The organism is Streptomyces sp. NPDC052016 (genome assembly GCF_044548445.1).
Taxonomy (GTDB): Bacteria; Actinomycetota; Actinomycetes; order Streptomycetales; family Streptomycetaceae; genus Streptomyces.
Genome location: NZ_JBIUBX010000005.1, coordinates 55315 through 112985 on the forward strand (window position 1 = coordinate 55315; position 57671 = coordinate 112985).

Sequence of the window (57671 nt, forward strand, 5' to 3'; positions counted from 1 at the left end):
CGGGCGCCCTTCCCGCTGCCGCTGAGCGACTACCCGACCGAACCGCCGGCGAGGCCGCCGGCCGGGTTCCCCGGCCCCTGGGCCACGCGGACGGACGGGCACGTGTCGACCGTCGGCAACAACGTGCTGGCCGTCGACGGGGCCACGCGCCGCAGCGTCGAGATCGACGTCGATCCCGAGGGCAACGGCGTGTTCGACACGGAGCCCGACACCCCGGACCAGTTCGTCACCAACATCTTCTTCTTCTGCAACTACATGCACGACTTCTTCGTGATGCTCGACTTCACGGAGGAGCACGGCAACTTCCAGACCGTCAACGTGACGGGACTCGGCAGGGGCGCCGATCCGGTCCACGCCTTCGCCCATCCCGGGTCGGTCGTCGGAACGGCCAACATGGCCACTCCCGCCGACGGCTCGGCGGCGGTGATGAACATGGGTCTGGTCGCGCAGACCGGCCGGCACACCGCCAACGACGCGGACGTCGTCTTCCACGAGTTCGTGCACGGGGTGACCAACCGGCTGGTCGGCGGCCTGCACGACGCGGCCGGGCTGCGGGAGATGCAGTCGAGGGCGATGGGCGAGGGCTGGTCGGACTTCTTCGCGCTCACCACCCGCAACTACTTCCAGGACCGGGAGCGCACCGTCGTCGGCAACTGGGTCGTCGACAACGACCGGGGCATCCGTCAACGGCCCTACGACGAGGAGTATCCGGGGGGTTTCGGGGACATCGGCCGGCGTCCGGACGGGCTCGACTACACGAAGATCCACAACGTGGGGGAGATCTGGTGCGCCACGCTGATGGAGATGACCCGCCGGATCGGCGCGGCGCTCGGCAGCAAGCAGCGCGGGTACCGGATCGCCTGGCAGGCCGTCGTCGACGGACTGAAACTCACCCCGAAGAACCCGACCCTCCTCGTCGCCCGCGACGCGATCCTGCGGGCCCTGAGGGACCTGGCGGGCGACAAGGTCACCGAGGCCGAGTACCCCACGGTCCGGAAGGCGGCCTGGGAGTCCTTCGCCCGCTTCGGCATGGGCTTCGACGCCTTCTGCCCCAACGCGTCCTTCACCGGGTGCCGGGCGGGCAGGCAACTGCCGCCGGAGGGCCACGAGGACTAGACGACCACCCCCGGAAGGCCCACGAAGACCAGTCGACCCCCTCCTGAGGGCCGCTGAGGCTGGACGACCCCGCAAACGACCGGCTGGGGCAGCACGGCAAGGGCCGGGCCGCGTCTTACCCCGGCCGGTCACAGCCGCGCCGCGTCACCCCGGCAGCCGCGGGCAGCCGCGCCGCGTCCCACCGGCAGCAGCCGGGCCGCCCCGTGCCTCCGCGACGGCAGCCGCGCCGCCTCACCCCAGCAGCAGCCGCGCCGCCTCCCGTGCCTCCGCGGCCGGTTCGGCGGAGCCGGTGATGCCGGCCGTGACCATCGCGCCCTCGGCCAGGAGGAACAGCGGGCCGGTCAGGGCGGCGGGCAGCCCCGCGTCGGCCACCAGGCCGGCGAGGTACTCCCGGAACGCCCCCTTGTGCGCCCGGACCTGACGCGCCACCCGCTCCGACGTGGCGCCCAGTTCGCCGTACGCGTTGATCCAGGCGCAGCCGCGGAAGCCGGGCTCGCCGAACCACTCCCGCAGCCAGTCGAAGACGGCGAGGATCCGCGCGCGGGGGTCCTCGTGGCGTGCCACGGACTCGGCGAGCCGCGTGCGCCAGCGCGTGTCGCGCCGCTCCAGGTAGGCCTCCACCAGCTGCTCCTTCGCCGGGTAGAGCTGGTACAGCCGTTTCAGCGACACCCCCGAGGCGCCCCGGATGTCGTCCATGCCGACGGACTGCACGCCCCGCCCGTAGAACAGCCGCTCCGCGGCGTCGAGCGCCTGCTCCCGGGCTGTCGCGACGTCCATGGACATCGGCCCTCCTTCTTCCTCCTTGACGGGAGAACGGTGGTTCTCTATGGTGGCAGCCTACCTGGAGAACGATCGTTCTCCGATTTCCGGCCCGTGAGGAGCCCTCCATGTCCGAGTCCCGCCCGCCCCTGCCGCCCTTCACCCGGGAGACCGCCGTACTGAAGGTCCAGGCCGCCGAGGACGCCTGGAACACCCGCGACCCGCACCGCGTCGCGCTCGCCTACTCGGAGGACTCGGTCTGGCGCAACCGCGACACCTTCCTCACCGGCCGTGCCGCGATCGTCGAGTTCCTCACCGCCAAGTGGGCGCGCGAACGGCAGTACGCGCTGCGCAAGGACCTGTGGGCCTTCGACGGCAACCGCATCGCCGTCCGTTTCCAGTACGAGTCCCAGGACGCCGACGGCCGCTGGTCGCGCAGCTACGGCAACGAACTCTGGGAGTTCGACGAGCGCGGCCTGATGACCCGGCGGGAGGCGAGCATCAACGACGTACCCATCGAGGAGAAGGACCGCCGCATCCACGGCCCGCGCCCCGAGAGCGAGCGCGGCCGGTCCTTCCCTCTTGAGTAGGGTTCGCGGGTGACCGAACAGGACGAGAAGCCGCCCTTCCTCTACGTCGTCGTCTGCGCCGCCGGCATCGCCGCGGACGTCGGCAAGCTCATCACCGCGGCGCAGGAGCGGGAGTGGCACGTCGGCGTCATCGCCACTCCCCACGCCATGAACGGCTTCTTCGACACCGCCGCCGTGGAGGCGCAGACCGGCCGTCCGATCCGCTCCGCCTGGCGGCGCCCCGGCGACCCCCGGCCCTTCCCGGAGCCCGACGCGGTCGTCGTCGCCCCCGCCACCTTCAACACGATCAACAAGTGGGCGGCCGGCATCGCCGACACCCTCGCGCTCGGCACCCTGTGCGAGGCGTCCGGCCTCGGTGTCCCCGTCGCCGTGCTGCCCTGTGTGGGCGACGCCCTGGCCGCCCACCCCGCCTACCAGGAGAGCCTGATCCGGCTGCGTGGGGCGGGAGTGCGGTTCGGGTACCCGTACGGTGACGAGGACGAGGAGTTCGGGTGGGAGCGGGCGTTCGACCTGCTGGGGTGAGGCACTGCGCGGGTGAGGCACTGCTGGGGTGAGGCACGCGTAGGCTCGCCCCGGTATCCCACACCGACGTCAGGAGCGGCGACGATGCAGTACGTGAAGCTCGGTTCGACGGGTCTGGACGTGTCGCGGATCTGTCTGGGCTGCATGACCTACGGGCTCCCCGACCGGGGCGTGCACGAGTGGACCCTCGACGAGGAGGCGTCCCGTCCGCTCATCCGGCAGGCGCTGGACGCCGGCGTCAACTTCTTCGACACCGCCAACGTCTACTCCGACGGCACCAGCGAGGAGATCGTCGGCCGGGCGCTGCGCGACTTCGCCCGACGCGACGAGATCGTGCTCGCCACCAAGGTGCACGGCCGCATGCGCCCCGGCCCCAACGGCGGCGGCCTGTCCCGCAAGGCGATCCTCAGCGAGATCGACCACAGCCTCACCCGCCTCGGCACCGACTACGTCGACCTCTACCAGATCCACCGCTTCGACCCCCACACCCCGGTCGAGGAGACGATGGAGGCGCTGCACGACTTGGTGAAGGCGGGCAAGGTGCGCTACATCGGGGCGAGTTCGATGTACGCCTGGCAGTTCTCCAAGATGCAGTACACGGCCGAACGGCACGGCTGGACCAGGTTCGTCTCCATGCAGAACCACTACAACCTCCTCTACCGCGAGGAGGAGCGCGAGATGCTGCCGCTCTGCGCCGACCAGGGCGTCGGCGTCCTGCCCTGGAGCCCGCTGGCCCGCGGCCGCCTCACCCGCGACTGGGGCACCGTCACGGGGCGCAGCGCCCAGGACGACTTCGGCAGCCGCCTCTACCAGGAAGGCGACCGCGCCGTCGTCGAGGCCGTCACCCGCATCGCGAACGACCGGGGCGTACCCCGTGCCCGGGTGGCCCTCGCCTGGCTCCTGCACCAGGACACGGTGACGGCCCCGATCGTCGGCGCGTCGAAGCCGCACCACATCGAGGACGCGGCCGCAGCGGTGGACCTGGCCCTCACCGACAAGGAGTTGGAGGAACTCCAGCAGCCCTACGCTCCCCATCCCGTCGTCGGTCACTGAGGACGTGCTCCAGGGGTGCGGGGCCCGCCCCGGTGCGGCTCCGGCGCCGCACGCGGACGCGACCGGCCCCGCCCCGCTCCCACCTGCCGTACGGCGCGTCCCACCGGGTGCTAGTGCGGTCCGTGCGGCACGAACTCCGTGCCGCACGGGCCTCCCCCCTCGCTCTCCGGCAGGGCTACCCGCTCCCCGCTCATCGACATCGTGCGGTAGTACGAACCGATCCGCGCCGTGGAGCGGCCCACGTAGTGGCCGATGAACGACCGCCGGAAACGGGGGGAGCGGTTCGGCTGCGAGCCGTGCACCAGACTGCCGTTGAAGAACAGCACGTCCCCCGGCGCCATGTCGACGGGCGCCGCCGCGAGGCCCGCCGGCGGCGGCACGTACTCCCGCGCGAACGAGAGCTCCGCGTCCGCCTCCTCCGGGCAGAACAGGTCCATCAGATGGGTGCCGGGGACGACTTCCAGGCCGCCGTTCTCCCGGTCGATCACGTCACAGGCCAGCCACGCCGCCACGCAGGTGCCCGGCTCGACGCGCAGGTAGAAGTTGTCCTGGTGCAGCGCCTGCCCCCGGGCGCCCGGCGGCTTGAAGTAGAACATGCTCTGCGCGGCCAGCACCTCCTCGCCGAGCAGCGTCTCCAGCACCTCCCGCAGCCGCGCGTCCAGCAGGACCCGCCGGGCGGGCGGATGGAACTCGTGCGGCTGCATCACCCTCGGGTACGCGTGCAGCGGGTCCGTGCCCGGGCGCGGCTCGAAGTGTCCGGGCACCGGCCCGGACGCGTGCAACGCCGCGAACTCCGCGCACAGGCGCTGCACTTCGCCGCGTCCGAACAGGCCGCGGACGACGGTGAATCCGTCCCGCCGGTACTGCCCCAGCCCCGTCTCGGTCAGGATGGGGCTCCCGGCGGCGCCTGTGCCCGTGACTGTCATGCGTGCCCTCCCTGGTTCGCGGTCCACGGCCCGCCACGCTAGGCGGACGCGAGATCCGGGAGGATGCCCGTGCGTGCTGACGACCTGCCTGTCACTGCCGGGTCCGGGGACACCTCCCCGCCGCCCGGACTGGTGGTGGTCGGCCACTTCGACCAGGGGCCGGACTACGGGGCCAACCGCCCGCGGGGCTCGGACAGCTGGCTGTTCACCTGGACGACCGCCGGGCGGGGCCGCCTGCGCCAGGGCTCCACCGAGGTGCGCTCCGGCCCCGGCGACCTGGTGGTGCTGGCGCCCGGCGTCCCGCACCGCTACGCGACCGAACCCGCCGCCCGCCACTGGCGGTTCTGGTGGGTCCACTGCCAGGCCCGCCCCACGTGGACGCCGTGGCTGCGCCCGTACGACGCCGGCGACGGCGTGTACGTCGTCACCCCCGTCCCGGACGGAGCGCACGACCGGATCGAGGCGGTCTTCCGCCGGATGCGCGCCGACGCCCGCGGGTCCGGCGTCACGCCTGCGGGCCCCGCGGGCTCTGCGGGCCCCGCGGTGCACGAGGGCACCGCCCACGACATCGCCGTCGCCCACGGCACCACCGCCCGTGAACTCGCCCTGTGCGCTCTGGAGGAGGCGGTGCTGCTCACCACCGGCTCCGCCCGCACGCCCGCGGCCCCGCCCGGCGTGGACGACCGAGTCCGGCGGGCCCGGGACCGGATCGCCGCCGACCCCGGCGCCCCGCACACCGTCCGCTCGCTCGCCGAGGAGGTCGCGCTGTCGCCCTCGCGCTTCGCCCACCTGTTCACCGAGCAGGTCGGGCACTCCCCGATGCGAGCCCTGCGCGAGGCGCGGCTGCGGCACGCCGCCCGGCTGCTGGAGGGCACCGGGCTGTCCGTCGAACGCGTCGCCGCCGCCTCGGGGTTCGCCAGCCCCTTCCACTTCACGCGGGTGTTCCGCGCCCGGTTCGGGACGCCGCCCGGCGCGTACCGGGACGGAATCCGCGCCGCAATTACCTCTCGAAAGGGACACCAATACCGGGACCGCCCCGAAGGAGATCCCGACTCCCTCCGCTATTGACGAAACGTCAAGTTATCCGACCGGAACGTAAAACCACGAAACCGCGAGATCCCTTGTTCCGCCTGGTCCGCCTGTGCGAAGGTGGGCCTTGTCGGCGCACGGACAACGTTTTCCGTGCTGTGCGCGCGAGGCGCCTCCCGTCCCCACCCCCACGCTTCACAAGAGCTGCCCGACGCGGGTCAGAGGTGCCGAACCCCGAATGAGTGGATCCCGTCGCCGCGACGACCGGGTTCCCATACCGAATGGTATGGACTTTATGCCGCAGTTCCCCGGGAGGAATGCAGCCGTGAAAGACGCAGGCCTGTCGAATTCCCCTTCGGCGCGCCGCTTCGAGGTGACCGACGAACAGCTCAGCACGGAGCTGAAGAACTGGACGGGAGCCTCGCCCGCGCTGCATCCCGTCGGTGAACTGCTCGACCGGCACTGGGAAGCGGCCTTCGCCTACGCGCGGTTGTGCGCCGACGGGGAGCGTGCGGCGGGCATGCTCACCACGGCGGCGTTCACCCGGCTCTTCGGGGCGACCCTGCGGCAGGACGGCCCGACCGCGGCCTGGCGCCCCCATCTGCTGGTCACCGTGCGCCGGATCGCCGCGGAGTGGGACTCCGACGGCCGCCGTGACCTCCTCCACCCCGAGCTGCGCTCCGCCGAGGGCGACACCTCCCGCCTGGCCGCCCGCCTGCTCCCGCCGCCGCACCGGCGCATGCTGTCGCGGGCGTTCCAGAGGCTGCCCCAGAACGCCCGCTGCCTGCTGTGGCACAGCGAGGTCGAGGCCGAGCCCCTCGCGGTGCCGGCCGGCCTGCTGGGAATGGAGGAGGAGGGCGCCCGGGTCGAACTGCGCCGGGCCCGCGAGCGGCTGCGCGAGGAGTGCCTCACGCTCCACCGCGAACTCGCCGTCGACGAGGAGTGTCACCGCTACCACCGGCTCCTCGACGCGACCTGCCGCCGCGGCGGCGCCGACGTCGACCCCGATCTGCGCGCCCACCTGGAGCAGTGCCGGCACTGCGCCCACACCGCCGACCAGCTGAAGCAGTTCGACGCGCACCTCGGTGCCGCCCTCGCCGAGGGCGTGCTCGGCTGGAGCGCCGCTGCGTACATGGCGGTCCGAGCGGCCGGCGACGAACCCGCCGGTGAGCCCGAGCCGCCGCGTGCGGCGTTCGCGGGCGAGGCCTTCACCGACGAGACGCACGCGGCCGACGCCTCCGTGCCGAACGCGCCCCGCCCCGGACCGGACACGCCCCCGGCCACCGCACCGCGTCCCGGCACCGCCTCGCAGCCCCGCAGCGGACCGCGTCCCGGCACCGCCTCGCAGCCCCGCAGCGGACCGAACAGCCGCACCGCATCGCACGCCGGTGCCGCAGCACCGGCCGGCACCGGCCCGCACCCCACCGCCGACTCCCGCCCCGTGTCGCGGCGCTCGGCCCAGAAGGCGGCCCGCCGGGCCCGCCGCCGCAACGTCGCCGCGGCCGTCCTCACCGTCAGCGGTCTGATCGTCCTCCCGCTCGTGCTGTGGGCCGCCCTCGACGCCGACGACGGAGCCGCCCCGGCCACCGGCGAGGAGGCCGGGCGCACCCCGGGCCCGGCCACCGACGCGGCCGGCTCCGGCCCCTCCTGGGCCGGCGCGGGCGAGGAGACCCAGGGAACCCTGCGCGGCCGCCTGCACAACGTCGCCTCCGGACTGTGCATCGGCGTCGTCGGCGGCAAGACCGTCAAGGACGCCGAGACCCGGCTCGCCCCCTGCTCCTCCACCACCGGGCAGCAGTGGTCGTACGAGACCGACGGACTGCTGCGCAACGTCGAGAACCCCGATCTGTGCCTGGACTCGCAGCTCGGCTACTCGGTGCGCCTCGCCCCCTGCACGGCCGGCGCCGAGAACATCCGCTACGACTTCACGCTCCAGGGCACGCTCGTCCCGCGCGGCAACCAGGACCTCGCCCTCGCTCCCGCCGCCACCGACGGCTCGGGCGCGGTCGTACTGAAGAACCGCGACGACAGCCCGTCCCAGCGGTGGGTGATCGACACCTCGCAGCCCGACCCCCAGCTGCAGATCGTCAACTGGGGCGCCGACGCAACCCCCACCCCCAGCCCCACGCCCACGCCCGCCGAGCCCCCCACGCCCACCACCGGCCCGGAACCGTCCGCCACCTCGACGTCCCCGCGGCCCGCGGCGACGAGCCCCGTACCCGGCGCAGGCGAGACCTCCTGCTCGGATCCCTACGGGTACTCCTGCTCCGGGGACGGTCAGTTCGGCTGGTACGGCGGGTGGGGGGACGGCGACGGCGGCTACGGGACCGGCGGACGCGGCGCCGACTCCGGCGGCGGTCGGCGCTGACCCTCGTTCGGTCCCCGCTCAGGCGCCGGCCACCCGAGGCGACAGCGCGGCGACGGCCGGCGCCGGCGCGGCCCGGCAGGACCGGGTACGCCCCTTCACTCCTCCCCGAACAGCGACAGCTCCGCCCAGATGGTCTTCCCCTCGGCCGTGTGGCGGCTGCCCCACCGCTGGGTGAGCTGGGCGACCAGCAGCAGTCCCCGGCCGCCCTCGTCCCAGGTCTTCGCCCGGCGCAGGTGCGGGGCCGTGTGGCTGGTGTCGGAGACCTCACAGATCAGTGTGGTGGCGTCGTGGATCAGCCGGAGCCGGATCGGCCGGGCGCCGTACCGGATGGCGTTGGTGACCAGCTCGCTCACCACGAGTTCGGCCGTGAAGGACGTCTCGGTCAGACGCCAGAGCTCCAGCTGCTCGACGACCTGCTTGCGGATCGGCGCCACGAGCGCGGGGTCGGCGGGGATGTCCCAGGTCGCGACCTGCGAGGCGGGCAGCCCCCGGGTGCGGGCCAGCAGCAGGGCCACGTCGTCGGAGGCGCCGCCCTGGGGGAGCAGGGCGTGAAGGATGCGGTCGCAGGTCTCGTCGAGGGAGTCCGAGTCGGCCGCCAGCGCCTCGCACAGCATCCGGTGGCCGGCGTGCGCGTCACGCCTGCGGGACTCGGTCAGACCGTTGGTGTAGAAGGCGAGCACCGAGCCCTCGGCGACCTCCAGATCGGCCGACTCGAACGGCAGTCCGCCGGTGCCCAGCGGGGGACCGGCGGGCAGGTCGACCGGGCGCGGTGTGCCCTGCGGCGGCAGCAGCAGCGGCGGGGGATGCCCGGCGCGGGCCAGGGAGCAGCGCCGCGACACGGGGTCGTACACGGCGTACAGGCAGGTCGCCCCCATCTCGCCCGGGCTGCCCTCGCCGCCGGCCTCCTCCGAGAGCCGGACGACCAGGTCGTCGAGGTGGGTGAGGAGTTCGTCGGGGGCGAGGTCGATGTCGGCCAGGGTGCGCACCGCGGTGCGCAGCCGGCCCATGGTGGCCGAGGCCTGGATGCCGCGTCCGACGACGTCGCCCACCACCATCGCCACCCGCATCCCGGACAGCGGGATCACGTCGAACCAGTCGCCGCCCACCCCGGCCCGCGCGGCCGGCAGGTACCGGGAGGCGGCGTCGACGGCGGCGGTCCGCGGCAGCGTGCGGGGGAGCAGGCTGCGCTGGAGCGCCAGGGCGGTCTCGCGTTCGCGGGAGTAGCGGCGGGCGTTGTCGATGCACACCGCCGCGCGGGCGGTGACCTCCTCGGCCAGCAGCACGTCGTCGGGGGAGAAGGGCTCCGGGCGCCGGAAGCGGCTGAAGACGACGACCCCGAGGGTGGTGCCGCGGGCCTGGAGCGGCACCGACAGCGAGGAGTGGATGCCGAACTCCTTCACCCGGCGCACCCGCCGCTCGTCCCAGTGGCTCCAGGTGTCCAGGTCCCCGGACGGCACCTCGGTGACGACGCTGCGGCCCGCGATCAGGGAGGTGGCCTGCGGGGAGGCGCCGGGGTAGGTGTCCAGCCGGCCCGGCTCGACCACAGCCTCCGGGGCGCCCGGGTTGACCGAGTGGTGGGCGGCCCGCCGCAGGCGGACCGGTGCGGTCAGCGGGCCGTCGGTCTCACCGCCGTACTCCTGCGGGTCGAGCAGGTCGACGCTGACGAAGTCGGCCAGGGCCGGCACGCACACCTCGGCCAGTTCCTGGGCGGTGCGCGTGACGTCGAGGGTGCTGCCGATGCGTACGCTCGCCTCGTTGACCAGTTGCAGCCGCTCCCGGGCGAGGAAGTGCTCGGTGAAGTCGTGGGCGGTCACGCACACGCCGTTCACCTGCCCGGAGGCGTCGGTGAGCGGCGCGATCAGGGCCAGCCAGGCGTGCGCCCGCTCCTCGCCCGCCGCCTTCAGGTAGGTGTGCATCACCTGCTGCTCGCCGGTGGCGAGGACCCTGCGCATGTACGCCTCGAGCTCCGCGTTCTGCGGCCGGGCGCCCATGTCGGCGGCGCGCAGGCCCCGGATCCGTGCGGAGGGGAGGGCGATCAGGGCGGCCATGGCGTCGTTGACCCCGCGCAGCCGCAACCGGTCGTCGAAGATCATCGTCGCGCACGGTGACTGGGTGAGGGCCACCCGTACCAGCTCGTCGTCCTCCGGCGGCGGGTACCCGCCGCCCAGCGGCGCCACGGCGAGCCAGGTGACCGGATCGCCGTTCCCGGGCGGTCTGCGGTGGACGAGCACCCAGACGGACACCCGGTGGCCGTCCCGGTGCCGCAGCGCGAGGGTCCCGCTCCAGCGGTCCTCGCCGGCGCCGGGCAGGCGGACGCCGCCGTCGGCGAGCAGAGCGGCGGCGGGCCGGCCGAGGACCTCGGCGGGGTCGTAGCCCAGGAGGTGACGCGCACCCTCGCTCCACCCGGTCAGCGTGCCGTCCTCGTGGATGACCGCCCGCGCCGTCGAGGCGTCGTCGAACGGGTAGTCCGGGCTCATCGTCCCCACTCCATCGCGTCCATCGCGGACACTCACAGTGAACAGACAGGTCACGCGCGTTCCACCTTAGTGCCTGTGACTCCGGCGCGGAGCGGAACCTCTTCCGGCCCTCCCGCCGGGCGCGCGAGGGGAAGGAACCGGACGATGTGACGTACCGGGGTGCGCGAGACCGAAGGGCGCCACGCACCCTTGACGGGCTGGAGTGGCACGACGTCAGATTCTGTTTGTTGACGATCAGTTGTGAGTACTTCTGGTTTCCTCATGAGGGAGAGCCGCCATGACGGTGACGCGCAGATCGGTCCTGCTCGCCTCCGCGGCCGCGCCCGCGGCCGGAGCGCTCCTCGGCGCCCCGGCCGCCCGGGCCGCCGAAGCCACCGCGGGTGCCGGGGGCCGCCGTACGGTGGCTCTGCGCGACGGCTGGCGTTTCGCACTGGTCGATCCGGGCGGGATCACCGACCCGACCGGCCAGTACGCCGACGCCGCCGCCCCCGGCTTCGACGACTCGGCCTGGCGGGAGGTCGCGGTCCCGCACGACTGGAGCATCGAGCAGACCCCCACCACCGAGCACGGCACCACCAGCGGCACGGGCTTCTTCCCCGGCGGTCTCGGCTGGTACCGCCTCGCCTTCACCCTGCCGCCCGAGACCGCCGGCAAGCGGATCTCGGTCGAGTTCGACGGCGTCTACATGGACTCGTACGTCCACTGCAACGGCACCGAGGTCGGCCGCCATCCCTACGGCTACACCGGCTTCGCCTTCGACCTCACCGACCTGGTGCACACCGACGGCACCACCGAGAACGTGCTCGCCGTCAAGGTGCAGAACCGGCTCCCGAGCAGCCGCTGGTACTCCGGCAGCGGCATCTACCGCGAGGTGCGCCTGATCGTCACCGAACCGGTGCACGTCGCCCGCTGGGGCACCTACGTCACCACCCCGGAGATCTCCGGGACGCGGGCCGTCGTCCGGGTGCGGACGGAAGTCGTGAACGCCTCCGGCACGGGCACGGACGTCGAGGTCGTCTCGCGGGTCGTCGCGCCCGGCGGCCGCACGGTGGCCCGTACGTCCTCCACGGTCGCCGTCGCCGACAGGGCCACGGAGACCCACGAACTCACCGTGCCCGACCCGCTGATGTGGGACTTCGCCGCACCGCACCGCTACACCCTGGAGACCGAGCTGCGCGTCGGCGGCCGGCGCACCGACACCTACCGCACCCCCTTCGGCATCCGCACCGTCCGCCTCGACCCGGACGAGGGCTTCCACCTCAACGGTTCCTACGCCAAGCTCAAGGGCGTCGACCTCCACCACGACCTGGGCGCGCTCGGCGCCGCCGTCAGCGCCGACGCGATCCGCCGGCAGATGACGATCATGAAGTCGATGGGTGCCAACGCCTTCCGCACCTCCCACAACCCGCCCTCGCCGGAGATGATCCGGATCTGCGAGGAACTGGGCATCGTGATGCTGGTGGAGGCCTTCGACTGCTGGAGGAGCCCCAAGACCCGGTACGACTACGGGCGGTTCTTCGACGAGTGGGCCGACAGGGACGTGGCGGAGATGGTGCTGGCAGCCCGCAACTCACCCGCCGTGATCATGTGGTCGATCGGCAACGAGGTCTCCGAGTTCACCTCCACCGCGGGCCTCGCCATGGCCGACCGGCTCATCGCCGGCGTCAAGGCCCACGACGACACCCGGCCGGTCGTCATCGGCTCCCACCGCCACCGCAGCGTGCCCGCGCCGGGCTCACCGGGCGACCTGATCCTCGCCAAGCTCGACGGGCTCGGCCTCAACTACAACACCGCCAAGTCGGTGGACGCCCTGCACGCCCGCTACCCGCGCCTGTTCCTCTTCGAGTCGGAGTCCTCCTCGGAGACCTCCACCCGCGGCGCCTACCAGGAACCGGAGCGCCTCAACACCGGCGAGAACCACACCCCCGGCAGGCGCGCGACCTCCTCGTACGACAACAACCTCGCCTCCTGGACCATGAGCGGCGAGTACGGCCACAAGAAGGACCGGGACCGCAAGTGGTTCGCCGGGCAGTTCCTGTGGTCGGGCATCGACTACATCGGCGAGCCCACGCCGTACGACGTCTTCCCCGTGAAGGCGTCCTTCTTCGGCGCGGTCGACACGGCCGGATTCCCCAAGGACATGTACTACCTGTTCCAGAGCCAGTGGGTCGGCGAGCCCATGGTCCACCTGCTGCCGATGAGCTGGAACCACGAGCGGGGCGACACGGTCGAGGTGTGGGCGTACTCCAACGTCGACACCGTCGAACTGTTCCTCAACGGTCGTTCGCTGGGTGTGCGGCGGTTCGACACCAAGAAGACCCTCGACGGCCGCGTCTACCTGGAGACCACGGAGGCGACCGGCGACGACAAGACCTTCACCGACGGCCCCTACCCCGGCAGTTACACCAGCCCCAACGGCAGCGCGGGCAAGCTGCACCTCACCTGGCGGGTGCCGTACGAACCGGGCGTGCTCGAGGCCGTGGCCCGCAGGGACGGCAGGGTGGTCGCCACCGACGTCCTGCGCACCGCGGGCGCACCGCACGCCGTGCGCCTCACCCCGGACCGCGGGTCCCTGCCGGCGGACGGCCGTTCGCTCGTCTTCGTCACCGCCGAGGTCGTCGACGCGCGCGGGGTGGTCGTGCCCGACGCCGAGCACCTCATCTCCTTCGAGGTGAGCGGCGGCTCGCTCGCCGGGCTCGACAACGGACGGCAGGAGAGCGCCGAGCGCTACCAGGCCAGTACCCGAACGGCCTTCCACGGCAAGGCGCTCGCCATCGTGCGCGCCGGCACCCGGGCGGGCGCCCTGAAGGTGACCGCGCGCGTGGAGGGCCTCCGCATGGGCGCCGCCACCGTGCGCGCCACGCACGTCCGCTCGGCGGCGACCACCCCGGCGGCGGCCTTCGCGCCCGACCTCCCCGCGCCCCCGGACTTCCCCGCGGCGGACGCCAGTTACTCCGGCCGCCCCGACAGCCTGCCCGCCGCGATGCTGGACGGTGACCCGGCCACCGGCTGGTCCAACGCCTTCGTCAAGGCGGCCACGGCCCTGCTGCCCGCCTTCGACCGGGCGCGGGCGAAGGACTGGGTGTCGGTGGACTGGGGGCGGACGCGGACCTTCGACCGGGTGGAGGTGTCGTTCACCGTCGGTGGTGCCCACAGCCTGCCCGCGGCGGTCGAGGTCGCGGTCTGGGACGGAAGGCGGTACACGCCGGTCACCGGTGCGGCCGTCGACTGGGCGGACGCCTCGGACGAGCCGACCGTGGTCACCTTCGACGCCGTCCGCGGTTCGCGGCTGCGGCTCACCCTGACGAGCGCTCACCCGGGCGAGGTCCGGGGAGCCGTACGCATCAGCAGGCTGGAGGCGTAACCCGCCGAGGGTTGGTCCTTCCCCTCGGGCGGTCCGGGCCGGGCGGCGGCGCAAGCTGTCCTGTCCGGACCGTTGACGACGTGTCATGACTCCAACAAGCATGTCCTCGACCGTCTTTTGGGAGCGCTCCCATTGTGTGCGCTTCCCCGAGGAGCCCAGGAGACCGGACGTGACACGACGCAGAACCACCCTGCTGACCCTGGCCGCCCTGCTGGGCGCGGCGCTCACCGCGCTGCCCGCTCGGCCGGCCTCGGCCGAGGAGGTCGAGCAGGTCAGGAACGGCACCTTCGACACGAGCACCGACGCGTGGTGGACCAGCAATGTGGGCGCCGGCCTCGCCGAGGGCCGGCTGTGCGCGGACGTGCCGGGCGGCACCGTCAACCGCTGGGACTCCGCCGTCGGCCAGGACGGCATCACCCTGGTGAAGGGGGAGACGTACCGGTTCTCCTTCAAGGCCTCCGGCGTGCCCGAGGGGCACGTGGTGCGGGCGATCGTGGGCCAGTCGGTCTCGCCGTACGAGACCTGGTACGAGGCGAGTCCCGTACTGGCCGAGTCGGCCGGATCGTACTCCTACACCTTCACCTCGCCGGTCGACTCCGCCCAGGGCCAGGTCGCCTTCCAGGTCGGGGGCAGCGCCGACCCCTGGCGGTTCTGCCTCGACGACGTGTCCCTGCTGGGCGGGGTCCCGCCCGAGGTGTACGAACCCGACACCGGGCCGCGGGTCCGCGTCAACCAGGTCGCCTACCTCCCCGCCGGGCCGAAGAACGCCACCCTCGTCACCGACGCCACCGCCAGGCTGCCCTGGGAGCTGAGGAGCGCCACCGGGGCGACGGTCGCGCGGGGCTGGACCGTGCCGCGCGGGGTCGACGTCTCCTCCGGGCAGAACGTCCACTCCATCGACTTCGGCGCGTACCGGACCCGCGGCACGGGCCTCACGCTCGTCGCCGACGGCCAGACCAGCCGCCCGTTCGACATCGGCACGGCCGCCTACGAGCGACTCCGGCTGGACGCGGCCAAGTACTACTACACGCAGCGCAGCGGCACCGCGATCCGCGACGACCTGCGCCCCGGCTACGGCAGGGCCGCCGGCCACGTCGGCGTCGCGCCCAACCAGGGCGACACGGACGTCCCCTGCCAGCCGGGCGTCTGCGACTACACCCTCGACGTCAGCGGCGGCTGGTACGACGCCGGCGACCACGGCAAGTACGTCGTCAACGGCGGCATCACCACGTGGGAGTTGCTGAGCACCCACGAACGCGCGCTGCACGCCCGCACCGGCCGGCCGGCGAAACTCGGCGACGGCACCCTCGCCCTGCCCGAGAGCGGCAACGGGGTGCCGGACATCCTCGACGAAGCCCGCTGGGAGCTGGAGTTCCTGCTGAAGATGCAGGTCCCGGACGGGCAGCCGCTCGCCGGCATGGCCCACCACAAGATCCACGACCAGCAGTGGACCGGCCTGCCGCTGCTGCCGAGCGACGATCCGCAGAAGCGCGAACTGCACCCGCCGACCACCGCGGCCACCCTGAACCTGGCCGCGACCGCCGCCCAGGCGGCCCGCCTGTACAAGCCCCACGCCCCGGACTTCGCCGCGCGCGCCCTCGCCGCCGCCCGCAAGGCCTGGACGGCGGCCCTCGCCCACCCCGACGTGCCGGCCGACCCGGCCGACGGCACGGGCGGCGGCGCCTACAACGACGACGAGGTGAGCGACGAGTTCTACTGGGCGGCAGCCGAGCTGTACCTCACCACCGGTGAGCGGCAGTTCGCCGACCACGTCCTGAACTCCCCGGTCCACACGGCCGACATCTTCGTCCCCTACGGCTTCGACTGGTCCAGGACCGCCGCCGCGGCCCGCCTCGACCTCGCGACCGTCCCCAGCAAGCTGCCCGGCCGCGACAAGGTCCGCCGCTCCGTGGTCGCGGGCGCCGACACGTACCTCGCCACCCTGCGGGCCCACCCGTACGGCATGCCCTACGCCCCCGAGGGCAACCGCTACGACTGGGGCTCGGCCCACCAGGTCCTCAACAACGCCGTGGTCGTCGCCACCGCGTACGACATCACGGGCGCCTCGAAGTACCGCGACGGAGCCCTGCAGAGCATGGACTACGTCCTCGGCCGCAACGCCCTCAACATCTCCTACGTCACCGGCTACGGCGAGGTTCACGCCCACCACCAGCACAGCCGCTGGTACGCCCGTCAGCTCGACCCGAACCTCCCGGACCCGCCGGCCGGCACGCTCGCGGGCGGCCCCAACTCGAGCATCCAGGACCCCTACGCGCAGACGAAGCTCCGGGGGTGCGTCGGGCAGTTCTGCTACATCGACGACATCCAGTCCTGGTCGACGAACGAGACAGCGATCAACTGGAACGCGGCACTGACGCGAATGGCGTCGTTCGTGGCCGACCAGGGGTAGGAGGTACCGTCCGGGCATCCCTTCGACCTGGGGATATTTACGGGTAAGTACCCGAGCGGTACCGTGAGGGGCATGCCAGCCCTCAATGTGGAGTTCAGCGATCGCGAGCTGGAGGACCTGCGGCAGATCGCCAAGGAACGCGGTACGTCGATGAAGGCACTGGTGCGGGAGGCCGCCGCCGCCGACATCGCACGTCACCGGGCGCTGCAGGAGGGCGCGGAGGCCTTCCGCCGGTTCTTCGCGTCCCACGCGGACGAGTTCGCGGCCGCCTTCCCCGACGACGAGCCGCCCCTCAAGGGCGAGGGGCGGGTCGCCTGACCGATGACACCCGTCATCCACATCGACGTGCCGTGGCTGCTCCAGCGCCACGAAGAGGTCATGCCGGACCAGCCGACGATCAACGACTTCTCCGCGCTGGTCGCCGCCGTCGCCCGGCACCGCGTCGACCCGCCGCGCCTCGGCGTCGACTCCGACCCCGCCTGGCGGGCCGCCGCGCTGCTGCACACGCTCGCGCTGCTCAAGCCGCTGCCGTCGGCCAACGCCCGCTTCGCCTGCGCGACGGCGGTGGCGTACATGTTCGTCAGCGGCGTCGGCATCGACCCGCCCTACGGGGCCCTCGTGGACCTCGCCCGCGATCTGATCGACGGGAAGACCGACGTGTACGGCGCGGCCGACCGGCTGCGGTCCTGGCAGATCTGAGCACACCCGCGCCAGGACGGGGCCCCGGCCCACCGGGCCGGGTCCGCGGCGGCCGCATCCCGTCCGCGGCGGCCGCACCCGGTCCGCGGCGCGCCTCCGGGCCGCCGGCCGAGGGCGGGAGGAACAGGGCCGGCGGCCGTTTCGCGCGGGAGAGCCGCCGTCCCGCGCGGGGCCCGACGAGGAAGGGCCGTCGCCAGTCCACTACGTCGTGCCGTGCGCCGGGAACGTGTGTGCCGGACCGGCGCGGGCGTGTGCTTCACACGGGGCGCAAGGGGCGCGCACCCGGCGACGAAAGCAGCGGTACAAGACGGAAATTCGGCATCCAATCGGCGCCCTGTTATCGACATTCTTTCAACAGTGGCCGGGAATCACCGGCGGCTTGTTGCGCGCGACTCAGCTGTGCAAGGGTGAGCCACTCGTGAGGGGGGCCGGGGCGGGGTGCGCCCCGCGTTTCGCCGGCGGAGGCGAACGCGTGCTCCCCGCCGCGCCGGACAGGTACGTACCAAAGGAAGCCGCTCAGTGCTCACCCCCCCTCCCCCTCGCCCTCCCTATCCACCGCCCGGCGGAGGGCCCGGAGAATCCGACGAGTCCCTCGCCGCGGGGGTGCGCGGTGGCACGGACAGCGAGGTCGGCCAGTCCACCGCGCTGCTGATCGCGCGCCACTGGCAGCCGGTGCACGAGTACGCGGTCATCTGTCTCGCCTCCTCCACCAACGCCGCGTCGATGGTCACCACGGCCGCCTTCCACCAGGTCTTCGACCGGCTCAAGCTGGGCGAGCAGGGCACCGCGCTGCGCCCCCGGCTGCTGGTGACCGTGCGGGACACGGTCCGGCTGTGGGCCGCGGACGAAAGCCTGACCGGTGTGCTGCCGGACCTGCGCAAGCCGGCGGGAGCCCGGGGTATGCGGGCCGCGAAGTCCATGACCCCTGAGAACCGGGTGCTCGCCGAGCGGTCCTTCCAGAGCCTGCCGGCGGTGGCCCGCTGCGTCCTGTGGCACGTCGAGGTGGAGGCCGAGCCGATCACCGTGGCCGCCGGTCTGCTCGGCATGGACACCGAGATGGTCGCGGCAGCGCACGAGCAGGCCCGCGAGAAGCTCCGCGAGGGCTGTGTGCGCGCCCACCGGGAACTCGCGCCCAGCAAGGACTGCCGCTTCTACAACCGGCTCCTCGACGTCCCCATGCGCCGTGGCGGCGACCTCCTGCCGGACGTCCGTCAGCACCTGGACGCCTGCCGCTACTGCCGCTCCGCGGCCGAACAACTCGGCCATTTCGAGGGCGACCTGGGCGTGCTGTTGGCCGAGGCCGTGCTCGGCTGGGGCGCCCGCCGCTACGTCGAGTCCCGGCCCGGCCGCGCCGCCCGCCAAGCCGTACGGCTCAGGAACTCGTCCCGGCGCCGCGGCAGACGCTCGCGCGGCACGCGGCGCGCCACGTTGCTCGACCGCATACCGTCCCCGCGCCGCCTCGGGTCCGACGGCCCCCGTTCGCCACGGGTGTTGATGACGGGCGTCGGCCTGGCCTCCGCCGGTCTGCTGACCACCCTGCTCGCCGCCGGCATGTGGTCGGACGACGGCGGCGCCGACCCGGCCGCCTCCACCGGTGCCGCCGGCGGCGGCGCGGTCTCCGGCACCGACTCCCGGTCCGGCCCCACCGCGGGGTCCACGGTCCCGGACACCGCCCAGCTGCCGGCCGTTCCCCGCCGGACCAGGCTGCGCAACGCCGCCGCCGGCCTGTGCCTGGACGTCCGCGGCGAGGCGCGGGCGGGCGCCGCCGTCGAGCTGGCGGACTGCTCGTCCGAGGTGACGCAGCGGTGGTCGTACGAGAACGACGGGCAACTGCGCAGTGCCGCCGCGCCCGACCTGTGCGTGGACTCGCACGCGGACGCCGGTGTGGTCATCCTGGAGGCGTGCGCCGCCGACACCGACGCCCGTGCCGACGACGTCCGCTACGACCTCACGGTCCAGGGCGAGTTGCTGCCCCGCTGGGACGAGACGCTCGCCCTCGCCTCCGCCGGCGAGGACGCCGGCGCCGACGTCGTCGTCAAGGTCCGCGACCGCTCCGCCGGCCAGCGCTGGCTGACCGACGCCGTCACGGCCAGCCCGGGCTCCCTGGAGATCACGGGCAGGGAGACCCCGCCGGCGCAACCGGTCGAGCTGTCCGACCTGACGGCCTGAGTCAGGCGCTCACGCCGTCCGACCCCTGCCCGACGACCCGGCCGCCTCCGCGGACCGCCACGGCCCCTTCGGCGGGCAGTGCGCCTGGCGCCCCGGCCGGGGCGCCAGATTCGACCGCATCGCGCAGGAGCGACGGTGACTGACCGGCGCAGGGGTGAGCGGGACGATACGGGCGCCCCGGCGCGCGGTCGTCCCGGCGCGCGAGAGCGCCCGGTTCCGGCTGCGAGGCGGGCGAGGGCGTCGACGCGACGGGTCCCTTCCGTGCGGGGAGGCCGAGGACGGGGAGCGCGCTCCACGGCCGGCCTGGCGCTCGCCCGGCACGTCGCCGGCACCCGGTCGGCAGCGGACGCCGACCGCCGCGGGCCACCTCACACCCGAGCGGAGCCGGGAGTGGCGGAGGGCGCGCGTCGGCCCCCGCGCCCCAGCAGGATCCGCTCGACAGGCCCTAACAGGCGTCCTCGACGAGGTCGCTCGCGCCGACGGTCGCCGGGGTGGCGTGGCCGGAGAGGGCCAGGGTCAGGTCGAGTTCGGCGAGGAGGCAGCGGATCACGTGCTCGACGCCGGAGCGGCCGTCCAGGCCGAGGCCGTAGACGTAGGGCCGGCCGAGCAGGACCGCGCGGGCGCCCAGGGCGAGGGCCTTGAAGACGTCGTCGCCGGTGCGTATCCCGCTGTCGAACAGCACGGTGAGCCGGTCGCCCACGGCCGACGCGACACGGGGCAGCGCGTCGGCGGCCGCGATCGAGCCGGCCACCTGGCGGCCGCCGTGGTTGGAGACCACCACGCCGTCCATCCCGGCGTCCGCGGCCGAGCGGGCGTCGTCCGGGTGCAGGACGCCCTTCAGGACGATCGGCCCGTCCCAGTTCTCCCGCAGGAACGCCAGGTCCGGCCAGGTCTTTCCCGGGTCGGCGAACAGGCTCACGAACCGCAGCACGGCCGCGTTCGGATCCTCGTGCACCGGCTTGGCCAGGCCCGCGAGGAACGCCGGGTCGGTGAAGTAGTTGGCGGTGCCCACTCCGTGCAGGAACGGCAGGTACGCCTGGTCGAGGTCGCGCGGCCGCCACGCCAGCAGCGGGGTGTCCAGGGTGACGACGAGCACCGTGAACCCGCTCCTCTTCGCCCGGTCGAGGAAACTGCGGCTCACCTCGCGGTCCTTGGACCAGTAGAGCTGGAACCAGCGCTCGGCGTCCCCCATCGCCTCGGCGACCTGCTCCATCGGCGTGCTCGACGCCGACGACAGCACGAACGGCACCCCCTGCGCGGCCGCAGCGAGAGCCGCCGCCTGCTCGGCCTCCGGGTGCATGATCGACAGCACGCCGACCGGTGCCAGGGCCAGCGGGGCGGGCAGGGAGCGGCCGAGCACCTCGACGGACAGGTCCCGCTCGTGCACGTCCCGCAGCATGCGCGGCACGATCCGGCGGCGCCGCAGGGCCGCCCGGTTGGCGCGGGCCGTGCTGCCGTCGCCGGCGCTGCCCGCCACGTAGCCGACCGGACCCGGCCCGAGCCGCTGCTCGGTCAGCTCCTCCAGCCGGGTCAGGTCGGTGGGCAGCCGGGGGACCGCGCCCGTCATCCCGTTCAGATAGATCTCGTACTGGAAGTCCGCCCAGTGCTTCGCCATCCGTGCGTGCCACCTCTCGTCGCCCGTCGTCGCGCTCGTCGCGTACGCACCGCACGGTGACCATACCGGCCGGTACGGAATCTCAGCGGTCGACGGCCGACTCGTGGAGGATCCGGGCCAGTTCGCGCGGTTGCGAGAACATCGGCCAGTGGCCGGTGTCCATCCGCACCAGCTCCCAGCGCTCGCTCTTGAGCAGCTCCGCCACGGCGGGCATCGGCTCGTCGCCGTCCAGCAGACACTTGACGTAGGTGGCGGGCAGGTCGCCGAGCGAGCGGCTCAGGGCGGCCGGTTCGGTAAGGGTGGCGCCCGGATGCGGGGTGGATCCCTCGACGATCCGGCGGATCTGGTCGTCCGTCAGGCCCTGGCCCGCGAAGTCCTCCTCGGTGAGCGGCGGCCAGAAGCCGCCGTGGGCCGCGATCGCCTCCCGTACGTGGTCGCTCGGCCAGCCCGACAGGAACGACTGCCCGTCGACGGGCACGTTCGCGTCGACGAACACCACGCGCCTCAACCGGTCACCGAGCCGCTCCGCCGCCAGCCCGACCGGGATCCCGGAGTAGCTGTGCCCGACCAGGACCACCTCCTGCGGGCCGAGGCCGAGCCGGGCGGCCTCGCCGACGATGTCCCTCACGTGCGTCTCCAGCCCCGCCGGGACGCCCTGCTTCTCGGCGAGGCCGGACAGCGTCAGCGGGCGGGCGTCGTCCCCTGCGGCGCGCAGCTCGGCCGCCACCTCGTCCCACGCCCACGCGCCGAGCCAGGAACCCGCCACCAACACGAAGTGAGTCATGCCCGCAACGTAGCGGACGGGTCCGACAACGCCCCCTCGGCAACGCCCGTACCCGGTCCGGTGATCGGCGGCACCGGCACGTCCACCGTGCGCACCAGCCGCGCCCCCTCGGGCCCGTACACCGCCCGGGGCTCCGGGAACAGCCGCAGCAGCGCCAGGTACAGCACGGCGGCGAGCGTCAGCGACAACGGCAGGCTGATGTCGACGCCGTTCGCCAGGTCGCCGAGCGGGCCGACGAACTGGCCCGGGATGTTGGTGAACAGCACGCCCACGACGGCGGACACCCACCAGGCCGTCATGCCGCGCCAGTTCCAGCCGTGCGCGAACCAGTAACGGCCGCCCCGCTGACGGCGGTTGAACACCTGGAGCGCCTCCGGGTCGTACCAGCCGCGCCGGGTGAGGAAGCCCAGCATCATCACGACCATCCACGGCGTCGTACAGGTGATGATCATCGTGGCGAACGTGGAGATCGACTGGACGAGGTCGAGCGCGAACCGGCCGATGAAGATGAACGTGATGGACACCGCGCCGACCAGCAGGGTCGCCCGCACGCGCGACAGCCGGGGGAAGACCGAGGAGAAGTCCAGGCCGGTGCCGTACAGCGAGGTCGTGCCCGTCGACATGCCGCCGATCAGGGCCAGCAGGCACACGGGCAGGAAGAACCAGGACGGAGAGATCGCCAGCAGCCCGCCCACGAAGTCGGGGGCGGCCGGATCGACGTACTCGGGGGCCCGGGCCGCGATGATGCTCGCGGTCGACAGGCCGAACAGGAACGGCAGCAGGGTCGCGATCTGCGACAGGAAGGCGGCGCCGATCACCCGGCGGCGCGGGGTGGCCGCCGGGATGTAGCGCGACCAGTCGCCGAGGAACGCCCCGAACGACACGGGGTTGGACAGCACGATCAGGGCCGCGCCGATGAACGACGGCCAGAACAGCGACCGGGTCGCCGCGTCGGCCGAGTCGGTGAAGACACCCGCGTACGAGGGGTCGAAGTCACCCGCGAAGGCCACGGCGCCCAGCAGGAACAGCGCGGTCGCCGACGTGACCGCGACCTTGTTGACGAACAGCATGAAGCGGAAGCCGTACACGCACACCGCGAGCACCAGCCCGGCGAACAGCGCGTACGCGACGGCGTACGACAGGTTGCCGCGGCTCAGACCGAAGAGCCGGTGGGCGCCGCCGACCAGGGCGTCACCGGAGCTCCACACGGAGAGGGAGAAGAAGGCGACCGCGGTCAGCAGGGACAGGAAGGAGCCGACCACGCGGCCGTGCACGCCGAGGTGCGCCGACGAGGAGACGGCGTTGTTGGTGCCGTTGACCGGGCCGAACACCGCCATCGGGCACAGGATCAGCGCGCCGGCGACCACCCCGAGGAGCGTGGCCGCGAGGCCCTGCCAGAAGGACAGTCCGAACAGGATCGGGAAGGCGCCCAGGACGCAGGTGGAGAAGGTGTTCGCGCCGCCGAAGGCGAGCCGGAACAGGTCGAACGGGGTGGCGGTGCGCTCCGCGTCGGGGATGCGGTCCACCCCGTGGTTCTCGACCTCGGTGAGGGAGGGGGCGGGGGACGGCGGGACGGGGGCGGACGTGGACGGCGAGGTCACGGGGGCTCCGGCGGACGGTCGACGGGGGAGCGCGGGGTGGCGCGGCGGGCTGAACGGCCGCCGCTGCCGCGGGGTGGGCGGCGCGGGCGGACGGCGTCCGGACGGGGTCTGCCGAACGTACGGCGCGGGACAGGGGCCGGACCAGAGGACGATCCGTCCTTCTTTCATGGTCCAGATGGATGAAACGACCACCATCCGGCCCCGCCTCCGGGTGAACGCGGAGAGGCGGAGGGGCGGGCCGGGGCGCGGAAGCGGAATGTTTCCGGACGATTACCGACCCTACGGAATTCGGTCAGCCCGGCGGACCGGGGGATCATGAAGCGCTTGCTTGCGGCGTTGGAACGTTCGAATTCCGTGACTTCGCGCCACTGATTCAACACGCAATGTTACTGAAACGAGGGGGGTCGATGTGAGTTTCGGCGGCGGAGTCGGCAGGATCGGCGTCGCCCGTCCGGCACCGATCGCGCCGGACCGGCACACCCGAATCGAGCGGAAGGATGCACACAATGCGGAACACCGCGCGCTGGGCAGCGACTCTCGGCCTCACGGCCGCCGCCGTCTGCGGACCCCTGACCGGGTCCGCGCTCGCAGCTCCGGCCGCCCCGGCCTCGCTCTACGCCCCGTCGGCCCTGGTGCTGACGCTGGGTCACGGAGAGAGCGCCGCCGCTGTCAACCCGGCCCGTGCCGTCACCCTGAGCTGCGCGCCGGGGCCCTCCGGCACGCACCCCGCCGCCGCGTCGGCCTGCGCCGAACTGCGCGCCGCCGGCGGTGACTTCGAGGCGCTGACGGACACCGGCGGAGCGCTGTGCACCAAGCAGTACGACCCGGTGGTCGTCACCGTCGACGGCGTCTGGCAGGGCAAGCGCGTCTCCTACGAGCGCCTCTTCTCCAACGAGTGCGTGAAGAACTCCTCCGGGAGTGTCCTCTTCGCGTTCTGAGACCGGGATCGCGTGGCCCCCGTGGACGCCGCGAGAGGCTCGTGACGTGGGGAGTGCGAGCCACTGACACGGGACGACCGCGATCTCGCACCAGGGGCCGGCCGGGCGGAGTGGGGCCGCCCGCCGGCCCCTGGCATCACCGCACCACCAGCCCCTGGCATCACCGCACCACCAGCCCCTGGCATCACCGCACCACCGGCCTCCGCGTCAGGACCGGTCACGGTGACTGGTGTCGCACCACGGATAGCGGCGGCTGCGGCGGCAGGTGCACAGGGCGACCCGGAAGCGGTCGGAGACGACCGTGGTGCCGTCCTCCAGTTGCACCTCGACCGGCCCCTCGACGAGCAGGGGCCCCTTGCGCTGCATGCTGATCCGGCGGGGCTCGTCAGCTGGGGAGTTCGGCACGGACGACCACCAGTTCCTCGTTGTTCTCCTCCGCGGACAGCAGGCCGCGCTCGCGCAGCCAGCCCTCGCGCGAGCGCAGGACCGGGCCGAAGGGGATGCGGCGGCGCCGGGTCACCGAGGCCTTCAGGCCGGTGGCGCGCAGACGCGTCAGGGTGCGGTCCGGGTCGCTGAGCGCGGAGTGCACCATCAGCAGCACCCCGCCGGGCCGCAGCACCAACGGCGCCTCCCGGCAGATCCGGTCCAGGACCAGCCGGCCGTCGCCGCCCGCGTCCCAGGCCCGGGCCGTGCCGCGCGGCGACCGCAGGTCGGCCGGGTCGGGCACGTAGGGCGGATTGGCGAGAACCAGGTCGAAGGACCGTCCCCGCACGGGCTCGAAGAGGTTGCCGTGCCGTACGCGCACCGGCAGTCGGGCTCGCCACGCGTTCCAGCGTGTCGCGCACACCGCGCGCCAGGACACGTCGACGGCGGTGACCCGGGCGCCGCGCATCGCGGCCTCCAGCGCGAGAGCGCCGGATCCCGTTCCCACGTCGAGGACGTCCGCGTCCGGAGACAGCGGTTCTTCGGACAGCGCCCCGGCGAGCAGGTCGGTGTCCTCCTGAGGGGCGTACACGCCCGGAAGTACCAGCGGATTCACACCGACCAGGTACCCCGGCATTCAGGATATATGGGCCATTTCCGCATTGAGGGGGACGTGCAGGGAGGAGTGACCCGCACGCCACGACGTGAGCAGCCGCGCGGCGAGACGGTCCTCCAGCAGGACGGTGACGTCGATACCGAAGGCGATGTCACCGGCCAGATGCGGCTCCTCCTCCAGCAGTCCGCCGATGACCTCGTGCCGGACGATCTGTTCGTGGACCGCGTCGGCCTCGACGTGTTCGTCGTAGAAGTACGCGGCGGCGGGCCCGGCGCCCGTGCGGCGCATCGCCTCGGCGAGCCGCCGCGAACCGGGGGAGGAGGTGATCTCGACCGTGGCGAAATGCCCCACGAGAGCTCCGCGCAGGGAGCGGTGCAGGCCGAGCAGGGACATCAGGTTGACCGTGGCCAGCGTCTCGGCGCACGCGGCGTCCAGATAGCGGCCGTAGGTGGTGTCCAGGCCCAGGTCCGTCATCAGGTTGGCGAACAGGCGGGCGTGGACGCGGTCGGGGCGGCCGCCGCCGTACTCGTCGAACTCCACCGCCGCCATGGCCGCCTTGGCCCGGCCCCACAGCCGGGGGAGCACCCACGCGTGCGGGTCGGCCTCCTTGAGGTGGTACAGGGAGCGCTGCGCCGCGTACTCGCGCACGTGCCACAACTCGCCCTCGTCCTGCAGGAAGTGGGAGACGCCGGTGCCCTCGACCGGCTCGACGAGGAGCTCCGCGAGCGCGTCCTCGACGGTGTCGTGCACGGGTGTGTCCGCGCGCAGGGCGGTCAGGAAGCGGTGCTCCAGCGCCGCCCGGACGCGCAGCAGCTCCGGGTCCCACTCACGGTCGGGGCTCACCCCCGCGAATCCGCGGTAGTGCAGCTCGTAGCAGAGGTACAGGGCCAGCTGGAGGTCGTCGCCATACGCTGACGCGCCGGCCACCGTCCCGGCGGACGGCAGCGGGCCCGTTCCCAGCAGGTACTCGCGGACGGCCCCGGAGAGCGGGCCCCGGGCGGTCGGCAGACGTGGTCCTTCATGTGCCATGCGGGGCGGGTACCCCAGGTGAGGCCGGTCATGGCCCCGGCCGGGATCCGCTTAGGGGGCGATCGGCGGCCGGCGCTTGTGCTCGGTGAACAGGTAGCGGCGCACGACGGTCTCGTGGACGGCCTCGTCGACCGGCCGGCCCTCCAGGAAGTCGTCGATGTCGTCGTAGGTGACGCCGAGCGCCTCCTCGTCCGGCCGGCCCGGGTTCAGCGTCTCCAGATCCGCGGTGGGGACCTTCGCCACCAGCGCGGACGGCGCCCCCAGGGCCTGCGCGACGGCCCGTACACGACGCTTGGTCAGGCCGGCGAGCGGGAGCAGGTCCGCCGCGCCGTCGCCGAACTTGGTGAAGAAGCCGGAGACCGCCTCGGCGGCGTGGTCGGTGCCCACCACCAGGCCGCCGTGCGCGCCCGCCACCGCGTACTGGGCGATCATGCGCTGCCGGGCCTTGATGTTGCCGAGCACGAAGTCCTGATGGTGGGCGTCCCGGAAGACCGCGCCGCCGGCCAGCAGCGCCTCCAGCGCGGCGTCACTCGCGGGCCGCACGTCCACGGTCAGGACCTGGTCGGGCCGGACGAAGTCCAGCGCGAGCCGGGCGTCGTCCTCGTCGGCCTGCGTGCCGTACGGCAGCCGCATCGCGTAGAACGTCGCCTCCCGCCCGGAGGCACGGACCCGCTCCACCGCGAGCTGGCACAGCCGGCCCGCGGTCGTGGAGTCCACACCGCCGCTGATGCCCAGCACCAGCGAGCCGAGGCCGGTGGAGGCCAGTCGGCCCGCGAGGAACTCCGTCCGGCGCTCGGCCTCCTCCCGCGCGTCGAAGGACGCGCTCACCCCCAGATCGCGGGCGATCTCCTGCTGCGGGGACATGGACACGAGGCCGGTCACGGGTGCTCCTTCGCGGGGTGGCGGTTCACGGGCGGGCGGGGGTTCACGGGCGGGTGGCGGAACGGCGTGCGGTCGGCAGGGCGGGGGTGCCGGTGACGGACAGGACGACGGACAGCAGCGCGGTGTCGGCGGCGATGAACATGCGGTTGCGCCTCGCGCCGCCGAAGCGGATGTTGGCGACGGTGCCGGGGACCAGGAGACGGCCCAGGAGGGTGCCGTCCGGGTCGTAGCAGTGCACGCCGCCGTCGAGGGCGGCGGCCCAGAGGCGGCCGTCGTCGTCGAAGCGAATGTTGTCGAAGTTCCCGGTCGGGCACTCGGCGAAGACCTCGTCGCCGGTGAGGGTGCCGTCGTCCTGGACGTCGAAGACCCGGATGTGGTTGGCCCGGCTGTCCGAGACGTACAGCCGACGCTCGTCGGGGGAGAAGACGAGGCCGTTGGGGCCGCGGAACCCGTCGGCGACCCGCCGTACCTCGCCGCTGCCGGGGTCCACGCGGTAGACGTCGCAGGAGCCGATCTCGCTCTCGGCGCGGTGTCCTTCGTAGTCGCTGGTGATGCCGAAGTCCGGGTCGGAGAACCAGATCGAGCCGTCGGACTTCACCGCGGCGTCGTTCGGGCTGTTCAGCCGCTTGCCCCGGAAGCGATCGGCGATCACGGTGATCGAGCCGTCGTGCTCGGTGCGGGTCACCCGGCGGTTGCCCTGCTCACAGGTGACGAGGCGGCCCTCGGTGTCCAGGGTGTTGCCGTTGGGGTGACCCGCGGCGGAGCGGAACACGCCGACCGCCCCGGTGGTCTCGTCCCAGCGCAGCAGCCGGTCGTTGGGGATGTCGCTCCACACCAGGTACCGGCCGGCCGGGACGTAGACGGGACCCTCGGCCCAGCGGCAGCCCTCGAACAGGGTCTCCAGGCGGGAGTCGCCGGCCCGGCACGGGCGGAACCGGTCGTCGAGGGTCTCGTACAGATGCGGCTGCTCGCCGGGCATGGCGCCACCCTCCCAGGGGGTTGGATGTTGATCCGACAACCCGAAACTATGCCGAAAGACATCGTCCCCGTGGTGCGCGGGCCCTTCTCCGAGCGTCCCGTCACTCCGTCGACTCCTCCTGGGCGCGCGTGTTCGGAGTGATCGCCTCGCCCGCCTCGCCGTCATGGTCGTCGCGGGTCCCGTGGCGGCCCGGGTCGGTGGGGCGGCGTTCGGCCTCCTCGAATTCCTGGAGGACCTCCTCGAGGGCCGACGCCGGATGGTTCTCGGGGTGCTGGGGAGTGTCGGACACGGTCTGCTCCTTCCTTCGGTTGCCTCCGCGTACCGGGTCGGTTCCCGGCCGCCCGGTCGGTCAGCTCTCGGCGGCGGCGATGCGCAGCGGCACCGGGTCCGGGGGAGTGGCCTCCTCGGCGAGCCGGGTGACCTCCGCCCACCAGGACGCGCCGTCCTCGATGTGGCGCAGCAGGATGCCCTCGCGGATCGCCCACGGGCAGACGGTGACCGTCCTCAGCCCGATCAGCTTCATCGCCGTGTGCCCGACCACCGCGCCGGCCAGGCTCTGAGCGGCCCGGGGCACGGAGATGCCGGGCAGCCGGGCCCGTTCGACGGCGGGCAGGGCGGCCAGCCGGTCCACCGCCCGGCCCAGGTCGCGGCTGTCCAGGGTGCGGGCGACGAACGGCCCGTGGCGTCCGGGCGGCGCCCCGCACAGCCGCCCCAGCTGCTGGAACGTACGGGAGGTGACCACCGCGGTGCGCGGGCCCTCCCAGCGGATCCGGGCGGCCACGTCCCGCAGCTGGTGGCGCACCTTGCGCCGCAGCGCGCGCACGCGCTCCGCGGACGGCGGATCCTCGTCCGCGAAGAACTCGTGGGTCAGCCGGGCGGCCCCGAGCGGCAGGGACGCCACGAAGTCCGGCAGCCTGCCCCGCCCGAACGCCACTTCGAACGAGCCGCCCCCGATGTCCATGAGCGCGAGCGGACCCGAGCGCCAGCCCATCCAGCGGCGGGCGCCCAGAAAGGTGAGCTCGGCCTCCACCTCCCCGGGCATGGTGCACAGCGGCACACCCGTCCGTGCGCGGACCGTGCGCAGCACCTCATGGCGGTTCGGCGCGTTGCGCACCATGGCGGTCGCGAACGCCAGCGGGCTCGCCGCCCCCCACCGGGTCGCGGTGCGGTTCGCGGCGGCGACCGCCTCGGCGAGCCGCTCGACGGCCTCGCCGGGAATCGGCTCGCCCGGCTTGACCTGCTGGGACAGCCTCAACCGCCACTTGGCCGTGTGCACCGGAAGCGGTACGCCGTCCTCGGCGTCCGCCACCACGAGCCGCACCGTGTTCGACCCGACGTCCAGCACGCTGATTCTCATGGCCGATCGAGTACCCAGGCACGGGCCTTCATGCTCCTCGCTGGGCGTACGCGGCACGCGCACCGGTCGGCTTCAGGCCAGCTGCCGGCGCACCAGCTCGTGCAGCCGGCCTCCCGTGTCCGCGAGGAGCTGCGCGGGCGGACCCTGCTCGGCGACCTTGCCGTTCTCCATGACCACCACGCGGTCGGCGTCCATCACGGTCGACAGGCGGTGGGCGATGACGATGCGGGTGGCGTTGAGCTTGCGGGTGCTCTCGATGACCGTGCGCTGGGTGTCGTTGTCGAGGGCGCTGGTGGCCTCGTCGAAGAAGAGGATGCGCGGCCGGCGGATCAGTGCCTGGGCGATCATCAGCCGCTGACGCTGACCGCCCGAGACCGACCCGCTGCCCGAGACGATCGTGTGCAGCCCCATCGGCATCCGCTGGATGTCCTCCGCGAGCCCCGCCATCTCGGCCGCCGCCATCGCCTCCTCCGGCGTGTACGACTCGGTGCCGCAGATGACGTCCAGGATCGACCCGGTGAACGGCTGCGCGTGCTGGAGGACGACCCCGCACTGGCGGCGTACGGCCGACTGGTCGAGGGCCGCCAGGTCCTGGCCGTCGTACAGGACACTCCCGGAGACCGGCTTGTCGAAGCCGATCAGCAGTCTGAGCAGGGTGGACTTGCCGCAGCCGCTCGGGCCGACGATCGCCACGAACTCGCCGGGGCGCACCTCGAAGGACACGTCGTCGAGGACGAGGGGGCCGTCGTCGGAGTAGCGGAACGACAGCCGGCGCGCCTCGACCGCGCCGGTCAGCGGGCCCGGCCGGGTGCTCGCCGCGCGTACCTCGGGGGTCGCCTCCAGCACCGGGCGGATCTCCTCGAACAGCGGCAGCGCGGCCACCGCCGACACGAACGCGCCGGTCAGCGAGGTGACCGAGGTGAGGAGCATCGTCATCGACGTGTTGAAGGTGAGGAAGTCCGCCGCCGACAGCGCGCCGCGCGCCGGGCCGGCCAGCAGCATGAACATCAGCAGCGAGCACAGCGGCAGGTACACCGCGCCCAGCACCGCGTTGAGGTTCTTGATCCGGCCGAGCCGCTGCTGGAGCTCACGGCTGCGGGCGAACTGGGAGGCCCAGGCGGCGTAGGCGTAGTTCTCGGCGGCCGCCACCCGCAGCTTGGGCAGGCCGCGCAGGGTCTGGAACGCCTGGTTGTTCAGCTTGTTGCTCAGCACCACCAGCCGGCGCTGCCAGCGCACCTGCCACAACCCCAGCCCCAGGAACACCGTGGCGATCACGACGAGCATCCCGATCGCCGCCAGCGCCAGCGGCACGCTGTACCAGAGCAGCAGCCCCAGGTTCATGGCGCCGATCGTCACCGACTGCGCCACCGACGGGCCGAGGCCCGCCAGCAGGCGGCGGATCGCGCTGATGCCCATGGCCGCGCTGGCCAGCTCACCGGTGGAGCGTTCGGTGAAGAACTTCGTCGGCAGCCTGAGCAGCCGGTCCCAGACCGCCGGCTGGAGCGTCGCCTCGATCCTGCCCTCCAGCCGCAGGATGGTCAGGTTCTGCAACAGCAGGAACGCCGCCGCGACCACGCTGCTGACCAGCACGGCCAGACAGACCTGCACGATCAGGTCCTCCTGGGCCTTCGGCACGTACTCGCCCAGCACCTTGCCGGTGGCGATCGGCACCAGCGCGCCGATCGCCACCGTGACGAGCCCGCTGAGCAGCAGGTTCGCCAGGTCGCCACCGGTGCCGCGCATGGCGAACCGCAGCAGCCCGAGCGGACCGAGCCTCCGCTCGGGCAGCGGGCGGTAGAACATGACGGCCCGCGGCTCGAACTCCTCCGCGTTGGCCTTCTCGACGGGCGTCTCCCGTCCGGTCGCGGGGTGCACGGCTACATATCCGCCGCGCCGCCACAGCAGGGCGACCGGCGCCCCCGACAGCGCCCGGTGACCGACCAGCGGGCCGACGTCGTCCCGCCACCAGCGGCCGTCCAGGCGCACCGCGCGGGTGCGCACCCGGGAGGCGAGGGCGACCTGCTCCACCGGGTCGAGGCGGTCGTTGCCGGCGCCCATCCGCGCGGGCTCTACCAGGGCGATCCCGGCGGCCTGCGCGACCAGCCTGCAGGCGGCGAAGGTCGCGTCCGCGTCCGCGGCCGTCGTGCGCTGTCCCGCCTTCTTGCCGATCGACGCCAGCAGCGTCCGGTCGGCCTGGGCGCGGACCGCCTCACCGGCCTTGATCCCGGCGGCCGTCCGGGTCTCGTGGGTGCGCTCCAGCTGCTCGATCCAGCGGTCCAGCGTGGTCAGCAGGCGGTACTGCTGGTCGACCATGGACTGCCACACCGCCGGGTCCATCAGCAGGTCGGCCGCCGCCTCCGCCCCGTACAGCGAGCCGTACCGGACGCTGCCGGGCGGGACCTGCATCCAGAACACGTCGTCGTCGGTGACCTCCGCGGGCCGGTCGGCCGCCATGGGCGCCTGGAAGAGCACGGACAGTCCGCGGCCGACGCCCAGGGCGAGGGCGTACTCCAGCGGGCTCGACGTGGGCGGTACGTACTGCGGGTTGCCGTACTCGTCGTAGGACCACGTCTGGGTGCTCGCGGGCTGGTACAGCTCGCGCAGTTCGATGCGGTGGACCACGCAGTCGCGCAACGGGCGCGCCACGAGGGTGTGCTGGGGGCCGGCGACCGGGCCGAGGAGCAGCGAGCCCGCCTCCAGGCGGCCCAGGTGGTGCCAGTGGCCCTGGTGTCCGGCGTCCACCGCGAACAGGTCCAGCGCGCCGCCCGCGACCAGCCACAGCACCTGCGGGCCCTCCAGGTCCAGGCGGCTGAACCCGGCGCAGTCCATGCGGGCGCCGAGCGAACCGAGCGCACCGAGAACGAGATCGCCTTCCCGAGGCAGGTGGGGAGTCGTCATCTCAGCGCTCCCTGACCAGTGCCGCGTAGGCCCCGCCCCGCGCGACGAGGTCCTCGTGCCGCCCGCGTTCCACGACCGTGCCGTGCTGCAGGACGACGATCTCGTCGCTGTCGCGCACGGTGCTGAGCCGGTGGGCGATGACCACGCACGCGCAGCCGCGCCGGCGCAGGTTGTCCATGACCACCAGCTCGGTCTCCGCGTCCAGCGCGCTGGTCACCTCGTCGAGGACGAGGATGCTGGGCCTGCGCACCAGCGCCCGGGCGATCTCCAGGCGCTGGCGCTGCCCGCCGGAGAAGTTGCGGCCGTCCTGCTCGACCCTGCTGTGGATGCCACCGGGCCGGCGCATGACCACGTCGTACAGGGCCGCGTCCCGCAGGGCGTCCACGACGGCGTCGTCCGGGATCGACGGGTCCCACAGCGCAACGTTGTCGCGGACCGTGCCCTCGAAGAGGAACACCTCCTGGTCGACGAAGGAGACGGAGGCCGCGAGGGCGCCCCGCGGGATGTCCTCCAGGCGCTGTCCGTCGATGCGGATCACACCCTCCCACGGCGTGTAGAGGCCCGAGATCAGCCGGGAGACCGTCGACTTGCCGCTGCCCGAGCCGCCGACCAGCGCCACCTGCTGCCCGGGTCCGACCGTCAGGTCGAAGCCGGTCAGCAGCGGCTTGTCGAGCGGGCTGTAGCCGAAGGTGATGTTCTGCAGCTCGACGTGGCCGTGCAGCCGGCGCGTGGAGTCGGCGCCGGAGCGGCGGTCGTAGAGCGGGTCGGCGCGGAAGTTCTCCACGTCCTTCAGCCGGGCCACGTCCGCCGCGAAGTCCTGGATGCGGCCCGCGACGCCGTTGAGCCGGGTCAGAGGGGCGGTGAAGCGGGCGACCAGCGCCTGGAACGCGACCAGCAGGCCCACCGAGATGTGGCCCTCGACCGCCCGCATGCCACCGATCCACAGGATCAACGCGCTGTTGACCGTCGCGAGGGTCGGCGCGACCACACCCAGCCAGGCGCTCGGCACGCCGAGCCGCTGCTGCTCCTCCAGCGTGGTGGCGTGCTGGCCGGCCCACTTGCGGAAGTAGCCGTCCTCCCCGCCGGTCGCCTTCATCGTCTCGATCAGCTGCAGCCCGGTGTACGCCGTGTTGGTCAGCCGCGCGTTGTCCGCCCGCAGCTTCGCCGTACGCGTCGCGCGCAGCCGTATGACGACCCGCATGGCGACGATGTTCAGCAGGGCCACGCCGATGCCGACGAACGTCAGCTCCGGGTCGTAGGTGTAGAGGAGGACCGCGTACAGCACGACGACGACCGCGTCGACGCCCGCCGAGGCGAGGTCGCGGGCCAGGGTCTCGGCCACCGCGTCGTTCGACTGGAGACGCTGCACCAGGTCGGCGGGGCTGCGCTGGGAGAAGAAGGTCACCGGCAGCCGCAGCAGATGGCGCAGGAAGCGGGCGCTGGAGAGCGTCGAGGAGATGATCCGGCCGTGGTGGAGGTTGGCCTGCTGGAGCCAGGTCAGGGCGAGGGTGAGCAGCACGCACGCGCCCATGGACGCGAACAGCACGTCCAGCAGCGAGGTCTGCCCGCCGATGAGGAACATGTCGATGTAGGTGCGGCTGAGCGCGGGGACGGCCGCGCCCACCAGGACCAGCAGCAGGCTCGCCAGGACGGCGGCCGGCAGGGTGCCCGCCGTGCCGCGCAGCCGGGCGGGCATCGCGCCCAGCACACCCGGCCTGCGCCCGCCCCGCTCGAAGCTCTCGCCCGGCTCCAGCACCAGCACCACGCCGGTGAAACTGCCGTCGAAGTCCTCCATGGGGACGAAACGGCGGCCCTTGGCCGGGTCGTTGACGAACACGCCCCGGCGGCCGAAGCGGCGGCCCATGCCGTCGTAGACGACGTAGTGGTTGAACTCCCAGAAGAGGATCGCGGGGGCCTTCACCTCGGCGAGGGCGGCCAGGTCCATCTGCATGCCCTTGGCCGTCAGACCGTAACTGCGGGCCGCCTTCAGCAGGTTGCTGGCCCGAGAGCCGTCCCGGGAGACACCGCAGGCGATGCGCAGCTCCTCCAGGGGGACGTGCCGGCCGAAGTGCCCGAGGACCATGGCGAGGGAGGCGGCCCCGCACTCCACGGCCTCCATCTGCAGCACGGTGGGCGTGCGGACGGTCTTCGCCCGCCCCTTGGGTACGGTCCGCCTGGGCGGTGCGGCACGGCGTCTGCCCCGGCTCCGGGTGTCCTGGGCGGTGGTCACGGAAGCAGCCAATCGACGGGACGCTGGTCGGCCAGCCGGATGGAGCCCGTGGCCATGGTCATGGAGGTGAGGGAGTACGGCGGCCCGTCCGCGGAAGACCACCGGTAGCCGCTCCTCGTCGACTCGGAGGTGTCGAGGCGGACGAGGACGGCCACGGGACGGCCCTTCTTCGTGAACTGCTCGCCGAGCTGGCTGTCGCCGAGGAACGCGGCGATCTGCTGCGCCGACTGGGCCGTGCGGTCCACCGACTTCACATGGCCGCGCAGCACGCCGTACTGCTGGGACGGCACGGTCTGCACCGTCAGGTCGACGGCCGCGTTCGCTGGGATGGAGGCGGCGTTCTCGGCCGGGACGTACACCGTGGCGTACAGCGGGTCGTCGGCGTCGGCGACCTTCTCCACGGCGGCGACGTTCGCGCCGGTGGAGATGATCTGGCCGATGGTGGCGGCGAGCGCGGTGATCCGGCCGGCGGCGACCGTCCGCACCACGGTGTCGCCCTCGGCGGTACGCACCTTCAGCACGGGGGAGTTCGCGGGCAGCCGCTCGCCCTCCTTCGCGAGGACCGCGGTGACCTGGCCCGCCGCGGGGCTCTGCAGGATGTAGCTGCCCTCGCCGTGCGTGAGGACGGCCGGGGCGCTCACCGTGGAGGTGACCGAGCCGGTCACCGCCCACACGGACGCGGCCGCGAGGGCGACCACGGTCACGGACAGCACCAGCCAGCCCTGCGGGCGGGCGAAACGTACCGGCAGGTCGAGTTCCTCCGGCGACTGGAGCTTGGCGAGGGCCTGTTGGCGGAACTGCAAGGGACTTCCCTCACCGGTCGTAAACCTGGTTTCGGAGAGTGCGGAGCGTCGCTCCGAAGCGTTCTACGGCATCCGAGAGTCCCGGAGCCGGGTGGCGGCTCCGGGACTCAAGGGGGTCACGAAGGTGCGATCAGAGACCGGCGACCAGGTTCGTGACCGGAGCGGTGTTCAGGCCGGTGACACCCTCGACGGTGCCGACGGCCGTGTCGACCAGGCCGGACACCGGGGCGACGCCGTCCACCAGGCCGGTGACGGTGCCGAGGGCGTTCACGGACAGGCCGCCGGAGACGTTGTCGAGGTCGGCGTCGGCGATCTCGACGGTCTCAACCTGGGGGGTGGAGTTCATGGTGGAACATCCCTTCACATGGATATCTCATAAGGGGGGGAGCGGCCCCCTCTGGGGACAGACGACGGCCGCGACCGCGGACGCCGGACACCCGTTGCCGGGAGGCCTGCGGCCCTGCGGTGCGATGGATCAAAGCAGGTCCGGTACCCGCCCTTCCAATCAATCACCGGTCTCACCTGGGCACTTGGGTCACACGAGCGTCAAAGCGTGCAGGCGCGGGCACGTGTTGTCGGCGACTTCTTCACACCTCGGACGGGGTTCGCTCGGATGAGCGGTGGGCGCCGTCTCGGCGAATCCGGCACTCCCGCCCCAATGGCGTGGCCGGTTCCGCGGAGTTGTGCAGAACCCCTGCGCGCCGTGATCCGCTTGGGCAATCCATGTGCAGATTTCCTGAAGCGGAGATTCCGCTCTGCGATCGGAACGGCCTGTCAGTGGCCAGTTACCCTCGGTAACATTCCAGCGGTGCGGTCGGTGCTCCGGTGCCGGTTCCGTCGGTGTCAGCCCAGGAGTGCGTAGACGGTGCTTGCCCGCGCCGCGAGTTCACCCGACCGCTCGGCCGTCATCGTGATGTCCGCGAACGCCATCCGGCGGCCCAGCTTCGTCAGGACCGCTTCGATCAGGACATCCGTATCTGCCACCGCCCGCTGGAACGACGTGGACTGCTGCACCGTCGTCATCGGCACGAAGGCCCCCCGCGCGGCCGACACGGCGATCACGGTGGCGGTGTCCGCGGCCGCCATCAGCGCCTGACCCGACAACCCTCCGCCCTGCCGCGCCAAAGTCCGTGACCAGGGCAGGCGCAGCGTCGCCCGGTCGTCCCCCAGGCTCTCGACGGACAGGCCCAGAGCGAGCACCCAGGGCGCGAAGTTGTCGGAAAGGATCTTGTCGGCTTCGGCGGTGGTCATCGTCATATGGGCGATTGTTCCCCACGCGGCGGCCCTGGACGCCGGTCATGGCCGATTCACGGTTTCGCAAAGGAAGTCGGCAAACGGAATTGAACACACCACGCGCCCCCTGCGTACCAACGGGCAACCAGGCGCCGCTGTAGGGAGCTGCCGACCCCCGGCAGCCGGACCCCGTCCCCAGGAGGTCGAGAAGTTGAGTCACAAGCGAATTCCGAAGCGCAAGGCCGCGATCGCGGTGGGCGGCGTGGCGGCGCTCGGAGCGGCGGCACTCCTGCTCCCCAACGCCAACGCCTCCCAGGACGGCGACAACTCCGCCGCCGCGGCGCCGAAGACCCTCAAGGCGGCGGACGCCTCGGACCTCGCCTCGCAACTGGCGAACCTGCTCGGCGACGCCTTCGCCGGCTCGTACTACGACTCGGACCGCCAGCAGCTCGTCGTGAACGTCGTCAACGTCTCCGGCGACGACAACAACGTGATCGTCCAGGCCAAGAAGGCCGGCGCGAAGGTCCGCGAGGTCGAGAACAGCACCGCCGAACTCGAGGCGGCGGCGCAGACCCTGAAGACCGAGGCGACCATCCCGGGCACCGCGTGGGCGGTCGACCCGCGGACGAACAAGATCCTCGTCACCGCCGACTCCACGGTCACCGGCGACAAGTGGGACCGACTGGAGTCCACCGTCCAGGGACTCGGCGCGGACACGGCGACCATCAAGAAGTCGGCCGGCACCTTCAAGACGTTCGCCTCCGGCGGTGACGCCATCTTCGGCGGGGGAGCGCGCTGCTCCCTCGGCTTCAACGTCACCGCGGGCGACGGCTCCCCGGCCTTCCTGACGGCGGGTCACTGCGGTGTCGCCGCCGAACAGTGGTCCGACTCCGAGGCCGGCGACCCCATCGCCACCGTCGACCAGGCGGTCTTCCCGGGCGAGGGCGACTTCGCACTCGTGAAGTACGACGACCCCGCCACGGCCGCCCCGAGCGAGGTCGACCTCGGCGACCAGACGGTCGCGATCAGCCAGGCCGCCGAGGCGACGGTCGGCGCCGAGGTCTTCCGGATGGGCAGCACGACCGGCCTCGCCAACGGCCAGGTCCTCGGGCTCGACGCCACCGTCAACTATCCCGAGGGCACCGTCACCGGCCTCATCCAGACCGACGTCTGCGCCGAGCCCGGCGACAGCGGCGGCTCGCTCTTCACCCAGGACGGCCTCGCGATAGGCCTGACCTCGGGCGGCAGCGGCGACTGCACGGTCGGCGGCGAGACCTTCTTCCAGCCGGTGACCACCGCCCTGGAGGCGGTCGGCGCGACCCTCGGCGACGCGGGGGCCGGTGCGGGCGGCGAGGCGGGCGCCGGCGGCGAGGCGGGCGCCGGCGAGGAAGCGGGCGGCGAGGAAGCCGGCGCCGGAGCCGGCCAGGAGGTCGGAGGCCAGGAGGTCGGCGGCGAAGAGGTCGGCCAGGATGCCGCCGGGCAGGGCGTCGGGCAGGACGCCGGGCAGGGCGTCGGACAGGAAGCCGGCGGTGAGGAAGCCGGCGCCGGTGCCGAGGAGCAGAACGGGGCGGGTGCCGAGGACGAGTCCGGGCTGACCGAGACCCACTGACCCGGCTGCCGCCACAGACCCACCGATCGGCCTCACCAGCGGTTCCGGCCGATCGGTGGCACGGTCCGGCCCTCCGGCGGGAGGGCCGGACCGCCGCGTTCCGCCGACGGACAACCGTCGGCCCCGAGGCCGTCCGGCTCCCCCCGGTTGGGCCGACGACGCCTCCCTGCCCGGCCGGCCTCCGCCCTTCCCGTGTCCGCCTTTACACGTCAGGCCACCGCGCCCCGTTGGGCCGACGACGCCCGCCTGCCCGGCCGGCCTCCGCCCTTCCCGCGTCCGTCTTTGCCCGTCCGGCCAACGCCGTTGGGCCGACGACGCCCGCCTGCCCCGCCGGCCTCCGCCCTCCGCGCGTCGGCCTTTACACGTCAGGCCACCGCGCCCCGTTGGGCCGACGACGCCTCCCTGCCCGGCCGCTCGCCGTGCCCCCCTCGTCTGTGCCCCTCTGTCCTCCGCCCCGTGGGCCGACGACGCTCGCCCGCCCGTCCGGGCCGCCGCCCTTCCGCCCGCCCGAGGCTCGTCGCGGCCGACCTGCGGGCCGGTCCCCGGGTCGCCCCGGCTCCGGCTGACACCTCATCAGCGCTTCTCGGCCGCAGTGGAGTCGGGATGTACGTCTGCTCCGCCCGTCCGGCCCCCGGCAGGACGGGGGCGAGCAGTGGCCGTTGGCCGCCCGTGGCGTCGTCAGGCGGCGAGCTCCGCCTCCTGAAGGTCCCGAGCGCTCGGCGAACGGCACTACGGGCGCCCGGCTGTACCCCGTCGGCGCGTGACCATGCCCCCACAGTCGATGCGCGTGGCGGCGTACAGGCGCCGCACGTGCGCCCCCGCGCATCCCGATGGCCGGTTCTTCGCGTCCAGAAACGATCCCGGCAGCCAACAATGGGCACGCTCTCACCACCACGGAACCGACGGAACAGAGTGAGTCGAAGGGGCGGGCATTGATCCGGGTACTTCTGGTGCACGACGGGTGTCTGGTGCGATCGGTCCTTGCGCAGTGGCTGTCCGGGCAGCCCGACCTGCACGTGGACGACACGCCGTGGCACAGCGCCGCGGGCCGCGCCCGGTCCCTGCGGCCGGACGTCTGCGCGGCCGACCTCGACTGCTCGGGCACGTACGGCATCCCGCCTTTGGGCGACCTGTTACCGCGCGGCGCGGGTCAGACACCGCCGCGCCTTCTCGTCCTTGCCGCTGCGAACAGGCCCGGCCTGCTGAAACGGGCCCTGGAGGCGGGGGCGCTCGGCTACGTCGACAAGGCGGGGTCACCGGAACAACTGCTGCACGGCATCCGTCGGGTCGCCCTGGGGGAACGTTTCGTCAGCGAGTCGCTGGGCTTCGGCTTCCTCAAGGCCGCCGAAATGCCGCTGACCCGGCGGGAGCTGAGCGTGCTAACCCTCGCGGCCGAGGGCGCCTCCGTCGCGGAGATCGCCGGGAGCCTGCACCTGTCCCACGGGACCGTGCGCAACTACATGGCGGCCATCACCCGCAAGACCGGCGCCCGCAACCGCATCGACGCCATCCGCATCTCGCAGGGGCAGGGCTGGCTGTGAGGGAGGTTCCCACCGGCCGACCAGCGCGCGGTAGAGCGCGGAGCGGCGCAGCACCTCGGCATGCGTTCCGTACGCGGTGCGCGGCCCGTCCATGACCAGCACCCGCTCCGCGCGCCGGGCCGAGCTGATCCGGTGCGCCACGACCAGGAGTGTGCCGCCCGGCCGCTCGGTGAAGGCCCGCTCCGCCCTTTCCTCCGCCTCCGGGTCCAGATGACAGGTCGCCTCGTCCAGCAGGGCCAGCGGGGCGTGCGCCAGGTGGGCGCGCGTGAGCGCGATCAGCTGCCGCTCGCCCGCGGACAGCGCGGCCGGCTCCACCACGGCCTCCGGTCCGCCCAGCCGGTCGAGGAGCGGAGTGAGCCCCACGGCCTCGGCCGCCGCGAGCATCTCGGCCTCGGGCACGCCATCCGCCCGCAGATACGCGAGGTTCTCGGCCAGGGTGCCGCCGAAGACGTACGCCTCCTGCGGGACGAGCACCCGCCACGCGGTGGCCTCCGCCACCGGCCGCCCGTGGACCCGCACCGTGCCCCGCCCCGGCTCCAGCAGTCCCGCGAGCAGTGCGGCCAGCGTGGACTTGCCGCTTCCGCTCGGCCCCACGACGGCCAGGTGGCCGCCGGCCGGCAGGTCGAGGCTCAGGTCGTCGACGACGGGGGCGGAGGCGGGGCCGTAGGCGAAGGTGACGGAGGCGAGGGAGAAGGCGGGGGGTGAAGGGCGGGGTGGCGGGGCGTCCGTCGTGGGCCGTGCGGCGCCTCCCGCCTCGCCGGGGGGACGCGTACCCGGAGGGTGCGGTGGCCGGGGGCGCCGGTCGCCCGCGGACGCCGGGGTCACCGCCGGCCGGGCCGGCCCGGCGCTGCGGCGTGCCTGACCCACCCCCGGTTTCGCCACGGCGGGCGATGTTCCGTCGCCCGCTCTGCTCCCCTCCTGGCTCCGCTCGGGCGAGGGCACCCCCGGCGCCCCGGCGGCACGGCCACCCGCGGCTCCTCCTACGGCGGTCGCCCCGCCCCCGTGGCTCGGTGCGGGGCCGGTCGGCTCGCCGGCCGGAGCGAGCCGCCGGAGCACCACCGTCAGCCGGGAGCCGCTCGTGCCCAGGCCGTGGATGAGGTTGCCGAGCGCGGGAAGGAGGGACTGGGTGACGTAGGCGAGGGCGCCCACCAGGGCGCCCGGGGTGGTGCCGTGGGCGAGGAGCCAGGGGGCACCGGCGAGGAGCAGGACGACGGGCAGATGCCCGCCGATCGCGAGACAGGCCACACGGGCGACACCCCAGCGGGCCAGCGAGCGGGCCGCCCGCGACTCGGCGTCGACGAGCGCGCCGAGGTCCCCGGCGATCCGCTCCTCCGCGCCCGCGGCGGTGACGTCCCGCAGCCCCGGGCAGACGACTCCCAGACCGCCCGCCAGGGCCTCGTCGGCGGCCAGGAACTCCTCCTGGCGTCGCGCGAGCGGACGCAGGGTCGCCACGAAGAGCCCCACACCGGCGGCGAGCGGGGGCAGGACGACCAGGAGGAGAGGCGGGCCGAGGGAGAGCAGGCCCACCAGCGCGCCCGCGGACGTGAAGAGGAACGACCGGGAGACCATCACCAGGCCCGCGAAGGTGTCGCGGGCGATCTCCACCTGCTGGGTGAGGCCCGACAGCGCCCCGCCGTCCCCGTCCCGCACCCCCCGCTCCACCACCCGGGTGACGAGCCGGTCCCGCAGCGGCTCCACGAGCGCCGCGACCGCCCGGTACACCCGGCCGGTCCCGTACGCGCCGACCAGGGTTCCGGCCCCGGCCACCGCCAGCCACCCGAGCCCCACGTCGGCCCGTCCCGCCAGGAAGCCCTCGTCCAGCGCCCGTGCCAGGGCGTACCCGAGAAGGAACGTCTGCCCGGCCTCGAGGACGGACCAGCCCGCGAGCCGCAGCAGGACGCGGGGGCGGGCGCGCAGGAAGCGCACCGCCCGCCGCCGGAGCCGGTCCGGGCCGCCGGCTCCGGCGTACCCGCCCTCGCGCGGCGGCCGGCTCCCTCCGCCCCGCGCCCTCACCCGCGCGCCCCCGCCGCGTCGGCCGGGCCGCGTTCCCCGCCCGCCCCGAACACCGCCCGATACCCGCGTTCCCGCCACAACTGCGCGTGCGTCCCCACCGCGCGCACCCGCCCCCCGTCCAGCCACGCCACCGCGTCGGCGCGGGCGGCCGTGGTCGCGCGGTGGGCCACCACCAGCCGTGTGCCGGTGGCGGCGCGGCCGAACACCGCCTCCGTGACCTGGTGTTCGGTGACCGTGTCGAGGCTGGAGAGGGCGTCGTCGAGGACGAGGAGGCGGCCGCCGTGGGCGAAGGCCCGGGCGAGGCCCAGGCGTTGGGCCTCGCCGCCGGAGTGCGGGGCCTCGGCACAGGGTGTGGCGTACCCGGCGGGCAGGCGGCGGACGAAGTCGTCCGCGCGGGCCGTTCGGGCCGCCGCCCGGACCCGGGCGGGGGAGGGGCGGCGCAGGCCGAGGCCGATCGTGTCCTCGACGGTCGTGCCGAGGAGGACGGGACGGTCGAAGGCGTGGGCGACGGCCGCGCGCAGCTCGGCCCGGGACAGGGCCGGCAGGGGAACGCCGTCGAGGAGGATCTCCCCGGCGTCCGGGTCGGCGAGACGTCCGGCCAGCGCGGCCAGCAGCGACTTGCCCGAGCCGGAGCGGCCCACGACGGCGAGGGTCGTCCCGCCGGGCACGACCAGGTCGACGCCGTCGAGCACCGCGCGCCCGCCGCGCCGCGCGGTCACCCCGCGCAGCTCCAGACGCCCCGGCGCGTCCGGCGGGAGGCGCCGCTCGCCGTACCCGGGCGCCGGGTGCGCCAGGACCTCGCCGAGGCGGTCGGCCGCCGTACGGGCGCGGACCAGGCCGGAGAGCCGGCCGACCAGCACGCCCACTCCGGTGGCGAGGACGGCGTAGCGGGAGGCCGCGAGGACGTCGCCCGCGGTGAGGCGGTGCCGGGCGAGGAGGAGACCCGCCACGGCGACGACTCCAAGGTGCAGCAGCGGGGCCACGGCGACGGCCTGCGCCGCCGCCCGCCCCTGGACGTGCCACATGCGCCGGCCCGCCCGGCCCAGTTCGGGCAGCGGGCGCAGGACGCGAGCCGTGTCCCGGTCCGCCGTACCGGCCGCCCGGATGGTGCGCACGCCCGCGACCGCCTCGGTGAGCGCGGCCGCGATCCGGCCCTGCACCCGCTGGTAGTCCGCGACGCAGGCGGACGTGTCGCGGGCGAGGCCGCGCAGGAGAAGGGTCAGGACGGGGGCGCCGGCGAGGAACACGGCCGCGAGCCACGGGTCGATCAGGGCCAGCGCCACCACACCGCCGACGGGCCCGGCGAGCGCGGCCAGGAGCGCGGCGCGGGCGGCCGGTGACGTGCCGGCCTGGGCGGCGTTGCCGACGAGCCGCGCGACGAGGTCGCCGGAACCGATGCGGAGGGTGAGGCGTGGACCCACGGCCAGGGCGTGGCCGGTCACCCGGCGGCGCAGGAAGGCGGTGCTGCGGGCGTCCACGGTGCCGGCGAGCACGGTCTCGACGGCGTCGAGCAGGGTCAGCAGCAGGACGAGGCCCGCGCAGCACAGCACCCAGCGGGTCGCGGGGGCGTGGGCGAGCAGCAGGTCGAGGGCGCGGCCCAGGGCGACGGGCAGCAGCAGCCCGGCGCCGGTCGCCGCCACGCCCACCAGGGCCAGGACCGCGCAGTGCGGCCCGCTGTGCCGGGTCGCCGCGCCGAGCAGCTCACGGGTGGTCCGCTCCACCGGGACGTCCTTCCTGGGGAGGGGCGGACCCCGGGCGGCTCCTCCCTCACGGGGAAGCCGCCCGGGGCGTCGATCACGCGGTGCGCGTCAGAGACAGAGCAGGACGCTCGCCGCGCTGATGCAGGACAGCAGGCTGACGGTGCTGTTGCCGCCGCCGGTGTGCTCGTCGGATTCCATCGTCTGCAGGTCGAGCAGGGCCATCGTGGTGTCCTTTCGTCCGTTTCGTGCTTTCGGATGGTTCGTCCCGTGGGGACGGGGTTGGGCCACGGCTCCGTCCGTCGCGGAGCCGCGTCAGTGGGGCCGCCGGTGTGGCGGCGGGAGGAAGGGCAGGTGTGCGCCGGCGCCCTCGTCGAGGGCCGCGGCGAGCGCGAGCAGACAGCCCGCCGTTCCGGTGGCGAGGTCCATGGACAGCCGCATCATCTGGTGCCCGGGGAAGGCCAGTTGGCCCTGGTAGGACATGGCGAGCCAGCCCAGTCCGTCGATCTGCCGCTCCAGCCGGGCCCGCGTGGCGCCGGGCGCGGTGGTGCGGGCCAGGTGGAGGATCATGCCGGCGCGGCCCTGGAAGAGACCGGGCTGCGCATAGAAGCGCGAGGTGGCGGCGGTGACGATCCCGGCGCGGGCGCGCTCGAACGCGTCGGCGGTGTGCGCGCCGTTCCCGGCGGCCCGCTCCGCCCCCGGGCCGCCGCTGCCGGCCACGCGCCCGTCGCCGCCGATCACCGGCCCGGCGCTCCGGGCCGCCGGCCCACCCCTCCCGGCCGCCGGCCCGGCGCCTTCGGACGTCGGCCCGGTGCTCCCGTGGCCGGGCCCGCCGACCGCGGTCGCTCGCCTGTCGTCCGCGGCCGCGCGCGCGTCGGCGCGGGTCGCCGACAGGGCGCCCGGGGTCGCGGGCCTGTCGTCCGCGGCTGCCGTCCCGGTGTTCGCGTGGCCCGGCCTGCCGCCTGCGGTCGTTCGCTCGTCGCCCGGGATCGTTCGCCCGTCGTCTGCGGCCGGTGGCCTCGTGCCCCCGGTCGTGGGCCCGTCGGCGCCGGCCGGCGACTGGGCGCCCCCGGTCGCCGATCGCCCGCCCCGGGCGGCCCCGCCGGGCGGCTCGGAGTCGTACGGGCTGGTCCAGGGGCCGCCCGCGGCCGCGGCCAGGTACTCGTCGAGCACCAGGCCGACCCCCACGCTCCCGTCGCCGAGGTACGGCATCGTCCGCCACCCCTCGTCGACCTCCAGCGCACCGTTCTCGCGCTCCACGCAGCACTCCAGATCCCGGCGCAGCGCGCTCGCCGCGGCATCGAGCAGCGCCCGCTCTCCGGTCGCCTCGTAGTGACGCAGCAGGAACAGCGCGGGCCCGCTCGCGCCCCGCAGCAACCCGGCCCGCCGCCGGGGCGCTCCCGCGGCGGGTTCGGCCAGGCGGCGGACGAGGATGTCGGCCGCCTCCTCGGCCCGCTCGCGCAGTTCCGGCTCGCCGGTCATGTGCGCGAGGTGTCCGAGGACCAGGCCGAGGCCGGCCAGACCGCCGTGCAGGTCGGAGGACAGGTTCTGCCAGCGTTCGCGCAGGATGCCGTCGACCAGGTCCAGGGCCCGCTGCCGGTGTCCGAGCAGGTCGAGGACGTGGGCGACGCCCGCGAGTCCGTCGTAGAAGCCGAGCGGGGTGCCGGTGGGAGCGGGGGCGGTGTGGTCCAGCAGCCAGAGCTCACCCTCGTCGTAACGGTCGGCGCCGGTCGCCGCGAGCGCGTAGAGCACCCCCGCCGCGCCGTGGGCGAGGCCGAGGCCGCCGCCGTCGGAGAACTGGGCGACGTCCCCGGGGAAGAGCCGGTCGTCGCGTTCCGGAGTCGCCGAGGCGAGGATCGCCTTGACCATGGAGTCCCTGCTGTGCGGCCAGTCGCCCGGTTCCACCCGGGAGGCCGGGACCGAGGGGACCGCCGGGACGGCCGGAACCGTCGACCGCGCACCGGTCCCGGCTCCGCCGGTGACCGGCCCGCCCCGCTCGGACGGGGCCCGGGTGATCTCCGCGACCGCCTCGTCCAGGAAGTCCCGCGGCACGTCCGGGAACTGCTCCGCGATCACCTCGGCCAGGTGGGCGGCCTTGCCCCGGTCGACGACGAACAGGGTGGTGACCGGCAGGAACAGGGCGAGCCGCAGACAGGCCAGGGCGTACCGGTCGACCTCGGCGCCCCGGCGGTCCGCAGGGGCGAAGAAGCCGGGGTGCGCCACCACCTGGCGGCCGTTCTCCTCGGCCCGGGCCGCCGCCTCGAAGTCGATCAGGAACACCGACTCCTCGTCGGGCGCCACCATGACGTTGAAGACGTGCAGGTCGTTGAAGACGATCCCGCGCGCGTGCACCTTCTCCACCGCCCGTTCCACCGCCCGGTGGATCCGCACCGCCCACGTCGTGTACGCGGCGACGGCGCCCGGGGCCGGGTCCGGGGAGAGCAGCGGGTGCCGTTCGGCGAAGAACGCGTTGAGGGGGCGCCCCTCGACGAAGTCCATCACCAGGAAACGGTGGTCGCCGAGCGTGAACCAGTCGCGCACCTCGGGCACCACGCCCGTGCCCGACACCGCCTCCAGCGCGCGCTTCTCGCGCTCCAGCCGGGCGATGGCGTCCGCTCCGTCGGAGGCCAGCCCCGCGTGGGGGCGCCCCTCCTTGAGCACCACCTTGCGCCCGTCGCGCAGGTCGGTTCCCGCGTAGACCCCGCCGCCGTTGGAGAAGTGCAGCGCCTTCTCGATGCGGTACGGCAGCTCGCCCACCGTCGTGGTGTTGCGGGCCGCCAGGTGCGGCTCCAGGAACGCGGGCAGCGTCACCCACTCGGGCACCTGGAAGGACGGCGCCCGCCGGTCCGGCACCAGCCGCCCGTCGCCGTCCAGCACCGCCGGCACCAGGGAGCCGCGCTCGTCGACGACGAACCTCCGCGCGAACGCCCCGTAGCGCACGTACAGCGGGCCGTCGCCCCAGCGCAGGTCGGTGAGGATGTACGGCCCCTCGAAGCCCTTCAGCAGGGCGCCGAGCTCCGACAGCACCGTGTGCAGCTGCTCCTCGTCGGCCGGGTAGACGGTGACGAACTTGCCGCTGGAGTCGCGGGCGGCGTACTTGGTGTTGCGCAGGTGCAGCAGATGCGGGCCCGGCACGAACTTGAACGGGATGCGGCGCGGGACGCAGTAGTCCCACACGGCCGCCGCGATCTCCTCCGCGTTCGCCCGAGTGGCCGAAGCGTGGATCTTCCAGCCCTGGGCCGGCCCCGCGGCGGGCGTCCCGTCCGGGCCGAGCGGCGACAGCGTCAGCCAGTCACCGACACGCGTCGCCTCCCAGCCCTCGGGCACCGCCCGGCGCGCCGTCGCGTAGAGCGGCGCCGCCTCCCCGGCGCCCGCCAACCGATCGGGCGTCTCGTAGAAGTGGGCGTCCGCCAGCGCGTACACCTCGTACCGCTTGTCCACTGCGTCCCCCTCCGTGGTCGACCACGAGACTTCCAGCGGGGCGCGGGACGCCGACAGTCACGGCTGTCACGAGATCGCCGTGCGGAACGCACGGGTAAAGACATGTTCGGCGCGTTTCGATCCGGACCTCGCACGATCTCCCTCCGGCCTCCGTCGAACGGTCACAGGGGCTGCGCGAACGTCTCATAAGCGCTGTAATACGGACGTGGTCAGTCAGGGTGCGTCGGGGCGCAGAACGCGAACACTGCGTGCCGAACTTGCCCTCAAAACGATCACAGCCGATCCCGTGTCATCCGCGCGGGTGCACCGCGTCCTCGAACAGGCACTCGTCTTCGGGGGCGCGACCCTCGCCGCCGTCTACACGTCCAGCGACGACGGCGACCTCCTCTGCCTGGCCGACACCGCCGGCGTGCCGAGAACCCTCTACGGGCTGCGCGAGAGCTACGCCGTCGACGGGCAATCCCCGGCCGCCGACGCCCACCGCGGCGGGCGGCCCGTGTGGCTGGGCCCCGACGACCTCGCCGACGGCGCCGACGCGCGGCGGATGCCCGCCCGGGACGTCCACCTCGCCGCCCTGCCCGTGCACGACGGGGCCGGCGGCTGCCTGCTCGCCGTGAGCGAGAGCCCCGACGGCTTCGACAGCGACGACCGCGCGTGCCTGGGACTCGTCGCCGAGGCGATCGCCCTCCCCGCTCCCGCCGCGCGGGCAGAGGGCGAGGAACTCCCGGCCGACACCTTCAGCCTCGCCATGGACACCGGCCGCGTGGAGGTCGGCGACGAGATCCTGGAGCTGTTCGGCCTGCGGAGGGAGGAGTTCGACGGCCGTGTGGAGAGCCTCCTCGGCCTCACCGTCCCCGAGGACCTGCCCTCGTTGATGTCGGTGGTCGAGGCCGACCACATGTCGATCGGCGAGCGCGAGCTGGAGTTCCGGGTGCTGCGGCCCGCCGGCCCGCCCCGGTGGTTGCGGCTGCGCGGCCGGCTCCTGCCCGGCGGCGAAGGGCTCCCCGCCCGCCTCGTCGGCACCGTCGCCGACGCCTCCACCCTGCGCTCGGACGTCACCGACGTGGCCCGCGTCCAGCGCCTGGCCGCCGCGCTCGCCACCGCCGGCACCGTCCGCGACGTCAGCCAGGCCGTCGTCTCCTCCCTGCGCGTACCGCTGCGGGCCGACCGGATCGCCCTGGCCGAGCTGGAGAACGAGCGCCTCGTCGTCACCGTCCTCGACCCGCCCGAACCCGAGGCCTGGCCCGAGCTGTGGCGGCTGGAGTGGCGCACCGAATGGCCCGACGCACCCGTGCGCGCCATGCCCACCCTCGCCGCCGCGCTGCGCGAGGGCCGCGCCCAGATCTGGCCCGCCGGCACGGCCCTGGAACCCGCCCTCGCCGAGGTCGGCCCCGGCGGCCTCGCCGTGCTCCCGCTGCCCGCCGCGGGCCGCATGGCCGGCGCCTGCCTCATCGGCTGGGACGCCCCGCACGTCTTCGGCCCCGACGAACGCGCCCTGCTCACCGCCTCCGCCGGCCTCGCCGGACAGGCCCTGATGCGCGCCCACGCCTTCGACGCCGAACACGAACTCGTCGGCATGCTCCAGCGCCAGCTCCTGCCCCGCCGCCTGCCCAAGCTCCCCGGCGCGGTCGCCGTCGCCCGCTACCTGCCCGCCACCGCCGGCCTGGAGGTCGGCGGCGACTGGTACGACGTCATCCCGCTGCCCGACAACCACGTCGCCCTCATCATCGGCGACGTCCAGGGCCACAGCACCGCCGCCGCCACCCTCATGGGCCAGATGCGCACCGCCCTGCGCGCCTACGCCGCCGAGGGCCACCCGCCGGACGTGGTGGTCGCCCACGCCAACCGGCTGCTGCTGGAGATGGAGACCGACCTCTTCGCCACCTGCTGCTACGTCGACCTCGACATGGAGGCCGGCACCGCCTGGTGCGTCCGCGCCGGCCACCCGCCGCCCGTCCTGCGTCACCCGGACGGATCAACCGACATCGCCGAGTCCGAAGGCGGCCCCCCGCTCGGCGTGGTCACCCAGGCCGACTTCCCGATGACCCCGCTGCGACTGCTGCCCGGCACCGTCCTCGCCCTGACCACCGACGGCCTGATCGAGTCCGCCGAGTCCGACATCGACGCGGGCCTGGAGCGCCTCGCCCGCGGACTGTCCGCCTCCGACCCCGCCCACCTGGGCCTCGTCGCCGACGCCCTGCTCGGCAACGCCCACCGCGGGGACGACGTGGCCCTGCTCCTGCTGCGCTACGACGGCATGGCCGTGAAGCCCCTGCGCGAGGGCTGGACGGTGTGGCGGGTGCCCGAGGCCGCCCGGCACGCCCGCCGCTTCACCCGGCGCACCCTGCGCGCCTGGGGCGTCTCCGACGACGCCATGGATGCCGCCCTGCTCGTCGTCTCCGAACTCGTCACCAACGCCCTCGTGCACACCGACGGCCAGGTACGCCTCGACCTCACCATGATCAACCACCGCCTGCGCGTCGCCGTCACCGACGCGTCCCCCCGCACCCCCGTCAAACCCACCAGCCTCGGCTGGGAGGCCACCGGCGGCCGCGGCATCCTCCTCGTGGAGGCCGTGTCCGACACCTGGGGCACCGTGCCGGTCAGCGGCGGCAAACAGGTATGGAGCGAACTGCCACTGCAGGAGTGAGCCGCGCTCAGCCCGCCCCCACGGCCGTCGGCCCCCTCCCGCCCGCAGACACCGCACGACCGTCCACGCGCCGTGGACGGTCAGCGGGGCCGCGCGCGTGCGCTACGGGGGCGCGCGTGCGCTTCGGTGCCGCGCAGGCGCTGCCCGGCTGCCGCGCGCGCCGCGCATCGCATGGGTGGCCCACTGGGGTGCCGGCAGGTGCTGCGTGGCCGACTGGCGCGCGCTGCGGGTCGGTTCGCCGCGCACCGGCCGCCCGCACGGGTGCTGCCCGGCCGGCCGTGAGCCGTGGACAGTGGGTTGGGCTCCCACGTACCGGCAGGTGCAGCCTGGCTGACTGCGCGGTCTGGGCCGTGCGGGCCGGGCCCCGGCCGTCCGGAGGTGCGTGCGGGTGTCGCTCGCCCGGCCCCATGTCGCCGCTGTCACGGCTTCGGGTCCGGCCGTGCCCGCAGGATGCTGCCTGGCCGTCCGCGCCGTTGGCCGTGCCGGGCCCAGGCCATGCGCGCACGTCCTGCTCGACCGGCGCGTGCCGCCGCTTCGGCGGCCACGGTGCCCGCCGGGCCCTCAGGACACCGCCTGACCGACCGGCGTGCCGTGGATCGTGCGGCTCCGCGACCCCACGCGGTGCGCGCAGGTGTCGCCCGACCGGCCGCACACCGCCGAGCTTGCCGCTCCGGGCCCCGCCGTGCCTCCAGACGTCCCTGACCGTTCCGCGCGCTCCGTCCCCGCAGGTGCTGTCGGTCGGCCGTGCGCCGTGGACTGTGCGGTCCGGGCCGCACGCAGTGCCAGGGCCGGTAGTGCGCATCGACCGGCCGCACACCGCCGAGCTTGCCGCTCCGGGCCCCGCCGTGCCTCCAGACGTCCCTGACCGTTCCGCGCGCCCCGTCCCCGCAGGTGCTGTCGGTCGGCCGTGCGCCGTGGACTGTGCGGTCCGGGCCGCACCAGTGCCAGGGCCGGCAGTGCGCATCGACCGGCCGCACACCGCCCGACCCGCCCGGTCCAGGTGCCCGGCCCGGGCGTGCCCGGGCCGGGAGGCTCGGCACTCGTCGCGCCGCGGGCGGCTCCGGCGCGCGTCCGGGGCGCGCGGGCCGCGTGTCCTTCGGCGCGAGGAGGGTACTCGCGGTCCATGGACACCATCGCCACCGCCTACCTGGCGGCCACCGGGAGGTCCGCGCTGGCCTTCGTCGCGTTCGTCGTTGTCGGTGTTGTGCTCGTCGGCGCCCTGATCTGGGCCGTTCGGCTGGGCATCCGGGTACGCGGGCGGGAGCCCGCGCCCCCGCAGCCCCACGAACAGCCGCAGATGCCCGCCTCGGGCCCGGTCCGTGAGACCCACCGGGCACGCGTACCGAACGAGATGCCGCAGTCGGCGGACGGTGAACGCCTCACCCCGCACGAGCTGCGGCCCACCGGCAGCCGGGACGGCGACGACCAGAGCCGCCCGCGCTGGGATCGCGGCTCCAGCGGCTCGTTCGGCAGCGGCGGCCCCGGTGCCCGTTGACCGTGACCGAGAAAGGTGATGAACCGCCGTGACCTCGCACCTCGAGGAGAAACCCGCCATACGCCGGCCCGAGACGGGCTGGGCCAGGGCCCGCCGCCTACGCCGCGGCGACGCCGCGTTGCGCACCTGCCTGCCGGCAGTGGAGGTCCCCGGCACCACGCCGGGGATGCGCTCGGGCCCGGAGGGAAACATCGTCAGGGGTGAGGACTGAGCGGCAGAGGACCCTCGGGCCGCTCGCCCGGCCCGCGCCTGCGAGGGCCTGCGGCCGTCGAGGGCGGATTCGTGTCGGCCGGTGCCCGTGACCATGGAGGCCCCGCGCCGGTCGGGGCCGTGTCGGCCTGGGCCCTCGGCCGTGAAGGCCGGGTGGCGTCGGCGGGGCGGGTGACCATGGAGCCCGGTCCGTGCCCGCCGGGGCACGCGGTCGTCGAGGCCGGTCTGTGTCGGCCAGTCCTGTGGCCCTGCAGCTCGGCCCGCGCCAGCCGGAGCCTGTGGCCGCTTCCTCGTGTCAGTCGAACGTACGACCGTTGAGGCCGCCCCGCGTCACCCGGGGCCCCCGGTCGTGAAACCCGGTGCGCGCCACCCGGGACGTGTGCCCGTGAGCCCTGTCCGTGCCCGCTGGGGCCTGTGCCCGTGGAGGCCTGTCCATGTCGGCCGGGACGCGTGACCGTCAATCCCGGCCCGCGCCAGCCGACGTGTGATCGTCACCGATGGCCCACGCCCGTCGGGACGTACGCCCCGTTGAGCCAGGCCCGCGCGCCAGCCCGGGACGTCGACCCCTGCCCGCGCCGGCCGGCTCCACCGGTCGCCGCGCCCTCCCCGCGCCGGCCGGCTCCACCGGTCGTGAGCCGATCCGTGTCGCGCCGGAGCCCGCGGCCGTAAACGCCGCCCCGCCCCCCCACGTCCCGAGCCGGGAAGCCGCGCCGCGGTCGCCGTACGCTGGGAGTGTGCGTCTCCTGATCATGTCGGACACCCACCTCCCCAAGCGCGCCAAGGTCCTCCCCGGTCCGCTGCTCGACGAGCTTCCGCGCGCCGACGTGGTGATCCACGCCGGGGACTGGGTCGACGCGGCCACCCTCGACCTGCTGGAGGACCGCAGTCGCCGGCTCCTCGCCGTGTACGGCAACAACGACGGTCCGGACCTGCGCGCGCGTCTTCCCGAGGTGGCGTACGCCGACCTCGGCGGTCTGCGTTTCGGCGTCGTCCATGAGACCGGGCCCGCGCAGGGCCGTGAGGTGCGGTGCGCCGCCCGTTTCCCCGATCTGGACGTCCTCGTCTTCGGGCACAGCCACATCCCCTGGGACACCACCGCCCCCGGCGGCCTGCGCCTGCTCAACCCGGGCTCGCCGACCGACCGCCGGCGCCAGCCGCACTGCACGTACCTGACGGCCGAGGTGGACGGCGGCCGCCTCGCGGACGTCGTCCTGCACCGGCTGCCGCCGCGCTGAACTCCGCCGCCGCGGGCGGTAATTCGGTGGACGGCCCGCCGTCCCGCCCGCTGACATGGACGGAATGCTGATCGACACGAGTCTCGTGCGCCGTCTGCTCGCCGCGCAGTTCCCTCAGTGGGCGCACCTCCCCCTCGCCCCGGTCCCCCGGTCCGGGATGGACAACGCGACCTTCCGCCTCGGTGACGACCTGTCCGTACGGCTGCCGCGGTACGCACACTGGACCGGCCAGGTCACCCGCGAGCAGCGCTGGCTGCCCCGGCTCGCCCCGCACCTGCCGCTGCCGGTCTCCCAGCCGGTCGCGCAGGGCGTGCCCGGCGAGGGCTACCCCTACCCGTGGTCGGTGTACCGCTGGCTGGAGGGGGAGACGGCCACCACGGAGGCCTTGGCCGACCCGGTGCGCACCGCCCTCGACCTCGCCGGCTTCCTCACCGCACTCCAGGCCTGCGACGCCACCGCCGGACCCGGGCCCGAGCAGAGCAACGCCTTCCGGGGCGTGCCCCTGGGCGATCCCCGGGACTCCATCGCCGCCGAGGCGCGGGTGCGGCCCAAGATCGAGGCGCTGAGGGGCACCGGCCTGGTGGACACGGACGAGGTGACCGAGGTGTGGGAGGCGGCCCTCGCGGCACCCGCCTGGCGGAAGCCGCCGGTGTGGATCCACGGCGACCTCGACCCCGGCAACCTCCTCCTGCGCGACGGCCGTCTCGGTGCCGTCATCGACTTCGGGACGCTCGCCGTGGCCGACCCGGCGGTGGACCTGTTGCCCGCCTGGACGTTCCTGCCCGCCGAGGCGCGCGGGGTGTTCCGGGAGGCGGTCGGCGCCGACGACGCCACCTGGGCCCGGGGACGCGGCTGGGCAGTGGCGAGCTCGCTGCCCGTGCCGGACGACCCCTACTTCCGAGGCCACCCGGAGCGGATCGAGGCGGCCCTGCGCCGCCTGGGCGACATCGTCGCCGACCACCGGGAATCCGGCGCCTGACCGCCGTCTCAGGACGGGGGCGGAAAGGGGTTTCGCCCGCCGTGGCCGTCAGCGGCCGGCGACGCCGGCTCCGGCGGCGACCGCCGCACCCACCCGGCCCGCCGGTGCGGCACCCGCTGACGCCCGGGGCCTGCGAGGCCCCGGCGAACCCGAGGGAGCCGCCCCGCTCCTTTCCGGCCCCCGCCGGACTCGCACCCGCGCCGTGCGCAGCCGGATACCCCCGGCCGTGCGCAGTCGGATATCCCCGGGCCGTACGCAGCCGGATACCCCGCACCGTACGCAGCCGGATACCCTGCACCGTACGCAGCCGGATACCCCGCGCCGCGCGCAGCCGGGCACCCCCGTAGTGCGCCCCCGGAACCCCGCGCCGTGCGCAGTCGGATACCTCCGGCCGTGCGCAGCCGGATACCTCCGGCCGTGCACAGCCGGATACCCCGCACCGTACGCAGCCACCCGCGCCGCGCGCAGCCGGGCACCCCCGTAGTGCGCCCCCCGGAACCCCGCGCCGTGCTTTATTCCGTTGCCGCCCCGCCCGTCCCTCTGCTGCACTGCTGCGGACCCGTCACCGGCAGATCCAGGAGCACCGATGCGCACTGCGTCCATGTCCCCCCAGGAAGGAACGACCCCCACTCCGAAGGACATGACGCTTCGTGCACCTGCTCAACCTCGGGATCCTCGCCCACGTCGACGCCGGTAAGACCAGCCTCACCGAGCGGCTGCTGCACTCCGTCGGGATCATCGACGAGATCGGCAGCGTCGACGCCGGCAGCACGCAGACGGACACGCTCGAACTGGAGCGCCGGCGCGGCATCACCATCAAGTCGGCCGTCGTCTCCTTCCCGGTCGACGACATCACCGTCAACCTCATCGACACCCCCGGCCACCCGGACTTCATCGCCGAGGTGGAACGCGTCCTCGGCGTCCTCGACGGCGCCGTCCTCGTCGTGTCGGCGGTGGAGGGCGTCCAGGCGCAGACCCGGGTCCTCATGCGGACCCTGCGGCGGCTGCGCATCCCCACGCTGGTCTTCGTCAACAAGATCGACCGGCGCGGGGCGCGGTACGAGGGCGTCCTGAGCGAGCTCTCCGGCCGCCTGTCGGTGCCGGTCGTCCCGATGGGAACCGTCACGGGACTCGGCACGGACCGCGCCGCGTTCCGGACCGGCCGTATCGCCCCGGACGTCCTGGCCGACCACGACGACGACCTCCTGGCCGCGTACGTCGACGGCGACCTCGCGCCGGAGCGGCTGCGCGCGGCCCTCGTCGCCCAGACCCGCCGCGGCCTCGTCCATCCGGTGCACTTCGGCTCGGCCATGACCGGCGCGGGCGTGCCCGAACTGATCGACGGCATCAGGGAGCTGCTGCCGCCGGCCGGCGGGGACCCCGAAAGCCCGCTCTCCGGCACGGTGTTCAAGGTGGAACGGGGCCCGGCGGGGGAGAAGATCGCCTACGCCCGCCTCTTCTCGGGCACCCTGCGCACCCGTGACCGCGTCTCCTTCGGATCCGGGGAGCCCCGCCGGGAGGGCAAGGTGACCGCGCTCGCCGTCTTCGACCACGGCACGGACGTACGGGAGGAGGCGGTCACGGCGGGCCGGATCGCCCGGCTGTGGGGTCTGGCCGAGGTGAGGGTCGGCGACAGCATCGGGCTGCCGCGCACGCCGCCCGGCCGGGTCTTCGCACCGCCCACCCTGGAGACGGTCGTCGTGCCGGGTCCGGGCACCGACCGCCGCTCGCTGCACCTCGCCCTCACCCAGTTGGCCGAGCAGGACCCGCTGATCGGCCTGCGCCACGACGAGGTCCGTCAGGAGACGTCCGTGTCCCTCTACGGCGAGGTGCAGAAGGAGGTCGTCCAGGCGACCCTCGCCGAGGAGTACGGCGTCGACGTCACCTTTCGCGGGACGACTCCCCTGTGCGTCGAACGGCCGGCCGGCACGGGATCCGCCGTCGAGTTCGACAAGAAGGGCGCCAACCCCTTCCTCGCCACCGTGGGCCTGCGCGTCGATCCGGCGCCGCCCGGCACGGGTGTGACCTTCGGCTTGGAGGTGGAGCTGGGCTCCATGCCGTACGCGTTCTTCAAGGCGGTGGAGGACACCGTCCGCGAGACGCTCGGTCAGGGGCTGCACGGCTGGCAGGTCACCGACGTCGCGGTCACCATGACCCACTCCGGCTACTCGCCCCGGCAGAGCCACGCCCACCAGGGTTTCGACAAGAGCATGTCCAGCACGGGCCACGACTTCCGCGGCCTGACCCCGCTGGTCCTGATCGAGGCCCTGCGGCGGGCGGGCACGCGGGTGTACGAGCCGATGCACCGCTTCACGATCGAGGCGCCGGCGGACACGCTGGGCGCGCTGCTGCCGGTGCTCGCCGCGCTGCGGGCGGTACCGGGCGCGACGCGGACTCGGGGCGCGCGGTGCGTCCTGCAGGGCGCGGTGCCGGCCGCCCGGGTGCACGCGCTGGAGCAGCGGCTGCCGGGCCTGACCCGCGGCGAGGGCGAGCTGGAGAGTGCCTTCGACCACTACGCGCCGGTCGCCGGCGGCACACCCCCCGAGCGTCCGCGTACCGACTTCAACCCGCTGAACCGGAAGGAGTACCTGTTGAACGTGGCGGGCCGAGTGACACCCTGACCTGACTGACAGTCAACTTACTCGGGGGTCAGGTGGTATTGACGGTGTCCGGAAAGGGTCGGACTGTAGTGGACATGCCGAATATTCGGGCACGTCTGCTCGCTGTTCTGGTCATCCTCTGCGGATTCCTGACGGTGGCGGGTACCCCGACCGCCACCGCCGCCACCGTCCCCGACTCCCTCTCCTTCGACGGCAGCCCCCTCACCGTCTCCGGCGGCCGCTTCGTCGACGCGACGGGCCGTGAGGTCGTCCTGCGCGGTTACAACGTCTCCGGCGAGACCAAGCTCGCGGAGAACGACGGCCTGCCCTTCGCCTCGGCCGCCGACGCCAGGAAGTCGGCGGCCGCCCTGCGTGCCCTCGGCGGCGGCAACTCCGTCCGCTTCCTGCTCTCCTGGGCCTACGCCGAACCCGTGCGCGGCCAGGTCGACACCGCCTACCTGGCAGCCGCCACCGACCAGATGCGCGCCTTCCTCGACGCCGGCGTCCGCGTCTACCCCGACTTCCACCAGGACCTCTACTCCCGGTACCTGTTCGACACCGACAGCTGGTACACCGGCGACGGCGCCCCCCAGTGGGCCGTGGACCTCGGCGACTACCCCGACGAGTCCTGCGGCATCTGCTTCCTCTGGGGTCAGAACATCACCCAGAACGGCGCGGTGAAGGCGGCCCAGCACGACTTCTGGCACAACGCGCACGGCCTCCAGGACTCCTTCCTCGACATGGCCCAGCAGACGATGGCGTACGTCAGACAGCACCTGACCGCCGAGCAGTTCGCGGGCGTCGTCGGCTTCGACCCCTACAACGAGCCGTACGCGGGCATGTACGACTCCGGCCAGACCAGCCGCACCTGGGAACGCGACCTGCTGTGGCCGTTCTACGTGCGGTTCCGCGCCCGGATGGACGCGGCCGGCTGGCAGGACAAACCCGCCTTCGTCGAACCGAACCTCTTCTGGAACGGCAACGTCAGCAAGGAGGAGGGCGGTCTGCTCGACGCGGGCACCCTGGGTTCCCGCTACGTCTTCAACACCCACTTCTACGACCAGAAGGCCATCTCCGGGATCCTGATGTGGGGCAAGGCGGCCGACGGCCAGTACGTCACCGACTTCGGCACGGTCCGCGACCGGGCGGCGGCGGCCGGGACGGCGGCCGTGGTCAGCGAGTTCGGCCACCCCCTCGCCGGCGCGGTCTCGGACAAGGCGCCGACCGTCCTCAAGGCCATGTACCAGGCCCTCGACTCCCGCGTGAAGGGCGCGAGCTGGTGGACGACACCGGCCGCCTCGGGACCCGTCCTCTCCGGCAACCAGTGGCAG

Annotated in this window: 42 protein-coding genes and 1 pseudogene (2 of these 43 only partly in view); 21 read left to right on the forward strand and 22 right to left on the reverse strand. The window is 73.8% G+C overall.

Going from position 1 to position 57671, the window contains the following annotated elements:
- Positions 1–1116 carry the 3' portion of a M36 family metallopeptidase gene (locus tag ACIHAR_RS08360; RefSeq protein ID WP_400017967.1) on the forward strand. It extends 897 nt beyond the left edge of the window, so 1116 of the gene's 2013 nt are visible here — the last part of the coding sequence; its start codon lies beyond the left edge, outside the window; it ends in the stop codon at positions 1114–1116.
- A 231-nt stretch (positions 1117–1347) separates the two neighbouring features.
- Here the strand turns inward: ACIHAR_RS08360 and ACIHAR_RS08365 are convergent, their stop codons facing one another.
- Positions 1348–1893: a TetR/AcrR family transcriptional regulator gene (locus tag ACIHAR_RS08365; RefSeq protein ID WP_365457210.1), complete on the reverse strand. Its 546-nt coding sequence runs from the start codon at positions 1891–1893 to the stop codon at positions 1348–1350.
- 110 nt (positions 1894–2003) lie between these two features.
- Here ACIHAR_RS08365 and ACIHAR_RS08370 point away from each other — a divergent pair, with 110 nt between their 5' ends.
- The 3 genes from ACIHAR_RS08370 (at position 2004) to ACIHAR_RS08380 (ending at position 4040) form a co-directional block, all read left to right on the forward strand.
- The gene (locus tag ACIHAR_RS08370; RefSeq protein ID WP_365457213.1) at positions 2004–2465 is read left to right on the forward strand and encodes a nuclear transport factor 2 family protein; all 462 of its coding nucleotides are present in this window, start codon (positions 2004–2006) and stop codon (positions 2463–2465) included.
- A 9-nt stretch (positions 2466–2474) separates the two neighbouring features.
- Complete coding sequence (locus ACIHAR_RS08375) at positions 2475–2987, forward strand: flavoprotein (protein WP_400017971.1); 513 nt, start codon at positions 2475–2477, stop codon at positions 2985–2987.
- An 84-nt stretch (positions 2988–3071) separates the two neighbouring features.
- Entirely contained in the window at positions 3072–4040 is a 969-nt protein-coding gene (locus tag ACIHAR_RS08380) for an aldo/keto reductase (protein ID WP_400017973.1), read from the forward strand.
- A gap of 110 nt (positions 4041–4150) precedes the next feature.
- Here the strand turns inward: ACIHAR_RS08380 and ACIHAR_RS08385 are convergent, their stop codons facing one another.
- Entirely contained in the window at positions 4151–4966 is an 816-nt protein-coding gene (locus tag ACIHAR_RS08385) for a phytanoyl-CoA dioxygenase family protein (RefSeq protein ID WP_400017975.1), read from the reverse strand.
- A 63-nt stretch (positions 4967–5029) separates the two neighbouring features.
- Here ACIHAR_RS08385 and ACIHAR_RS08390 point away from each other — a divergent pair, with 63 nt between their 5' ends.
- On the forward strand, positions 5030–6034 hold the full coding sequence (locus ACIHAR_RS08390) for a helix-turn-helix domain-containing protein (RefSeq protein ID WP_400017977.1): 1005 nt from the start codon (positions 5030–5032) through the stop codon (positions 6032–6034).
- A gap of 286 nt (positions 6035–6320) precedes the next feature.
- Positions 6321–8363, forward strand: a complete 2043-nt coding sequence (locus ACIHAR_RS08395; RefSeq protein ID WP_400017979.1) for a ricin-type beta-trefoil lectin domain protein — start codon at positions 6321–6323, stop codon at positions 8361–8363.
- Between the two features lie 95 nt (positions 8364–8458).
- Here the strand turns inward: ACIHAR_RS08395 and ACIHAR_RS08400 are convergent, their stop codons facing one another.
- Entirely contained in the window at positions 8459–10840 is a 2382-nt protein-coding gene (locus tag ACIHAR_RS08400) for a SpoIIE family protein phosphatase (protein ID WP_400017981.1), read from the reverse strand.
- 277 nt (positions 10841–11117) lie between these two features.
- On the opposite strand from ACIHAR_RS08400, the gene ACIHAR_RS08405 reads away from it, so the two are divergent.
- The 5 genes from ACIHAR_RS08405 (at position 11118) to ACIHAR_RS08425 (ending at position 19482) form a co-directional block, all read left to right on the forward strand.
- Positions 11118–14204, forward strand: a complete 3087-nt coding sequence (locus ACIHAR_RS08405) for a glycoside hydrolase family 2 TIM barrel-domain containing protein (RefSeq protein WP_400017983.1) — start codon at positions 11118–11120, stop codon at positions 14202–14204.
- Between the two features lie 169 nt (positions 14205–14373).
- On the forward strand, positions 14374–16614 hold the full coding sequence (locus tag ACIHAR_RS08410; protein WP_400017985.1) for a glycoside hydrolase family 9 protein: 2241 nt from the start codon (positions 14374–14376) through the stop codon (positions 16612–16614).
- 72 nt (positions 16615–16686) lie between these two features.
- On the forward strand, positions 16687–16932 hold the full coding sequence (locus ACIHAR_RS08415) for a hypothetical protein (protein WP_365457236.1): 246 nt from the start codon (positions 16687–16689) through the stop codon (positions 16930–16932).
- A gap of 3 nt (positions 16933–16935) precedes the next feature.
- The gene (locus tag ACIHAR_RS08420) at positions 16936–17313 is read left to right on the forward strand and encodes a toxin Doc (RefSeq protein WP_365457239.1); all 378 of its coding nucleotides are present in this window, start codon (positions 16936–16938) and stop codon (positions 17311–17313) included.
- Positions 17314–17832: 519 nt separating this feature from the next.
- Positions 17833–19482, forward strand: coding sequence for an RICIN domain-containing protein (locus tag ACIHAR_RS08425; protein ID WP_400017988.1), 1650 nt, complete (start codon positions 17833–17835; stop codon positions 19480–19482).
- Between the two features lie 445 nt (positions 19483–19927).
- On the opposite strand, the gene ACIHAR_RS08430 is transcribed toward ACIHAR_RS08425, so the two are convergent.
- From ACIHAR_RS08430 to ACIHAR_RS08440, 3 genes are all read right to left on the reverse strand, one after another.
- Positions 19928–21097 (reverse strand): lactate 2-monooxygenase, encoded by a 1170-nt coding sequence (locus ACIHAR_RS08430; protein WP_400017990.1) that lies wholly within the window; start codon positions 21095–21097, stop codon positions 19928–19930.
- Positions 21098–21179: 82 nt separating this feature from the next.
- A complete protein-coding gene (locus tag ACIHAR_RS08435) occupies positions 21180–21881 on the reverse strand; it encodes an alpha/beta fold hydrolase (protein WP_400017992.1) in 702 nt (233 codons plus the stop codon).
- Positions 21878–23482, reverse strand: a complete 1605-nt coding sequence (locus tag ACIHAR_RS08440; protein WP_365457251.1) for a cytosine permease — start codon at positions 23480–23482, stop codon at positions 21878–21880. The genes ACIHAR_RS08435 and ACIHAR_RS08440 overlap by 4 nt, the downstream gene beginning before the upstream one ends.
- A gap of 506 nt (positions 23483–23988) precedes the next feature.
- Here ACIHAR_RS08440 and ACIHAR_RS08445 point away from each other — a divergent pair.
- A complete protein-coding gene (locus ACIHAR_RS08445) occupies positions 23989–24420 on the forward strand; it encodes a protease inhibitor (RefSeq protein ID WP_365457254.1) in 432 nt (143 codons plus the stop codon).
- Positions 24421–24627: 207 nt separating this feature from the next.
- On the opposite strand, the gene ACIHAR_RS08450 is transcribed toward ACIHAR_RS08445, so the two are convergent.
- The 12 genes from ACIHAR_RS08450 to ACIHAR_RS08505 form a co-directional block, all read right to left on the reverse strand.
- On the reverse strand, positions 24628–24825 hold the full coding sequence (locus ACIHAR_RS08450; protein WP_400017995.1) for a CDGSH iron-sulfur domain-containing protein: 198 nt from the start codon (positions 24823–24825) through the stop codon (positions 24628–24630).
- A complete protein-coding gene (locus ACIHAR_RS08455) occupies positions 24806–25480 on the reverse strand; it encodes a HemK2/MTQ2 family protein methyltransferase (protein ID WP_400017997.1) in 675 nt (224 codons plus the stop codon). The genes ACIHAR_RS08450 and ACIHAR_RS08455 overlap by 20 nt, the downstream gene beginning before the upstream one ends.
- Positions 25481–26488 carry an iron-containing redox enzyme family protein gene (locus ACIHAR_RS08460; protein WP_400017999.1) on the reverse strand — a complete coding sequence of 336 codons (1008 nt, stop codon included), beginning with the start codon at positions 26486–26488 and terminating at the stop codon, positions 25481–25483.
- A gap of 51 nt (positions 26489–26539) precedes the next feature.
- Complete coding sequence (nadE, locus tag ACIHAR_RS08465; protein WP_400018220.1) at positions 26540–27352, reverse strand: ammonia-dependent NAD(+) synthetase; 813 nt, start codon at positions 27350–27352, stop codon at positions 26540–26542.
- A 61-nt stretch (positions 27353–27413) separates the two neighbouring features.
- Entirely contained in the window at positions 27414–28349 is a 936-nt protein-coding gene (locus tag ACIHAR_RS08470; protein WP_400018001.1) for an SMP-30/gluconolactonase/LRE family protein, read from the reverse strand.
- Positions 28350–28449: 100 nt separating this feature from the next.
- Positions 28450–28638 (reverse strand): hypothetical protein, encoded by a 189-nt coding sequence (locus ACIHAR_RS08475; protein WP_365457271.1) that lies wholly within the window; start codon positions 28636–28638, stop codon positions 28450–28452.
- Between the two features lie 60 nt (positions 28639–28698).
- On the reverse strand, positions 28699–29706 hold the full coding sequence (locus tag ACIHAR_RS08480; RefSeq protein ID WP_365457274.1) for a Ppx/GppA family phosphatase: 1008 nt from the start codon (positions 29704–29706) through the stop codon (positions 28699–28701).
- 72 nt (positions 29707–29778) lie between these two features.
- Positions 29779–32604, reverse strand: a complete 2826-nt coding sequence (locus ACIHAR_RS08485) for an NHLP bacteriocin export ABC transporter permease/ATPase subunit (protein WP_400018004.1) — start codon at positions 32602–32604, stop codon at positions 29779–29781.
- A 1-nt stretch (position 32605) separates the two neighbouring features.
- Entirely contained in the window at positions 32606–34834 is a 2229-nt protein-coding gene (locus tag ACIHAR_RS08490; RefSeq protein ID WP_365457281.1) for an NHLP family bacteriocin export ABC transporter peptidase/permease/ATPase subunit, read from the reverse strand.
- Positions 34831–35637: an HlyD family efflux transporter periplasmic adaptor subunit gene (locus tag ACIHAR_RS08495; protein ID WP_400018006.1), complete on the reverse strand. Its 807-nt coding sequence runs from the start codon at positions 35635–35637 to the stop codon at positions 34831–34833. The genes ACIHAR_RS08490 and ACIHAR_RS08495 overlap by 4 nt, the downstream gene beginning before the upstream one ends.
- A 130-nt stretch (positions 35638–35767) precedes the next feature.
- Entirely contained in the window at positions 35768–35983 is a 216-nt protein-coding gene (locus ACIHAR_RS08500) for a type A2 lantipeptide (RefSeq protein ID WP_365457287.1), read from the reverse strand.
- Between the two features lie 497 nt (positions 35984–36480).
- On the reverse strand, positions 36481–36894 hold the full coding sequence (locus ACIHAR_RS08505) for a PaaI family thioesterase (protein ID WP_365457290.1): 414 nt from the start codon (positions 36892–36894) through the stop codon (positions 36481–36483).
- 187 nt (positions 36895–37081) lie between these two features.
- Here ACIHAR_RS08505 and ACIHAR_RS08510 point away from each other — a divergent pair, with 187 nt between their 5' ends.
- Together ACIHAR_RS08510 and ACIHAR_RS08515 are read left to right on the forward strand one after the other, a co-directional pair.
- Complete coding sequence (locus tag ACIHAR_RS08510) at positions 37082–38479, forward strand: S1 family peptidase (protein WP_400018009.1); 1398 nt, start codon at positions 37082–37084, stop codon at positions 38477–38479.
- An 830-nt stretch (positions 38480–39309) separates the two neighbouring features.
- Positions 39310–39936, forward strand: a pseudogene (locus tag ACIHAR_RS08515) (LuxR C-terminal-related transcriptional regulator); the annotation flags it as partial.
- Here the strand turns inward: ACIHAR_RS08515 and ACIHAR_RS08520 are convergent.
- The 4 genes from ACIHAR_RS08520 to lanKC form a co-directional block, all read right to left on the reverse strand.
- Complete coding sequence (locus ACIHAR_RS08520; protein ID WP_400018011.1) at positions 39859–41946, reverse strand: ATP-binding cassette domain-containing protein; 2088 nt, start codon at positions 41944–41946, stop codon at positions 39859–39861. The pseudogene ACIHAR_RS08515 and the gene ACIHAR_RS08520 sit on opposite strands and share 78 nt — an antisense overlap.
- Before the next feature lie 83 nt (positions 41947–42029).
- Positions 42030–43754 carry an ATP-binding cassette domain-containing protein gene (locus ACIHAR_RS08525; RefSeq protein ID WP_400018013.1) on the reverse strand — a complete coding sequence of 575 codons (1725 nt, stop codon included), beginning with the start codon at positions 43752–43754 and terminating at the stop codon, positions 42030–42032.
- Between the two features lie 87 nt (positions 43755–43841).
- Entirely contained in the window at positions 43842–43955 is a 114-nt protein-coding gene (locus tag ACIHAR_RS08530) for a SapB/AmfS family lanthipeptide (RefSeq protein WP_101402521.1), read from the reverse strand.
- A 90-nt stretch (positions 43956–44045) separates the two neighbouring features.
- The gene (lanKC, locus tag ACIHAR_RS08535) at positions 44046–47171 is read right to left on the reverse strand and encodes a class III lanthionine synthetase LanKC (RefSeq protein WP_400018017.1); all 3126 of its coding nucleotides are present in this window, start codon (positions 47169–47171) and stop codon (positions 44046–44048) included.
- A 205-nt stretch (positions 47172–47376) separates the two neighbouring features.
- Here lanKC and ACIHAR_RS08540 point away from each other — a divergent pair, with 205 nt between their 5' ends.
- From ACIHAR_RS08540 to ACIHAR_RS08570, 7 genes are all read left to right on the forward strand, one after another.
- On the forward strand, positions 47377–49821 hold the full coding sequence (locus ACIHAR_RS08540) for a SpoIIE family protein phosphatase (RefSeq protein WP_365457306.1): 2445 nt from the start codon (positions 47377–47379) through the stop codon (positions 49819–49821).
- A 1123-nt stretch (positions 49822–50944) separates the two neighbouring features.
- Entirely contained in the window at positions 50945–51316 is a 372-nt protein-coding gene (locus ACIHAR_RS08545) for a DUF6479 family protein (protein ID WP_400018020.1), read from the forward strand.
- 28 nt (positions 51317–51344) lie between these two features.
- Positions 51345–51527 carry a hypothetical protein gene (locus ACIHAR_RS08550; protein WP_365457312.1) on the forward strand — a complete coding sequence of 61 codons (183 nt, stop codon included), beginning with the start codon at positions 51345–51347 and terminating at the stop codon, positions 51525–51527.
- A gap of 733 nt (positions 51528–52260) precedes the next feature.
- Positions 52261–52761 carry a metallophosphoesterase family protein gene (locus tag ACIHAR_RS08555; RefSeq protein ID WP_388746735.1) on the forward strand — a complete coding sequence of 167 codons (501 nt, stop codon included), beginning with the start codon at positions 52261–52263 and terminating at the stop codon, positions 52759–52761.
- Between the two features lie 64 nt (positions 52762–52825).
- Entirely contained in the window at positions 52826–53740 is a 915-nt protein-coding gene (locus tag ACIHAR_RS08560) for an aminoglycoside phosphotransferase family protein (RefSeq protein ID WP_400018023.1), read from the forward strand.
- A gap of 650 nt (positions 53741–54390) precedes the next feature.
- Positions 54391–56361 carry a translation factor GTPase family protein gene (locus tag ACIHAR_RS08565; RefSeq protein ID WP_365457318.1) on the forward strand — a complete coding sequence of 657 codons (1971 nt, stop codon included), beginning with the start codon at positions 54391–54393 and terminating at the stop codon, positions 56359–56361.
- Between the two features lie 74 nt (positions 56362–56435).
- Positions 56436–57671: the 5' portion of a cellulase family glycosylhydrolase gene (locus tag ACIHAR_RS08570; protein WP_400018026.1), read on the forward strand. Its footprint extends 618 nt past the window's final position; only the first 1236 of its 1854 coding nucleotides appear in the window; its start codon is at positions 56436–56438; its stop codon lies off the right edge, out of view.

Coding starts and splice junctions, on each gene's coding strand:
- ACIHAR_RS08385 (WP_400017975.1), bottom strand. CDS start 4,966: ATGACAGTCACGGGCACAGGCGCCGCCGGGAGCCCCATCCTGACCGAG.
- ACIHAR_RS08400 (WP_400017981.1), bottom strand. CDS start 10,840: ATGAGCCCGGACTACCCGTTCGACGACGCCTCGACGGCGCGGGCGGTC.
- ACIHAR_RS08470 (WP_400018001.1), bottom strand. CDS start 28,349: ATGCCCGGCGAGCAGCCGCATCTGTACGAGACCCTCGACGACCGGTTC.
- ACIHAR_RS08485 (WP_400018004.1), bottom strand. CDS start 32,604: ATGACGACTCCCCACCTGCCTCGGGAAGGCGATCTCGTTCTCGGTGCG.
- ACIHAR_RS08430 (WP_400017990.1), bottom strand. CDS start 21,097: ATGGCGAAGCACTGGGCGGACTTCCAGTACGAGATCTATCTGAACGGG.
- ACIHAR_RS08365 (WP_365457210.1), bottom strand. CDS start 1,893: ATGGACGTCGCGACAGCCCGGGAGCAGGCGCTCGACGCCGCGGAGCGG.
- ACIHAR_RS08405 (WP_400017983.1), top strand. CDS start 11,118: ATGACGGTGACGCGCAGATCGGTCCTGCTCGCCTCCGCGGCCGCGCCC.
- ACIHAR_RS08435 (WP_400017992.1), bottom strand. CDS start 21,881: ATGACTCACTTCGTGTTGGTGGCGGGTTCCTGGCTCGGCGCGTGGGCG.
- ACIHAR_RS08505 (WP_365457290.1), bottom strand. CDS start 36,894: ATGACGATGACCACCGCCGAAGCCGACAAGATCCTTTCCGACAACTTC.
- ACIHAR_RS08390 (WP_400017977.1), top strand. CDS start 5,030: ATGCCCGTGCGTGCTGACGACCTGCCTGTCACTGCCGGGTCCGGGGAC.
- ACIHAR_RS08560 (WP_400018023.1), top strand. CDS start 52,826: ATGCTGATCGACACGAGTCTCGTGCGCCGTCTGCTCGCCGCGCAGTTC.
- nadE (WP_400018220.1), bottom strand. CDS start 27,352: ATGTCCCCGCAGCAGGAGATCGCCCGCGATCTGGGGGTGAGCGCGTCC.
- ACIHAR_RS08545 (WP_400018020.1), top strand. CDS start 50,945: ATGGACACCATCGCCACCGCCTACCTGGCGGCCACCGGGAGGTCCGCG.
- ACIHAR_RS08480 (WP_365457274.1), bottom strand. CDS start 29,706: ATGAGAATCAGCGTGCTGGACGTCGGGTCGAACACGGTGCGGCTCGTG.
- ACIHAR_RS08455 (WP_400017997.1), bottom strand. CDS start 25,480: ATGCCGGGGTACCTGGTCGGTGTGAATCCGCTGGTACTTCCGGGCGTG.
- ACIHAR_RS08460 (WP_400017999.1), bottom strand. CDS start 26,488: ATGGCACATGAAGGACCACGTCTGCCGACCGCCCGGGGCCCGCTCTCC.
- ACIHAR_RS08415 (WP_365457236.1), top strand. CDS start 16,687: ATGCCAGCCCTCAATGTGGAGTTCAGCGATCGCGAGCTGGAGGACCTG.
- ACIHAR_RS08445 (WP_365457254.1), top strand. CDS start 23,989: ATGCGGAACACCGCGCGCTGGGCAGCGACTCTCGGCCTCACGGCCGCC.
- ACIHAR_RS08370 (WP_365457213.1), top strand. CDS start 2,004: ATGTCCGAGTCCCGCCCGCCCCTGCCGCCCTTCACCCGGGAGACCGCC.
- ACIHAR_RS08530 (WP_101402521.1), bottom strand. CDS start 43,955: ATGGCCCTGCTCGACCTGCAGACGATGGAATCCGACGAGCACACCGGC.
- ACIHAR_RS08500 (WP_365457287.1), bottom strand. CDS start 35,983: ATGAACTCCACCCCCCAGGTTGAGACCGTCGAGATCGCCGACGCCGAC.
- ACIHAR_RS08420 (WP_365457239.1), top strand. CDS start 16,936: ATGACACCCGTCATCCACATCGACGTGCCGTGGCTGCTCCAGCGCCAC.
- ACIHAR_RS08380 (WP_400017973.1), top strand. CDS start 3,072: ATGCAGTACGTGAAGCTCGGTTCGACGGGTCTGGACGTGTCGCGGATC.